Origin of the sequence: Nocardia sp. NPDC051756 (assembly GCF_040681495.1) — a bacterium.
Lineage (GTDB): Bacteria > Actinomycetota > Actinomycetes > Mycobacteriales > Mycobacteriaceae > Nocardia.
The window spans coordinates 398058-455728 of the sequence record NZ_JBFAYV010000007.1 but is presented as its reverse complement, the minus strand read 5'-3'; the positions used below and the strand labels follow the sequence as shown (position 1 = coordinate 455728).

Here is a 57671-nt window from a genome sequence, read left to right as displayed (position 1 = left end):
CTCTCCTCCCATGGTTTCTGCCGCGCGATACGACTGTCCTGCAACGTAACTCGGCAAATCGGGCACGTGCGATCGTCGGCCACTCAGCTGTCAGGGGGAGACGACCAGCAGGTAGGCGATTACCCCAGGATTCCTGGCTCGCAGCCAGTTCTTGTCGTTCTCGGACCACGTCCACCCGCGGTGGACGTACTTCGACCGCGAACCGCCACCAGCGGCCGTGCCCCATTCGGATACGTCGGGATAGCTGTTCTTGCCGATGTGCGTGACCACGGCCATGTGGTCGATCGCACCGTCACCCTGCCAGCAACATGATTCGTCGGCGCATAGCCGACCTCCCAACCTTTGCGGATTCGCCCCGCAGAATAGAAGACCATTGTCGACCAGACCTTGCGCACCCACAGTCGGTCCAACGATCGACACTGCGGGGCAGACAGTTCTATCTGACGGCGGGCGGCTGAGGCTGGCTCAGAGCATTGTGCGCCTTCGGCTCTGCACAGCTCGGATCGCTGCGCGGGCCTGGTCGCCGTAGAGCGCTTGGCGACTCAACGTTGCCCAAATCTTCTCGTAGAGCACTAATTCCGAGACTGCGACGACCGTCAGTTCGGCGCTGACCGTCTCGATCAGCGCCATGCTGCCGTCGAAGAGGTCGAAAGAGGTTGTCAGATAGGTGAAGTCGGCAGTGAGGGGCACGATGCCGAAGATGAGTCGGGGATTGTCGAAAGCGGAGTCGAGTAGGTGTTGGAGCTGATCGGCCATAACGGCGTTGTTGCCAACGGTGGTGAACAGCGCGGACTCGTTGGCGAGGAGTACGAATCGGTGTTTGGGCCGATTCAGGACCTCTTGTCTCTGCATTCGCGCCGCCACGGCGTCATCGAGATCGTCAGGGGTACCGAGGAATTGGATACATGTCGATAGCACGCTACGGGCGTAGTCCTCGGTCTGGAGCAGTCCGGGAAGAATGACCGGTGCGTACACCCGTTGGAGCTTCGCCCTGCCTTCGATCTCTACTGCCCGACGTTGTCGGCGTGCGTGTCCCGCAGCTGCGACCCGTTTCCACTCCGCCCATTGAGCCTCCACGTTGCGTAGGCTCGCGACGAGGTCAGGGAGTGCGAGTTCGACGTCGCAGATCCGGCACCACACCGCGAGGTCGTCTTCAGAGGGTGTGCGCTTGCCGAGTTCTATCCGTGATGTTTTCGACCAATGCCAACCCGCTTCGGTGCTGAACTGTCGGCCATCCAAGCGCGCGTCTTTGCGAAGTTCGCGTAGACGCGCGCCCAAAGCTTGGCGAGCGCGAAGAATTTCGGTCACAATGCCTGGCGGGTCACATACTCCCGGAACGGGATAGCGGCCGACCAGACCCGATCGCGAATTTCAGCGGCGTATCGGACGATCGCCGTATCTGTAGTAACTGCTCCGCCCGACCAGAATCCGCGTTCATCGAACACGCTGAAGGCCACCGCTTCGTCATCGAGCAACCAGAAGTCCTCGCTCGCCGCGTCGGTCGGGTCGGCGTTGGTTCGCGGCAAGTACCGCACATCTTCGCCCGCATCGACGTTGTGCGGGGCGAGCGCCAGCAGGTACCTCGTGTAACCGGTATGCGGTTCGCTAACAACTCGGGCACGCTGAACCGATACACCACGGGCGGCCATGCGCCCGACCTGATTGCCCCAGGGGATGAACCAGTCGCCGCCCGGATCGGCAGTCTCGTCCGCGAAGAAATTAGTCAGCGAATCGGTTTCGTTCGCTGCGAGGTAGTCGTCGTCGGTCTCGAGGTGGAACGCCCTTGATTTCGCCTGATCGAGCAAGCGGTCGAATGGATCACCACCGGGGACCATTCGCATCGGGCGTCACCTCCTGCACGATCGGTACCTCGACCGCCGTCTCATGGGCCGGGATCTGCATGATTGCCAGCGCCTCCGGGTCGGTGATCGGCGTTCCCGACAGCAGGAACGTACCGTGTCCGGTGTCCTCGAGATCAGCGAGGCAGGTGCCCGGTTCGACGTAGCCGAGCAGCCGATGCGGTATCTCGATTCGATTGTCTCGCTGAGTTTTCCAGCCTTGGACGGCAAATGTTCGACGGTCGGTCAGATACAGCGTCGGGGAACCTTGGCTGCCGCTCGGACCGCCGAGGAGTTGCACACGCATGAGAACCTCCAAGAGGAAGTAGTGCGAATTTGCCTACATATATTCGCAGCTCAAGCTGGCAATGGTCAACGGAACTGGCACTTTTGCGCACTTCGGTGGCTGGCGGGCGTCCGGCAGTTCTAACGTCCTGGTACTGCTCGGGTTGGTGTGAGTGGCCCGGTCTCGAGCTGTCAACCGTCATCGAAGCTAGGGGGCCGGCTATGCAACACAATTGGTTACGCCGTGTTTGGGGCGAGCCGGTCAGTCAGCGACCGACCGCGATCGGATACTTGCGTCGGGATGTTTCCGGAACGTCCCAGCCCTGGCATGAGACCCAGATCCGTAGTCTCGCAAAGCGGCTCGGGTACGAGCTGGCCAAGACGGTGGTGTTCGGTCCGGATACCGACTCGCCGGTTGAGCGGTTGTTGAACGTGGTTCGCTCGGTTGGAGCCGAAGCAGTCGTCGTGCCGAGCGCGGAGCATTTCGGTGGCAAGGTGCCGGAGCGGGTGGTGCGGGTGTGTGACGTGATCACCGTGTCGCCGCAGTACACCTACGCGCGGTCGTATGCGTCGCCGTTCCTCGGAGACGGCGCATGAAGCCGCGAGCAACAGATCTGGAAGATGTCCACGCGATAGTGGGACAGGTCAATGATGCTGCGGTTAGCGTCGCGGCATGACTGGGTCCGGTTATGTGCCGCACATGTATTCGGTGTCGGTTAAGGGGGTGGTTGTTCGTGGCGGTCGGGTGTTGCTGTTGAAGAACGAGCGGCACGAGTGGGAACTGCCGGGCGGCCGGATCGAGGTGGATGAGTCGCCTGAAGAGTGTGTGGCTCGGGAGATCGCTGAGGAGACGCGGTGGCTCGTTACCGTCGGGCCGATCCTCGATTCATGGATCCACTACATTGCATCGGTTGAGAGGCACGTTTTCATCGTGACTTACGGCTGCTATCCGGATACAGGCGCCGAGCCTGCCTTGTCTCACGAACACGAAGAGGTCGGCCTATTTCGTGAAGGTGAGATCGCTGCTCTGAACATGCCTGATGGTTACAAGCGATCCATCTTGGCTTGGTTCGCCCAGCGCTCAGCAGTGGAAGGCACGTAAGTCAGTCCGCTGCGACATGCGGATTCGTGAGGGCGTTGTTCGGAGCCGCTTACGCGTCCGGTGAGTGGACGGGTGGGAGTTCGGTCAGGATGTCGGGGGCTGGGAGGGACGCTCCTGAGTTGTCGGTTCGACCTGTTGCGATTCGGTCGAGAGTTACGGTTACTGTTCCCGCGGAGTCGATTTCGATGCGTTTGTTTCCGTTTTGCTCGTCTACCAGAACGGTGGCTAGGTAGCGCCTGGCGGGTGGGAGGACTCGGACGGTGATGTGGCCGTCGTGGACTTTGTCCAGCTCTCGGGTGGCGACGTGGCGGACGCGGGTGCAGAGGAGGGGGGAGGCGGTTTCCAGACCGCCGTCGTCGAGGAGCATTACCTCGACCCCGCGTTGTCGTGCGCCGCGGGCTGCGGCGAGTAACTCGGGGGTGGAGAGTTGGGGGGCTCGGAGTTCGTCGCGGAGTTCGGCTTCCAGTAGGCGGCATTCTTCGCGTTCGTCGGCCTGGAAGGGAACGGCGGCGGCGATACGTTCGAGCATCGGTCGTGCGCGCCGATCGAGGCGATTGAGTTGGCGTTTGCGTTCGGCGTTTTGGGCGTCGAGACGTGCCTGCTTAACCGCGCGGGCGGTCGATTCGATCTCGAGTTGACGGAGCGAGCGCAGAGTGGGGCGCATGATCGCGGCGAACGCGGCGGCGATGGCGACATTGACCAGGGGTACGACGGCTTGCACATAGGCGGTGGGTTCACCGCCGGCGGCGAGGACTACCGCGCACCAGGTGGCCGCAGTTCCAGCCCAGGCCAAGACATTTCGACCGCGTAGGACAAGCATCGCCAACGCACTGCCGGCGGTATACGCGGTCCACACGCTGGTATGCGCGTGCAGTTCCGCCGTCACATGCTCGTTGGCGATCAACGTGGCGATCGCCCCCGCGGACGCGACGAATGCCGCGGCATACTCATGGATCGGATTCCCGGTATCGAGCACCACGACAACCGTTGCCGCAGCGATGATTACAGCAGCAGCGACCAACGCAACCGTGATCGGTAATTCGGCCTTGCGCACCGATCGAATAACCACGGCGGCGTCGGTGGCCAGCACCACGGCGATGATCGTGACCATCGTCGAGCGGTGCTCACTGAGCAGCCGGCTCAGGTCGCCGTCATCACGTGTCATCAGGTGCGCTCCACTCCAAGATGATTCGGGTTCCGGCGCCGGGACGGGAGTCGATGGTGGCGAGGCCGCCGGCTTCGCGCATCCGCTGCACGATGCTGACGGTGAGGCCGAGCCGGTTGGCCGCGACGAGCGCGGGGTCGAATCCGGCGCCGTCGTCCTCGACGACGACGGTGATCCCACACGCGCGCGCGACGATCGTCAATTGTCTTGCGACAGTTCGCCCGGGCACGTCGGCGTGCCGCACGCTGTTGCGCACGGACTCGGCGGCGGCCTGGGCGAGCGCGGTGACCGCGGCGGATTCGATGCGCAAGTCGGCGGAGCTGTAGTCGTGGCGAACCTGCACGCGCAGTTGAGCTTCGGTGGCGCCGACCACTTCGCGCGCGATGATCTCGATGGCCTCGAGGTCGGTGCACATGTCGTTGGCGCGGCCGATGGCGGCGAGCTGGCCGAGCGCCTGATTGGCTTGTCGCGCAAGCATAGTGGTGCAACCGCCGCGGGACATGTCGAGCAAGGTGGCGAGCACCTTGTCGTGGATCACGCCGGCGAACCGAGCGCGCTCACTGGCCCGCGCCTCGTCCGCCGCGGCGAGCGAGGCTTGATGATGAGCACGCGCTTGTTCCTTGTCGAGCAATCGGGCTGCGCGCCGGGCTGTTTCGGTGATGTAGACGAAGGTGACGGTGATACCGAGGATCCGCAGCGAGGTGAGCGTGAACTCGGTCCAACTGAGATCACCGGTGGCCTGACCAGTGGACGACGCGGCCAGCAACCCGACGACGACCACATAGATCGCAGTCGTGGACCTGCGCCAAGCAAGCGTCGCCGCGACCCCGCCGAGCGGAACCAGCCGATAGATCCACGCCACGTCGTCGGTGATCTGACCGGGCAGCACCGCGAACCCGGACAACCCGACGGCCACCGCGAAAACCACCGCGTGTGTCGCCGCGATGATCCGAACGACGGATTGCTCGACATACAACGCGGTCCCGGCCAGCAGCAGCGCGGTGCCGAACACCCCGAACATGGCGACCGCGGTCCACCAGGTCTGGAAATGCCGGGACTGCGCGGCCATCTCGGCGGCGTCCCCCGCGCCGAAGATCCACACGCCGATGCCGAGCGCGAACGCGAGGATGCGATCGATCCGGTCGGTGGCCGCCCGGCCGATCGAGGTCTGCCGGTTACATCGACCCGACAGGATGGCCACGATGCGGCCGAACAGCGACGGCGACATCGAGGTCATCGCGGTTCGCTGGCCTCGACCCTCGACAGCTCGCGGCCCGACACCCGCCTCGGCACATACACGGCCCGTGCCTCGCGCTTCGGGCGCAGGTTGATCGTCAACTTCAGCGCGACGTTTCGATCGATATGCACCGAACCACCGTTGAGCAGCAGCGCGGTGAAGATCTGCCCCTCCAGCAAGGCGAGGGCGGAACCGATGCACACGTGCTCGCCGGCGCCGAACGGCAAGTAGGACATCCGCTCCCACGACCGATCCGCTTCCTGCGCGAATCGATCGGGGTCGAACGCCAGCGGATCGGGGTACTGCCGCGCCGAACGATGCATGACGTACGGGGCGACGAACACGATCGTGCCCTCATCGATCGCATAATCGCCGATCCGCGTCGCGCACGCGGCCTCGCGCAGGAACGCGGGCGACGGCGGATACAACCGCATCGACTCCTTGAACACCTGAAGGCAGTAGGGGAGTTGGGCCAGATCCGCGGCCGTCGGCGTCGCACCGCCGAGCACCCGGTCCGCCTCGGCGGCAGCACGATTGGCGACGGCGGGATGGCGAGACAACGCGTACGCGGTCCAGAACATCGCGTCGGCGCTGGTCTCGTGCGCGGCCGCCCACAGGTTGATCACCTCGTCGACCAGCCGGTCTTCGCTCATCGGCGCACCCTCGCGGTCGCGCTGGGCGAGCAAGGCCGAGACGATGTCGTCGTGGCGATCGGGGTTGCGGCGCCGCACATCGATCGCCCGCGCCGCCCAATCCCGAACCAGGGCCAGGTCCTGAATGAACTCGCGATTGCGCTTCGTCGGAATGTTCAACGGCGCGACGATCGGCCGCGACATCGCCCGCATCTCCCAGTCGAAGATCCGGGTCGCCGCGTCGACCACGTCCGCGTGATCGTCGAGCGGCTCATCGATCAGCAGCCCGGCGACGACGTCGTGCATCATCGCCTGCACCCCGGCGAGCAGGTCCACCTCGCCCGCCGCCTGCCATCTGCGCATGTGCGCGTGCATGCGCGTCGCCATCACGTCCACGTATTTCGGCACCCGCCGCGCGGTGAACAGTGGCGCGACCATCGCGCGCTGCGTCCGATGCACCTCGCCCTCGGAGATGATCAACCCCTCGCGCAGCGCGGGCCACAGCGTTCCCGTCACCGCCCGCGCCCGCCGGAATTCCGCGGCGCGCGACACCAGCACCTCGTTGATCTCCGTGGGCCCGGTCACCAGCACCGCCGGAAACATCCCGATGCGGAACCCGGCCACCGGTCCGTGTTCCTCGGCCAGCCGGCCCATCACCGCGAGCGGATCACGGAACCAGCGCAGCGTCGTACCCAATCCGAGCACACCACTACGTCCGTGGTCCAAGTGCTCGATTTCCCCCGCCCGATCATCGTTCACTGACGATTCCTCCCATGGTTCGTCATCGAAGTCAGAGCGATTCGTCAGCCCCGCCGCCCGGTGATCAGGACGTCTGACGAGCAGTCTGTCTGTGCCGGATCGTATTTGGGCGACGGCCGGTAGTCATGCCCGCAGAATTGGGGTCGGGAGCCCGAAATCCCACTGTTTCCGCAGGTCGGCGGCGTTCGTGAGATGTGTTCCACACCAGGGAGTTCGGGGCGCGCGACACCCGCGAGTTAAGTGATAGGATGATTGCTCTTAGTTTAGCTAAACAGTTGCTGGTCTGCGTGTGTTGCCTCACCTGATGAAGGAAAAACAACTCCATGGCTGTCATGCTGCAAACGGGCGAACAGCGCGGTGCCGGTGCGATCGAGAAGCCTCGTACCTCGCGTAGATTCACGGCGCTGGGTGCCGCGATCGTGTTCGCCTGCGTCTCCGTCGGTGCCTGGCTGGCATTCATCCGGCCGAATTGGGATATGTATTGGCACCAGGTCGACCTGCAGGTTTATATGTGGGGCGGCTCGATGGCCGCGCTACATCCCGACCTGCTGTATGACGGACGCGGCCCGCTGGGACTGCCCTTCCTTTATCCGGTGTTCGCCGCGTGGATCTGCGCGGAGTTGGCGCAGTTCCCGATCAACTATGTCGGTACCGGCGTCACGATCATGACGTTGATGTCGCTCGGAATTAGCGTGTGGAGCGCCGGAGTGCTGCAACGTCGCCGCCGCGGACTCGCGTTGGTCGCGATCACCATCGCCGTCGCTGCCGCCGGGCTCTGGCTCGAACCGGTCCAGCAGACTTTGCAATTCGGACAGCTCAGCGTGATTCTCATGGCGATGGTCCTGGCCGACCTCGCCATGCCCAAGAACCGTTGGTATCGCGGCATTCTCATCGGCATCGCGACCGGCTTGAAGCTGACGCCCGCGGTCTTCGTCGTTTATCTGCTGATCACCCGCCAATTCAAAGCCGCCGCCACGGCCGGTGCCGCCTTTGCCGCCACCGTGGCGATCGGCTTCTGGTATCGGCCGACGCAGGCGCTCGAATTCTGGACCACGACGATGAACTCGCAGAACCGGATCGGCTTCGCCTATGTGCAGAATCAATCGATCAACGGGCTGTTCGGTCGTCTGCAATGGTCGACGTGGGAGGACAGCAGTTCCTCGCTGGTGGTCGCCGGTCTGCTCGGGCTGGCCGGAATCGCGGCGGCCCGGGTCGCCTACCTGCGCGGCGACGAATTGCTCGGAGCTTTGCTCGCGGCGACCGTGATGCTGCTCGCCTCGCCGATTTCCTGGACGCACTACTGGGTGTGGATCGTGCCGGCGCTGATGTGGGTGTTCCGCGCGCTGCGCGATCGTTCGATCGCGGTGCGGATCGCGGTGCCCGCCGTCATTTATCTGTTCGTCTTCGCCTGGCCGATGCGGGTCGATCGGGTCGGTTGGTGGGATCCGGATCTGCCACTGCTGCCGCAAGGGTTGGTCTGGGATGTGCCGCAGACCAATGGGCGGGAATACCGGTGGAACGTTTGGCAATTCCTGCTCGGGGATTCATACACCTTGCTGGCCATCGGTGCGCTGGTGGCGGCGAGCGTGTGGTTGCTCTGTTTCAAGTCCGGGAATCGCAGTGTCGCCGAAGCCGACACGGTCTCGCCACTGGACGAAGTCGAGGCGTTGATCGACTCAGTGGAAGTCGACGCGGACCGTGAGCAGGTTGTCGCCGAGGACAAGTACGCCGGCGCTGTTGACGCGCGGCAGGGCGCGTAGCCGGCGGCGCGCGTCGTCCTCGGGCATCAGGTGTGCGGTGCCGGTGTACCAGCGACCGCGCAGCCGGACCCGAACGGTGGGGTCGGCCATGATGTTTCGGATGTACTGGGACTTCTCGCCGTATTCGGAGACGAACCAGAACTGATCCTCGGTCCGGCTGCCGCCGATCGGGGTGAGCCGGGGTAGGCCGCTGTTGCGTCCGGTGGTTTCCAGCACGGTCTGGCGGGCGAACCGTTGGACGATCGGGTTGACGACGTTTCGCTGCATGATGGCGATGAGCTGCTGTTTTGTGGGAAGGTTCGGCATGACGTCTCCCTCTCGAGATGCGCGAGACAAATTTTGTCTGTTTGTCTCGACAGTACTGGGATGACGCGGTAGCAGCAAGGAACGTCGTCAGACGGGCCTCGCGCATCGGGGGATCAAGCGCCCAGTTTCTCGCTGTCGTTCGACGCGGCGGACAGGCCGAACTCGACTCGCGCGATGTCGTTGGTGATGAGCTGCGCCGCGGCGATGAACGGGTCGCGCAGCGAGGAGAGGTAGAGGGTGTTCCCGTGGCGGCGGACGCCGGAGACCATGGACAGGATGCCTATCGTGTCGAGGTGCCGGAACGCGATCGTGCCCGCGGTGTCGAACGCGAAGACGCCGGTCTCGTCCGGGACCGAGGTGCCGGAGATCGCCACCCAGATCAGTCCGGTGCTGTCGGTCGACAGGTTGTCCGGCTCGCCCGGGAGACCCCCGACGAACAGTTCGTCGCGCCCACGCCGAGGCCCGGTGAGCCACACTCGTGACAGTCTGCGCGCGGTGGATTCCGCTACCACGACGAAGGATTCGTCCGCAGCGAGCGTGACGCCATTGGCGAAACTCAACCCGTCGAGCAGGACCTCGACCGTGCCGTCGGTGCTTCGCCGCAGCAGTCGACCGGTGGGCTCGGCGGCGAACAGCGCTTCCTTCCATGGCGGATAACTACTGGTCCAGAGACGCGTCAGTCCCGGCTCGATGGTGGCGTCGGTGAAGTAGATGGTGCCATCGGCAGCAACTGTCGCGTTGTTGACCGCATAGAGTGGCCCGCCGCCGACCGTATCGGCAAGTATTCGTGTCTCGCCGGTGCGGATATCCACCGCGAGCAGCCCCGCTTCGTTTGCGCAGACCACGATTTCCCGATCACCGAGCAACTCGATCCCCGCCGGCCGCGCCGGAAGTTCGGCAATGACATCGATGCCGTTGTCACCCGGGCTGATTCGAAGAATCTGATTCGTACCGACCCCGGTATACAAGCAACCGTGCGCATCCACCGCCACATCCTCGGGCCCGGTCCCCGGCAAGGCGATAGCGCGAAGATCTCCCATCCACATGGTCGTTTCCTTCTCGGCTCGACAGGTGCGAGTGCTCGGTACGACCTCCAGTCATCTGGTAATTGAACTGACCGAATTGATCGAAGATAGCTTGTTCGCATCGACTTGTAAATAGCTAACTTGTCGCAACCTTCACGAGGTCAGGGAGTGGTTCGCTGGTACTGAATCGGGCTCACACTCTGGTGTGACGACGGTTGAGGTGGGGGTCCATAGCGTCTCGTGTATGCGCTCGCGTCGAATGCTTGTGGTCTTGATCGGTCTTGTCGCTGTTGTTGCGACTGCCTGTAGTGGTGTTGCCGAGTCGGATGCTTCGGTGAGATCTTCGCCGCTAACTATTTCGTTCGGTGACTTCGTTTCGAAGGGGGAGGTGACCTATCCGGCGGGGGATCGGCCGGCGCCGGTTGTTGTGCTGGTGGGTGGGTCGGGCCCGGAGGATTTGAATGCCGATGATGCGAGTGAGGGTGGGACGTCGCGTGGGCATCTGTTTGCGGATGTCTCCAGTTCGCTTGCGCGGCAGGGGTTTGCGGCGTTGCGGTATAACAAGCACTACGTCAATGGGCTTGGTGATATCGATCCGCGGTTCGGGACCGATCTCACGATGACGCAGTTGGTCGATGATGTTCGTAGTGCTGTGCGTGCGGTGGCGAACGATCCGAGGATCGACTCGCAGCGGGTTTATCTCTTCGGGTGGAGTGAAGGCACGACTGTTGTGGCCGAGGCGGCGAAGGGGATGTCGAATCTGCGTGGGGTGATTGTGCAAGGGGCGGTGGGTGTTCCGTGGCGGGATGGGCTGATTGCGCAGTGGGAACGGGTTGTGCGGCCTTATCTGCGGAACTTTGCTGTGGACGGGTCGGTAGGTGCCGCGGAGCTGAGTCGGGCGTGGCATGGCGATGGTGGTGTGGTGGCGCACGAGCTCGTCAGTGTGCTGGCTGAGGACATCGCGTCGGAGCAGTCCGCGTTGAACCCAGCTTTCGATACCGATGGAAACGGGCGGATCGATCTCGACAACGAACTACCCACTGCGGCAGTGAAGTTCGTCGATGATCAGCTGGCCGGCGGAATCTTCCACCTCTATGGCGCACCTTCCACGCTGCCCGATGTCGCCGCTCAGGCTGCCGCGCTTCGGGACATCCCATTCCTTACCCTGCACGGCGAGAACGACAGCAACGTATCGGTGGAGGCCGCTGTCCGTATCGATAAAGCCTTGGCCAACAACGGAAGTCGTGATCACACATTGCGCATCTATCCGCAGTCCGGTCACTCGCTGAGTGCGGCCGCGGATCTGCAACACGACCCGATCGGCCCGATCCAACCGCAGCCGCTTGCGGACCTCGGTGGTTGGCTGCGCGACCACGAACAACGCTGAACGGACCTTCGATTGCTACGAGTTGGCTCGAGCATCCGAACCCTGCACATAGATACCCTCTATGCAGACAGGGAAAAACATCTATTGGATTTCTGATTCGGTCGATCGTAGCGTGATGGCAATCACAAATGCTCTGCAGAATCGAACTCCACTATGAAGAAGTTGTTGTCCTGGTCAGCCGTGCTCTGTTGGCTGACCGTACTGCTGGAGGGCTACGACCTCGTCGTTCTCGGCGCTGTCATTCCTACGCTCATCGATCAGAAGCACATCGGATTCACCGCGGCCAGTGCGACTTTCGCCGCGACCATTTCGCTGGTCGGGGTGGCGATCGGCGCGACCGCCTCGGGACCGATCGCCGACCGGTACGGCCGTCGCCGGATGCTGCTCTGCTCGATCGCCCTGTTCTCGCTGTTCACCGCCGCGGTGCCGCTGGCCGGGTCGGTGAGCGTCTTCGCCGCGTTCCGGCTGATCGCGGGCCTCGGCCTCGGCGCATGCCTGCCGACCGCGCTGACCTTCATGGCCGAGCACATGCCGCCGGCGCGCCGGGCCTTCGCCAGCACGATCACCATGACCGGATATCACACCGGCGCGGTGCTCACCGCGTTGATCGCGCTGCGCGTCATCCCGCATTGGCAGCCGCTGTTCTACGCCGGCGGCGTTGCCGGACTTCTGCTGCTGCCGGTGATCTGGGCCAAGCTGCCCGAGTCCGAGGCCTACCTCGCGGCCAAGGGCGCACCTACCCGGGTGCGGCCGACGGTGTTGCTGCAACCGCTGTATCTGCGCGCGACGCTGGGTGTTTGGGTCGGTTCGTTTATGGGACTGCTGCTCGTGTACGGCCTGAACACCTGGCTGCCGAAGCTGATGCGCGACGCCGGATACAACATGTCCACCTCGCTGACGGTTCTGTTGATGCTGAACATCGGCGCGGTCATCGGCCTGCTCACCGCCGGAACCCTCGCCGATCGACGCGGCATCAAACCGACCGTGCTCGTCTGGTTCGGCGCGGCGGCGGTATTCCTCGCGCTGCTCAGCGTCAAGATTTCGAGCACCGTGCTGCTCAACGCGCTGGTACTCGTCACGGGCATCTTCGTCTTTTCCGCCCAGGTGCTCATCTACGCCTACGTCACTCAGGCGTACCCGGCCGAAATCCGCGCCACAGCTATGGGTTTCGCCGCTGGTGTCGGACGGCTCGGCGCGATCTTCGGCCCGACCATCACCGGCTGGCTCATCGTCGTCGGCTCCGCGAACCCCTGGGGCTTCTACCTTTTCGCCGCCGTCGCCGGAATCGGATTGCTCGCCATGGCCGCGGTTCCCCGCACCACCGTCGACGGTCTCGTGCCGGTGGAGTCGACCCCGCTGACCGAACGCGAGGTACGCCCGGCATGACGACCCGCACCCAGGTAGCGATCGTCGGCGCCGGCCCGGCCGGTTTGCTGCTGTCCCACCTGCTGCACCGCACGGGCATCGAGAGCATCGTGATCGACAACCGCGGGTACGAGCAGATCGCGGGGACCATCCGGGCGGGGATTCTGGAAGCGGGTTCGGTTCGGTTGCTGGTGGATTCGGGCGTCTCCGATCGGGTGCTCACCGAGGGCCTGCGGCACGACGGCGTCGTCCTGCGCTTCCGTGGTGAGAACCACCGGATCGACTTCCGGGAACTGGTCGGCGAATCCGTGTGGCTGTACCCGCAAACCGAGGTCTTCATGGACCTGTCGGTGCGGCGCACGGCCGACGGGGGAGACGTGCGCTACGGCGTCACCGACACCGTCGTCGATCTCTCCGGTACCCGCCCCGCGATGACGTTCACCGAGCCGGACGGCGCCCGGACGCGGGTCGAGGCCGACCTGCTGGTGGGCGCGGACGGTTCCCGATCGATGTGCAGGCACGCCTTTCCGGCGGGCGTGCGCGACGAATGGTTCCGCGAGTACCCGTTCGCCTGGTTCGGGTTCCTGGTCGAGGCCCCACCCTCGCACGACGAATTGATCTACACCCGTTCGGATTTCGGCTTCGCCCTGATCAGCCAGCGCACGCCGGCGATGCAACGGATGTACTTCCAGTGCGGACCCGACGAGCGTCCGGCGGACTGGGACGACGACCGGATCTGGACCGAGATGCGAAAGCGGGTCAACGGCAACGGCTTCGAACTCGCCGAGGGCCCGATCGGCGCGAAAACAGTGCTGCCGTTCCGCTCCTACGTCACCGCGCCGATGCGCCACGACAAACTGCTGCTCGCCGGCGACGCCGCCCACACCGTCCCGCCGACCGGCGCGAAAGGCCTGAACCTGGCCCTCGCCGACGTCGCCGTGCTGTCAGAGGTGATCGCCGATTTCTACCGCACCGGCAACGCCGACGTCCTCGACCACTACACCGAACGCGCCCTGAACCGCGTCTGGCGTGCCCAGCACTTCTCCTACTGGGCGACCACGATGCTGCACACGACCGCCGACGCGTCGCCCTTCGATCGACAGCGCCAACACGGTGAACTGTCGATGCTCACCGGATCACGCCATGGCGCAGCGTATTTCGCCGAGGCGTACACCGGCTGGCAGCACCCCAAATAGTCCCTACGAAAGCAAAGGAGTGATTGTGGCCCGGATTTCGTCCTTGGCGGACGCGGTGGCGGAGCACGTCCACGACGGCGACATCGTCGCGCTCGAGGGTTTCACCCACCTGATCCCGGTGGCCGCCGGGCAGGAAATCATCCGCCAGCGCAGGCGCGAGCTGACCCTGGTCCGGATGACCCCGGACATCGTCTACGACCAGTTGATCGGCGCCGGGTGCGCGGCCAAGCTGGTGTTCTCCTGGGGCGGCAACCCCGGTGTCGGTTCGCTGCACCGGTTTCGGGACGCGGTCGAGCACTCCTGGCCGCGCGCGCTGGAGATCGAGGAGCACAGCCACGCGGGCATGGCCAACCGGTATGTCGCGGGTGCCTCCGGTCTGCCGTTCGCGGTGCTGCGCGGTTACGTCGGCACCGATCTGCCGTCGGTCACCGAGACCATCAAGCCGATCACCTGCCCGTTCACCGGTGAGCAGTTGACCGCGGTGCCCGCGATCAACCCGGATGTCACGGTGATTCACGCGCAGCGCGCGGACCGGGCCGGAAATGTGCAGCTGTGGGGCCTGCTCGGCGTGCAGAAGGAAGCCGTGCTCGCGGCTCGACGCAGCATCGTCACCGTCGAAGAGATCGTCGACGAGCTGACGCCGATGCCTGGCGCGATCGTGTTGCCCGCCTGGGCGGTGACCGCGGTCGCCGAGGTTCCCGGCGGCGCGAATCCTTCCTACGCGCACGGGTATTCCGAACGAGACAACGCCTACTACGCGGCCTGGGACGAGATCAGCCGGGATCGAGAACGATTCGCCGATTGGCTCCAGGAGCACGTGTTCGCCGACATCGCAGGGAGCGTGGCATGACCGGGGTGACCTCGGACCAGACGATGACCGTCGCCGCCGCGCGGGCCTTGTGCGGAGGTAAGCGCTGCTTCGTCGGCATCGGATTGCCCTCCACCGCAGCGAATCTGGCACGCACCACGCACGCGGCGGACCTCGTGCTGATCTACGAGTCCGGCACGCTGGGCTCCAAGCCGGGCCGGCTGCCCGCCTCGATCGGCGACGGCATCCTCGCCGAGACCGCCGACGCGGTGATCAGCGTGCCGGAGGTGTTCAACTACTGGTTGCAGCCGGGTCGCATCGATATCGGGTTTCTCGGTGCCGCACAGCTGGATCGATTCGGCAATATCAACACCACCGTCATCGGCGACTACCGCAATCCCAAGGTGCGGCTGCCCGGGGCGGGCGGCGCGCCGGAGATCGCCGCGTCCTGCGGTGAGGTGTTCGTCGTCGTCCGCCAATCGCGCAAATCCTTCGTCGAGCGAGTCGATTTCGTCACTTCGTTCGGGCACGGGCGCGGTGGCGGCGAGCGGGCGCGGCTCGGGCTGCGCGGGGCGGGACCGACGCAGGTGATCACGGATCTGGGCATCATGCGGCCGGATGACAACGGCGAGTTGGTGCTTACCGCGGTGCATCCGGGGGTGACGGTCGAGCAGGTGCGGGCGGCCACCGGTTGGGAGCTGAAAGTCGCTGCCGACCTGGAGATTACCGAGCCGCCGACCGCCGCCGAACTCGCGGCGCTGCACACCTTGCAGGCGGCGTCATGACTGGTGCGTTCCTATACGACGGCGTGCGAACACCTTTCGGTCGCTACGGCGGAGTCCTCGCCGGCGTTCGTCCCGACGACCTTGCCGCCCATGTCCTTCGCGCGTTGGCCGAACGCACACACCTGGATCCATCGACGGTGGACGACGTCATCTTCGGCGCCGCCAACCAGGCCGGTGAGGACAACCGCAACGTCGCGCGGATGGGCGCGCTGCTGGCCGGCTGGCCCACCTCGGTGCCCGGCACGACCGTAAACCGTTTGTGCGGCTCGAGTTTGGACGCAGTCCTGCACGCCTCCCGGTCGATCGAGACCGGCGACGCCGCAGTTGTCGTAGCGGGCGGCGTGGAATCGATGAGCCGCGCACCGTGGGTGATGACCAAGCCGCCCAAAGGATTCCCGGCCGGTGATGCCACGCTGCATTCGACCACCCTCGGTTGGCGCATGGTCAACCCGGCGATGCCCGCGCAGTGGACGGTGTCACTGGGCGAGAGCACCGAGCTGCTCGCCGACCGTTTCGGCATCGATCGCGCCGCCCAGGACGAATTCGCTACGCGCAGCCATCAACTCGCCGCGAAGGCGTGGGACAACGGCTTCTACGACGACCACATCGTTCCCGTTCCCCGCACCGAACTCACTCGTGACGAACCGATGCGACCGGACACGACGGTGGACACCCTCTCCCGGTTGCGACCGTCGTTTCGCGAGCAGGGAACCGTAACCGCGGGCAACGCCTCACCATTGAGCGACGGCGCCGCCGCGCTGCTGCTCGGCGACGAGTCACTCGCCGATCGCATCGGCCGAGCACCACTGGCCCGGATCGCCGGACGCGGCGCGGCAGGCGTCGACCCCGACGAGTTCGGCATCGGACCGGTGCGGGCCGCGCGAATCGCGTTGCAACGAGCCGGAATCGGCTGGGGCGAGATCGGCGTGGTCGAACTGAACGAGGCGTTCGCCGCGCAATCCCTTGCCTGCCTACGCGGTTGGCCCGAGCTGGACCCAGAGCTGGTGAACGTCAACGGCGGCGCACTCGCGCTCGGCCACCCGCTCGGCGCGTCCGGCGCCCGCCTCGTCAACCAGCTGGCCCGCGAAATGCGGCGCCGCGGCAGCCGATGGGGTCTCGCCGCACTGTGCATCGGCGTGGGGCAAGGCCTCGCCGTCGTCTTGGAGGCAACATCATGAACACTCGACCGTGCGCGTCGCCGCACCTGACCGGCTACCGCCGTGACCCGGCCGGAACCCATCCGCCGCTGGACTTCTCGGACTACACCTCCACGGTGCTGCGGCACCCGCGCGAATCGCTGATCCTGTTGCCGCAGCGGCTGACCGAGCTCACCGGCCCGGTGTTCGGTTCGGATCGGCTGGGCCCCAAGGACAACGACCTGACCGCGCAGCACGCCGACGAGCCGATCGGGCAGCGGATCATCGTGCACGGAAGGCTGCTCGACGGCGACGGCAAGCCGATCCCGCACTCGCTGGTCGAGATCTGGCAGGCCAACGCGGGCGGGCGCTACCGGCACGACCGCGATCGCTGGAACTCCGCGCTGGACCCCAACTTCGACGGCGCCGGGCGCACCTACACCGACGCGGCCGGGCGCTACGAGTTCACCACGATCAAGCCCGGCGCATACCCCTGGCGCAACCACCACAACGCGTGGCGGCCCGCGCACATCCACTTCTCGCTGTTCGGGCAGGCCTTCACCCAGCGCCTCGTCACGCAGATGTACTTCCCGGACGATCCGCTGTTCTTCCAGGATCCCGTCTACAACTCGGTGCCCGAGCACGCGCGCGAACGGCTGGTCAGCCGTTTCGATTACCAGCGCAGCGAGCCGGAACAGGCCCTCGCGTTCGAGTTCGACATCGTGCTGCGCGGTCACGACGCGACACCGTTCGAAGACGAGGAGGACGACGATGACTAGCGTGGGCAGCACTCCGTCGCAGACCGTGGGGCCCTATCTGCACATCGGCCTGATCGAGGAGACCGGGCCGTTCGCGGTGCCGTCGGGGACGCCGGGCGCGGTATGGATCCGCGGGCGGGTGTTCGACGGTGCCGGCACGGCCATCGATGACGCGATGGTCGAGACCTGGCAGGCAGATCTTCGTGAATCCGACGGTGGGAGAGCGGGGTTCGCGCGCAGCGATACGCGGCAGGGCGAATTCGCGTTGTACACGGTCGTTCCCGGCCCGGTATGCGACGGCGCGGGCGGGTCGCAGGCGCCGCACCTCGACATGTCGGTGTTCGCCCGCGGGCTGCTGCATCGGCTGGTCACCCGGGTCTATTTCCCCGAGCACGCCGACCGGCATTCGACCGACCCGGTGCTGGCCACGGTGCCACCAGGGCGCCGGGGCACCTTGATCGCAGTCCGCGAGGGCGACGGCTATGTGTTCGACGTGCACCTGCAAGGCGCGGGCGAGACAGTCTTCTTCGATGTCTGAGCGGAAAACGGTCGAGGTCGACTATCTCTTCCACGGACCGGCCGATGGCCCACCCATCGTGCTGAGCGGCTCGCTCGGCAGCGATATGCGGATGTGGGAACCGCAGGTCACCGCGCTCGCTGAAGCGGGCTATCGGGTCGTGCGCTACGACCATCGCGGCCATGGCGGTTCACCGGTGCCATCCGGTCCGTATTCCCTCGCCGATCTCGGCTCCGACGTGCTCGCGCTGCTCGACCGGCTGCAAATCCGCCGGGCCCATTTCGTCGGCCTGTCGCTCGGCGGCATGGTCGGCATGTGGGTCGGCGGGCACGTGCCGGATCGGCTGCGCACTCTGACGCTGTGCTGCACGTCGGCCGAACTCGGCCCGCCCAGCGGCTGGGCCGACCGCGCCACTCTCGTTCGCGCCCAGGGAACCAAAGCTGTCGCCGCGGCGGCCGTGGGGCGCTGGTTCACCCCGCAATGGCGCGCTGCCAACCCTGAACTGACCACCGGCTACGCGGAGATGGTTGCCGCCACGCCCGCCGAGGGCTACGCCGCATGCTGTGCGGCGATCGAGACGATGGATATCGTGACCCACCTGGCCACGATCAGCGCGCCCACATTGGTCATCGCAGGCGCGGATGACCCGGCGACCCCACCGCCGCACGCCGAGCGAATAGTCGAAACGATCCCGCTGGCGCGTCTCGAAATCGTCAGCCCAGCAGCACATCTGGCGAACGTCGAACAACCGGACGCCATCAACGACCTGATTCTCGGCCACCTGAAGGAGAATTCGTGAACGAGCGCGCACAGCAGGGCGACCGGGTCCGGCGCGAGGTCCTCGGCGACGCGCACGTCGACCGCGCCGAAGCCAAGACCACCGAATTCACCCGCCCCTTCCAGGAATACATCACCGAGGCGGTCTGGGGATCGATCTGGACCCGCCCCGGCCTGGACCGGCGCACCCGAAGTTGCATAACCCTCGCCATACTCACCGCCCTCGGCCGGCACGAGGAGATCGCGATGCACGTGCGCGCCGCCATCGGCAACGGCCTGACCACCGAGGAGATCGCCGAAGTCCTGCTGCACACCGGCGCTTACGCCGGCGTGCCTGCCGCGAACGCGGCCTTCGCCATCGGCAGGCAGGTACTCGGCGAACTCGAAGGTCAGGAGGGCTAAGGCAGCGCGATGTATTTGGTTTCGAGGTATTCCTCGATACCCTCGGTGCCCGCCTCGCGACCGAGGCCGGATTCCTTGACGCCGCCGAAAGGGGCGGCGACGTCGGAGATTACGCCGCGGTTCACGCCGACCATGCCGGTCTCGAGCGCCTCCGCGACGCGCAGGGCACGATCGAGGTCTTTGGTGTAAATGTATGCGGCGAGCCCGAATTCGGTGTTGTTGGCGGCGATGATCCCCTCCGTCTCGCCGTCGAAGCCGGTGATCGCGGCGACCGGACCGAACACCTCCTCACGCAGGATGCGCGCGTCGGCGGGGACATCGGCCAGGACGGTCGGCTCGTAGAAATAGCCCTCGCCCGCGATGCTCGCTCCGCCGGTGGTGACGCGCGCGCCCTTCTCCTTCGCGTCGCGCACCAGCTCGGCGACCGTGGTGCGTTGCTTCTCGCTGATCAGCGGCCCGACCTGCACCCCGTCGAGATGCCCTGGACCGATCTTCAGCGCACCCATCCGGTCGGTCAGCTTGGTCGTGAACTCCGCGAGGACCGCATTGTCGACGTGGAATCGGTTCGCCGCCGTACAGGCCTCGCCGGTGTTGCGCATCTTCGCCGCCATCGCGCCGTCGACCGCGGCATCGAGATCGGCATCGGCGAACACGACGAACGGTGCGTTGCCACCCAGCTCCATCGAGGCCCGCAGTACACGCGTAGCCGATTGCGCGAGCAGGATTTTGCCGACACCGGTCGATCCGGTGAAGGTGATCTTGCGCAGCCGGTCATCGGTGAACATGGGATCGGTGAGCGATGCGGCGTCGGCGGTCGGCAGGATCGACAGCACGCCGGGCGGCAGTCCGGCGTCGGCGAAGACCTGACCGAGCAGCAGCATGGTCAGCGGCGTCTCGGCGGCCGGCTTGACCACCATCGTGCAGCCGGCCGCGAGCGCGGGGGCGATCTTGCGGGTGCCCATGGCGAGCGGGAAGTTCCACGGCGTGATGGCCAGCGTCGGCCCGACGGGTTGTTTGGTGACGATGATGCGACCGCTGCCCGACGGCGCGTGCGTGTAGCGGCCGTGTATGCGGACTGCCTCCTCGGCGAACCAGCGCAGGAACTCCGCGCCGTAAGTGACCTCGCCATAGCTCTCGGGCAGCGGCTTACCCATCTCCAAAGTCATCAGCAAGGCGAATTCGTCGCGTAGCGCGATGACCAGTTCCCATGCGCGCCGGAGGATTTCGGCACGCTCACGAGCCGGCGTCGCGGCCCATGCCGCCTGCGCTTCGGCAGCGGCGTCGAGCGCGCGAGCGCCATCGGCCGCCGACGCGTCGGCCACCTCGATCAGCACCTCACCGGTCGCGGGGTTGAACACCGGGAAAGTGCGCCCCGCTGGCACCTGCTTGCCGCCGATCCACAGATCCGTGGGCACAGCGGCGAGCAGTTCGGCCACGTCAGGCATTTTCGACTCCGATCTCGGAAACCGCCGACAGCGTCTTGTTCAGCCGATCGGTCAGCTCATGGATAACTTCCGGCGTGCTGTTCAGCGGGGGAGCCACCAGCACCGAGTTGGTCGGCTGGCCGATGCCCGCCGGGCACAGCACGAGCCCGTTCGCTTTGGCAGCAGCGATGATTCGCTTGTTGGTGTCCGCCGGTTGATCGGGCCTGATGTGCAACGCCCGCATCAATCCGATGCCCGACTGATCCGACAACAGCGTCGGATAGCGGTCGCACAGCCCGGTCAACGTCTCCGCGAGCAGCTCGCCCGTCTTGGCCGCATTGCTCAGCAGCCCTTCTTCTTCGATAACGCTCAGCACCGCGTTCGCCGCCGCACAGGCGAGCGGATTCGCGGACATGGTGTGCCCCAGCGCGATCGGGCCAAGTGGCTCCGCGATCGCCGTGGTGATGGTCTGGGTGACAAAGGTGACCGCCAGACTGGTGTAGCCACCGGTGACGCCCTTGCCCGAGGTCAGAATGTCCGGAGCGATATTGGAATGGTTGCAGGCCCACCACTTTCCGGTGCGCCCGAACCCGGACATGACCTCATCGGCGATCAGCACGATCCCGTTGTCCCTCGTCTCCCGCCGCAGCCACTGCATCGTGTCGATGTCGATCGGCGAGGCGCCCGACGACGCGCCGCCGAGCGGTTCGATGACGATCGCGGCGACCTTGGACGTGCCGACGGCGAGCAACGCCTGCGCCCATTCTTCGTGCGTGGCCCGCCGCCGACCGGGCTTGGGCCGCACCAGAACTCGGTTCGCGCTCGGCCCCAGCAGTGGCTCCACCGACGGATCACGCTTGTTGGGACTGCCGGTGATGGACAGCGCCGCCGCCGTCATCCCGTGATAGCTGGGCTCCTCGGACAGGATGACCGTGCGCTGCGGCTTGCCGCGCCGATGCTGATAGGCGAAGGCCAGTCGCAGCGCGCATTCGTTGGCCTCGGACCCGGAGTTGCTGTACTCGACCGCCGCGGTGTTGGCGGGCGCTATCGATAGCAGCCGCTCGGTGAGCCGCAGCGCCGGCGCGTTCCGGAATTGCGTGCGGTGCACGAAGGTCAGCTGCCCGAGCTGAGTCTCGATGGCTTGCAGGACCTTCGGATGCGAATGCCCGACATTGACGTTGAGGACGCCGGAAGAGCCGTCGAGGTAGTCGTTTCCGTTGCCGTCGTAGATGTAGGGACCCAGCGCCCAGGCGGCGACGGGCAGGGCGGTGCGGCTGGGTGCGGTGGCCGGAAAGGGAATCATGCTGGCTGACGATCCTTTCGAATGAGCACGAGCAGCGCGGCCGCGACCAGGGTCGCGGCCAGGCCGAGGAAGCCGGTCAGGCCGGCGAAGGCGGCGCTGCCGACGGTGAGCGTGCCGAGCAGGGTGGTGCCGATCGCGATGCCCGCGTTCATCATCGAGTTGTTCCAGGCGACGACGGACGCCCGCTGGGTCGGATCGGCCGAGGACAGGTAGGCCTGCTGGCTGGAGTAGAACGCCCCGCCGAACACGCACCACAGCGTCAAAGCCACCAGGGCGAGGATCATGCTGTCCGTACTCAAAGCCACTGCGGCACAGGGCGCGAACGCCGCCGCGGCGACGACGGACACCCACACGCCGCTCACGTTGCGCCGGTGCAGGTGATCGAGGATGGTCCCGGTGCTCAGCGAGCCGATCAACGACCCAGCGCCCACGAGCAGTCCGACGAGACCAAGTGTGTTGAGGCTGAAGCCGAATCGCTGCGCGAAGAGCACACCGACGAAGGTGTACGCGCCGAGGCGACCCGCCTGCAGGAACAGAGTCGCGATGAGCCCCAGGCTGATTCGAGGTTGCGTCCACGGTGCCAGCAGCGCCGTGAAGCCGCGTGACGTTCCGGTCGCCGGGATGTGCTCCAGGCGCAGGTACAGCACGGCCGACACCGCGATCATCAGCACGCCGACGGCCAGGAACGGCCACCGCCAACTGGTCAGCGAGGCCAGGCCCGCGCCGAGCGGCACGCCGAGCACCTGCCCGAGCGAATAGACGCTCGCGCCGAGCGAAATCACCCGTCCGCGCCGGTGCTGCGGCGTCCGTTCGGCGAGATAGGCCCAGATCGCCGGCGCCGCGATCGCCGCACCGAGCCCGGTGATGCCGCGGCCCGCGATCAACATCGGCAGTGAACTCGCCGCCGCACACGCCAGGTTGCCGAGCATGAAGACCAGGGACCCAAGCAGGATCGACCAGCGGCGCGGATACCGGTCGGCGAGGATGCCGAACGGCGGCCCGGCGACGGCGTAGACCAGCACGTACGCGGTGACGATGGTGGCGGAGGCGGCGACCGACGCGTGCAACGACTGGGCGATACCCGGCAGCATCGGTGCCACCAAATACATTTCGGCGCCCATCAGGAAGAACGCGGCGTAGAGAAGTATGTGCTGAGCCCACGGCGTCGGGGGCTCAGCCTCCGCCACCGGATGCAGGCTCCGGGGTGGCTTCGGCGCCGTCTCGATACTCATACCGAAACCTTCTCCAGCGCATCGTGGGTGGCGATCGGGAGGACCGGACGGCGGGGCAGGTTCAGCCGCGACCAGACGGTGTCGATGATCTCGGCGAAGCGGTGCACGGCCGCGGGACTGTGGACCGGCGACGGGTTGATCCGGAGGCGCTCGGTGCCCCGCGCGACGGACGGGAAGTTGATCGGCTGGGCGTATTGCCGGTATTCCTCGAGCAGGATATCGGCCAGTTCTTTGCATTTGTACGGATCACCTACGAGCACGGGAACGATATGACTTTCGGTGGACACCAACGGGATTTCGGCGTCGGTGAGCAGGTCCTGGAGAAGCCGCGCCCGGTGGTGCAGCAGGATCCGCTCGTTGTCGGATTCGCGTAGGTGGCGCACGCTGGCCAGCGCGGCGGCCGCGAGGGCGGGCGGCATGGCGAGGGTGAAGATGAACGCCGGCGCGAAGCTGCGCACCGCGTCCAGGATCGGCGCGGGCCCGGTCAGGTAGCCGCCGAGCGTGCCGTACCCCTTGGCGAAAGTGCCCATCAGCAGGTCGACTTGGTCCGCGCAGCCCATGTGGGCGGCCATGCCGGAGCCTTCCGGGCCGTACATGCCGACCGAGTGCGCCTCGTCGACGTAGACCAGCGCGCCGTGTTTCTTTGCCACGGCACACAATTCGGGCATCGGCGCGACATCGCCGTCCATCGAGTAGATCGATTCGAAGGCAACGATTTTCGGGCGGTCCGGGTCGGTGGCCGAGAGCAGCTCGTCGAGATGGGCCGGATCGTTGTGCCGGAAGATCTGCCGTTCGGCGCGCGAGGCGCGCATGCCGAGGATCATCGACGCGTGGTTCTGCTCGTCGGAGAAGAAGATGGCGCCGGGCAGTTCCTTGCCGAGCACGCCGAGCACGGCGTCGTTCACCGCGTAACCGGTGATGAAGGTCAGGCCCGCTTCCTTGCGATGCAGCTGTGCCACTTCACGTTCCAGCAGGATGTGGGTGTGGTTGTTGCCGGAGATATTGCGCGACCCACCTGCCGCGACACCCGAGCGATTCACCGACCGGTGCATGGCCTCCACCACGGTGGGAAACTGGCCCATGCCGAGGTGATCGTTGCTGCACCACACCGTGATCTCGCGCAGCCCGTCCCGGTGGTGGTGCACCGCGTGCGGGAATCGCCCGGCCAGGCGCTCGATCTCGACGAATGTCCGGTACTGACCCGACGCTCTGATGTCGTCGATTCTGCGCTCGAAAAAGGCCGTGTAGTCGAATGCCATGGGAGTCTCCGTTTTCTCGAAGTGTGTTATCGATTGAGCTGCTGGTCGATGAGATGGTCGGCAAGGGCAGGATTGGTGTCCCACCCGGTGATGGGCGGGTAGGCGTCGGAGTCGGTGATGATGTCGAGGACGGTGGTGGCCGGGTCGACGATCGCCTTCGAAAGTGCTTCGCGCAGTTCCACATCGGTGTGGATGGTGTGCCCGTGCGCGCCGCACGCGGTGGCTATCTGGGCGTGATCGACGTGCCCGAGTTCGACCGCCGAGGTGGGCCTGCCGAACTGGACGATTTCGGCGTGCTTCTGATAGCCGAGGATGGCGTTGTTCAGTACCAGCACAACGACATCCAGGTTCTCCCGGACGGCGGTCTCGATCTCCGCCCAGCAGTGCGCGAAGCCGCCGTCGCCGACCAGGCAGATGACCGGCGCGGACGGCCGGGCCGCCTTCGCGCCGAGCGCCAGCGGCAGCCCCCAGCCGAGGCCGGCCATGCCGCGCGGCAGGAGGAAGCGCTGCCGATGGGTGGTGGCGCGGATGTAGTTGGCCACCCAGATCGAGGAGTAGCTGGCGTCCGCGACCACGATCGCGTCGTCCGGCAGCAGGGTGCTGATCTCGTCGGCCACCCGCTCCGGGCGCAGCGGCCGCGCCGTCGAGCTACGGACGGCCGCGGTCGTGGTCTCGAATTCGGCTCGTGACCTGGCGATCTGTGCGGTGATCGCGGGCCGGTCGGCGCTGCGCCTGCTCAGGTCGAGTTCGCGCAATGCGGCCGCGAGGTCGTCGATGCCGGTCCGGACGTCGCCGACCAGGCGCAGCGACGGGTAGTTGCGGCCGATCTCGGTCGGGTCGATGTCGAGGTGGATGAAGGTGGCATCCCGGGGGAACAGGCTCCAGCCGTCGGTGCCGTTCTCGTTGGTGCGCGACCCGGCGAGCAGGACCGTGTCCACTCCGCTGATCCATTCGCGCATCCCGTGCGAAACTCCGTGCGGCCCCATGTAATTGCCGATCACGCCGACGCTCAGGTCTGCGGTGTCGGTGACGACGCCCTTGCCCATCGGCGTGGTCGCGACCGGCAACGACGCCAGGTCGCTCAGCCGGGCCAGCGCGGCGCCCGCGTCGGAGGAGACCGCGCCGCCACCAGCGACGACGAGCGGCCGCTTGGCCTTGGCCAGCAGTTCGGCCGCGGCGCGGACGCCGGCCTCGGGCGGCCGGATCCGATCGAGCGGGAACACGGTCGGGCCGAGGTGCTCGGGCGTAGGCGGTGCGACCAGTTCGAGGACGTCCTTCGGCAGCATCAGCACCGCGGGACCGGGGCGTCCGCTGGTCGCCGCCCGGAACGCCGCGTCGATATAGTCGTGCACCCGATCCGGGTCGTCGAGGCGATCGAACCATTTGGTGCATCCGGAAAACAGACTCTGGTGATCGATCTCCTGAAACGCGTTTTTGTTGCGGATCGGGCTCGGCACGTCCTGAATGAAGGCGACCACCGGAATGGAGACCTTCGCGGCCTCGGTCAGCGGCGGCACCAGCAGCGTCGCCGCCGGGCCGTTCTGCGCGACCACGACGGAGCAATGCCCGGATATCCGGGCGAATCCGTCGGCCATTGTGCCGCCCGCGTTTTCCGTGCGATAAACGATCTGGCGGATGCCAAGATCCTCGGCCGCCAAAACCAGCAGCGACGGCAGGCTCTGCCCGAAGAATTCGGATATCTGCCTGGCCCGAAGATTCTCGGCTATGGCGGCGGCGACTGTCGGCATCGGGACACCTTCTCGCGGTAGCGGACGTGGACTGGATCGGTAGCTACAGTCTCGGCCCACGAAGATCGCCAGGTCCAATACGTATTTACTTCCCGTTGATAAGAAACTCTTATCTGGCTAGGCTGACCGCGTGGACGACCTACGTCGCGTTCGTTACTTCCTAGCAGTAGCCGAGCACCGACACTTCGGTCGCGCGGCCGAGGCGCTGCACATCACCCAGCCCGCGCTGTCGCAGCAGGTCAAAGCGCTGGAGAAGGAGCTCGGCGTCGAGCTGCTCGCGCGCACCGGGCGTGGCTTCGTCATGACCCCGGCCGGTCTCGCGTTGCAGGCGGGCGCTCAGCAACTGCTCTCGGCCGCCGCCGAGCTGGAGCGGACGGTCCGCGCGCGGGCGTCGGGCACGGCCGGGGAGCTTAAGGTCGCCTTCACTCGATCGGGCTCCGACAGCGATATTTCCCAGCGCATAAGGTCCTTCCGGAAGGAATTTCCGGACATCGATGTGTCGACGATCACGGGCTGGACGTCGTGGAATCTCGACCTACTCGAATCGGGCGAGGTCGACGTCGCATTCGTGCGCGGCAATATCGCCCATCCGCGGGTCCAGACGCACCTGATCGGGCTACAGGAAGCCGCCGTGGTGGTTTCCAAAGGACACCCGCTGGCGGAAAAAGACGCCGTCGACATCGGCGACATCGTCGACGAGCCGATCGTGCTCTGGTCCCGGCAGACCGGACCGGACTTTTACGACGAGCTGGTCAGCCATATCTGGGGTGACGGCGCGCCGAACCTGGTCGCCGAGGAATCCGACGCCGAACAGGTCCTCGACCTGGTGTCGAGCGGCACCGGCATCAGCGTGCTGGACCGAAAACGCGCGACCCGCATCGCGCACGAAAACATCGTCGTCATTCCGTTCGGCACGAACCCGCCGCAGATCGCCATTCAGATCGCCTGGATGCGCGGCTCGGACGCGCCGGCGCTCGCGCACTTCCTCGAATGGTGGCGGCGCGCTTAACCGTGTCTGGTGCGTCGGACGATGGTCGCGCCGCGCACCGTGGTGAGGATCGTGACCACCATGATCGTCAGTAGCTGCATGATGTTCCATGCGACCGGGTCGGGCGTCGCCTCGGCCTCCGCCAAATACGCCGGCTCGGGCGGTATTCGGACGAGCGGCACCTGCGGGGTGATCGGGGTCGGCTCGGGCACCGGTGGTGGCGCCTCGACCGGCGGCGCCTCGAAGACCGGCAGCGCGACCGCCGGCGGGGCGAGCAGTAGCGGCATACCAGGGAACGGCGGCAGGATGTCGCGCGGCCACAGCAGACAGACCAGCCCGCTGCCGGTGGCGGCACTGCCGACCACCACGCTGCCGAGCGCGGACCCGCTCGAGCCGAGCAGACCGTGCGAACTGCCGGTCACGAGGCCGAGCAGAATCAGCGCCCCGCCCACCGCGACACTGCCGGTGCAGGCCGTTCGGACGTCGTCGGAGTCCGGATCAGGCAGTTGGACAGAGCCTTCGAGCCCGAGCTGCGGCGCGGCCGCCTCGTCGGCCGGGGCGGGCGCGGGTTCGCTGGTCGGCCCGAGACCGAGTGGTGTGCCGACACTTCCGCTGCCGACCGTGCCGTTCCCGGCGGACGCGCTGCTCGGGCCGAGGCTCAACTCGTTCCCGGCGAACGCGCTCCCGGTATCGATCTCGGCCGGAGCCGCACTGCCCGTGACGATTTCGCCGATCGGCAGCCAGTCCGGCGGTACCGGGTCGGCGACCGCTACCGCGGACTGACCGGCGAGCAGCACCGCGGCGACGGGCAGCGCCGCCGCGATGACGAGTCCTCTGGTGTGTGCCATGCGCGCACATCCCTATCCGTAATCGATGGTCGGGCAGCGAGATTCGCTAGGTGATGTGCTGGAAACGGGACAGCGCCGAGGTGAAGGCGTCCTTCGGCACGATGTTCCCGCCGGAGAACGGCCGATCGAGGCCGTAGATCGCGACGATCGCCGCGCCGACCACGATGCCGAGCAGCGCGGTCATCAGCAGGCTGCGTTTGGAGACCGCGACACCGGAGAGCACCGCGGTGAACAACAGCAGGATGGTGGTGAACCACAAAGCGGTGTAAAGGAATCCGGGCATGCCGAGGTCGGCGTCCATCGATCGATCGTGGCGCGCCTGGGAGACCGCCTCGAGCGCGGCGATCGCGCTGGCGCGCAGATCGGTGACGTTGTCGTCGGTCGACTGGATCGCCATCACGGTGTCCCGCAACGTATCCAGGGTGTCCTGGGTGGACTGGCTCATCCGCCCTTCGTTGTCCATCTCCGGCCACTCGACCTCGACGACCTGCTCGGTGTAGTCGTGGACCAGCTTCTGGATCTGCTGATGTTCCGGTTCGGGCAGCGAGTGCGCGGTCCAGTAGACGTCGATGAGCGCCTTGGACTCCGAGATGGTGTGGTTGTGCGCGTTGTCGTACTGCTGCCAGCAGATCACCACGACGAAGGCGGCCACGGCCATGAAGAGGGTGTTGATCAGGTCGACCACCAGGGTGCCCGGCGCCTCTTCCTCGTCCTGGCGCCACGATTCCGGCCGCAGCCGGTCGCCGACCACGAAGACGATGACCGCCACGACGCCGACGGCGACGGGCACGAGGATTTGCAGAATGAGCAGACTATCCATGGCGCGGCCTTTCTTAGGTGTTCCTCGAGACGACAACGTCTGCGACGTAGCGCAGTGCTTGGCTGACCGCGGCCGGGATGGGTGCGTCGTCGAGGGCGCGGTTTGCCTGCGCCCATCGGGTGCGGATCATCGCTTCGACGCGGGGTCGTGCGGTGGCGGTGAGGATTTCGCGGCAGGTGTCGGCCTGCCGATGGTCGAGTTCGGGATTGCCGAGCAGGTCGAGCAGTTGCGCGGACTGCGCGGGGGTGGCGTGTTCCAGGGCCAGCGCGACCAGCGCCGTGTGCTTGCCCTCGCGCAGGTCCTCCAGGTCGGACTTGCCGGTGCTCGCCGGATCGCCGTAGACGCCGAGCAGGTCGTCCTGTAGCTGGAAGGCCTCGCCGACCGGCGAGGCGTAAGCGGTGAGTGCCTCGCGCACCCCGCGGTGCGCACCGGCGAGCACCGCGCCGAGCTGAAGCGGGCGCTCGCAGGTGTAGGACGCGGTCTTGTACCGGATGATCTGTAGCGCGCGACCCAGATCGCGGGACGGGCGCGCGGTGGTGATCAGGTCCAGGTACTGGCCGTACATGACGTCCGCGCGCATGCCGTCGAGCACCGTGAGCGCCTCGGTCAGCTGGGTCGCGGTCAGCTGAGCGGTGTGCAGCAGCTCCGCCGACCAGACCATCGTCAGGTCGCCGAGGACGATCGCGGCATGCGCGCCGAACTGATCGGGGTCGCGGCGATCCCGATACCGGTCGGCCAGCGCACGATGCACGGTGGGGTGATCGCGGCGGGTGTAGCTGTTGTCGATGATGTCGTCGTGGATCAGCACGGCGGCGTGGAACAGTTCGAGCGAGGCCGCGGCCCGCACGATTGCCTGCGGGACGGGCATGCCGCCGCCCGCCGCGTGCCAGCCGAGGACACACAGCAGCGGGCGAATCCGCTTGCCGCCGGCCGAAAGAAAGTCGAGCACGGTATCGGTGAGTTCGCCGGGCAACGCCGGTTCGGCGCAGGTGGCCTTGTCGCGCAGGAAGCTTTCGAGCGCGTCGTCCACCCTGGTCCGGATGGCGGCCAGATCCACCGGAGTCGCCGGCTCGGCATGCGCGGTGGTCATGAGATCCCCTCCGCCGGTGCGTCTTCCCGGTCGCTGGTCAGGGTGATGGCCTCGGCCAGCAGCGTTTCGACGATGAGATGCTCGGGCACGGTGCGAATCACCTTGCCGCGGACGAAGATCTGGCCCTTGCCGTTGCCGGAGGAGACCCCGAGATCGGCCTCGCGGGCCTCGCCGGGACCGTTGACCACGCAGCCCATCACCGCGACCCGCAGCGGATGCGGGAACCCCTCGAACGCCGCCTCGACCTGCCCGGCCAGCCGATGAATGTCGACCTGGAGACGGCCGCAGCCGGGGCAGGAGACGATCTCCAGCTTCCGCGGCCGTAGTCCGAGCGATTGCAGGATGTGGCAGCCCGCCTTGACCTGATCGACCGGCGGCGCCGAGATGGACACGCGAATGGTGTCGCCGATCCCCTCGCCGAGCAGGATGGCGAACGCGACCGCCGATTTGACCGTGCCCTGGAACATCGGCCCGGCCTCGGTGACGCCGAGGTGCAGCGGATAGTCACAGCGTTGGGCGAGTAGCCGATTCGCCGCGATCATGGTGCGCGGGTCGTGGTGCTTGACCGCGATCTTGAGGTCGGTGAAGCCGTGCTCTTCGAACAGTGCCGCTTCCCAGAGCGCCGATTCGACCAGCGCCTCCGCGGTGGCGGAGCCGTGTTTGGCGAGCAGGCGTGGGTCGAGCGAGCCCGCGTTGACCCCGACCCGGATCGGAACGCCCGCCGCCGCAGCGGCTTTCGCGATCTCGCCGACGCGGTCGTCGAATTGCTTGATGTTGCCGGGGTTCACTCGCACCGCCGCGCAACCAGCGTCGATCGCGGCGAAGACATAGCGCGGCTGGAAGTGGATGTCGGCGATCACCGGCAGCGGGGAGCGGGCGACGATGGTCGGCAATGCGGCCACGTCCTCGGTCGTCGGCACCGCGACGCGGACGATGTCGCAACCCGCGGCGGTCACCGCGGCGATCTGTTGCAGGGTGCCGTCGATATCGGCGGTGCGGGTGGTGGTCATGGTCTGGACGGAGATCGGTGCGCCGCCGCCGACCGGGACGCCACCGATATCGAGCCTGCGGGTGCGGTGGCGCGGGGGTGCGGTCGGCAGGCCGAGATCACTGCTGGTCATTGCGGCCTCTCTGAATGTTGGCAACGGCCGTGGTCATGGCAGGTGCCGGACGTCGGGCGGCGGGGCGAAGGCGATGTCCTCGACCGCCGTGACGTGTTCGCGAACGGTGACCGGCCCCCAGGCGCGCAGCGCCTCGACGACCGCGTCCACGAGCACCGCCGGCGCGGACGCGCCCGCCGACAGGCCGATGGTGTTCGCCGACTCGATCCACGCTGGGGAGATCGCCGCCGCGTCGTCGATGAGGTAGGCCGGAACACCTTGGCGCTGAGCGACTTCCACCAGGCGCCGGGAGTTGGACGAATTCTCCGAGCCGATCACCAACACCACGTCGCTCCGCCGCGCGACCGCCTCGACCGACTCCTGCCGGTTGGTGCTGGCATAGCAGATGTCGGCGCTGCTCGGCCCGTGCAATTGCGGAAAGCGTTGGCGCAGTGCCTGAATGGTCTCCTCGGCCTCGTCGACCGACAGCGTGGTCTGGGTCAGATAGGCGACCCGGCTCTCGTCGGGAACCTGTAGCGCCGCGGCCTCGTCCGGGCCGTCGATCACCAAGGTCACGTCGGGGGCCTCGCCCGCCGTGCCTTCGACCTCCTCGTGCCCTGCATGACCGATCAGCACGATGGTGTTGCCGCGGGCGGCGAAACGCCGGGCCTCGGCATGCACTTTGGTGACCAGCGGGCAGGTGGCATCGATCACGGTCAGCCCGCGTTCCTTCGCCTGCTCGTGCACGGCGGGGGAGACGCCGTGCGCGGAGAAGACGACGGTCGAACCCGGCGGCACCTCGTCGAGCTCCTCGACGAACACCGCGCCGCGCGCCGCCAGATCGGCGACCACGTGGGTGTTGTGCACGATCTGCTTGCGCACATAGACCGGCTCTTCCCGATCGGGCGCGGCCAGTAATCGTTCGACCGTGTCGATCGCCCGCTCGACGCCGGCGCAGAAAGACCTTGGCGCGGCGAGCAATACGGTCCTCACGCGGCCGCTGGTCATGGCGACACCGTGTGCGACATGTCGACCAGCGAGCGGTGCAGCCCGTCGAGGCGGGCGGCGCCGGTGCCGAGGCCGGTGGGCCGGGTGAAGCACGGCGCCGGGCTGGGCGCCGGAACCTGCTCGGCGGCAACCGCTTCGGGCGGAGCAGACGGCCGATAGCGGTCCTCGAGCTGTGCCTCTTTGTAGCGGCCACACGATTGGTGCCAGTTGACGATTCCCGCCATCCAGTCCTGGAGTTCGACCGCGCGCCGGTCCAGCGAATCGCGCACGTCCTGACCGAGCTCGTATTCCTCGTAGAGGGCGGGCAATTCGCTGCCGACGATCCGTTCGAACTGCTGCATCCGGGCGGTCAGCAGGTCGTTGACGATGGCGACGCCTTCTTCGGAACCGCAGTCGAAGAAGTTCTGCATGACCCGGACCGCGTTGTGGAAGTCGCCTTCGTACTGTGTCTCTTTCTGATACGAGAACAGGTCGTTCACCATGGTGGCGTAGTCGCTTGCGGTGTGCTCCAGGTCCAGGACCGTCTGGGTGCGATAGACGTCCGGCGGGACCAGATGCCCGTGCGAGAACCGGGACAACGCCATGGTGAGATCCGAACCGAAAGTGCGGCGGCGCATTTCGACATAGTCGACCGGATCAGGGATGCGATTGGCGATATCGTTGGCCACCTCCCATTCGCAGCTCTCCAGGAAAGCCACTACGGCCCGGCGGAATTCGCGCTTCTGCTCGTCGTCGAGAATGGCGGTCGTGCGGTGCCAGAGGTCGGCGAGGCCACGTTCCATCCCGTTGGTCGCAGGCGGCACGACCTCGGCCTCCAACGGCATGAACGCGGAGAATCGTTTGCCCTGTAGCTTGGCCGCGACGATGTCCTTGCGCTGGCCGAACACCTGCGGGTAGTAGTCGTCGACGTAGGTGCCCCAGGCGAGCCAGCTCGCCGACAGATCCAATTCGGCGGGCGTGGCATCGGGATCCAAACCGGCTGAGCACAAGGCGAAGTCGAACTCTTCGAGATCCACCGGCCGCCACAGTGCGCGGCCGCCCAGTTCCGGGACCGGGCCGTGGAAGCCCATCTGCTTGCCCCAGGCCATCAGGTTCTCGCGGGCGGTGTCGAGGTGTGGGCTCAACTGCAATTGGTAGGGCAGATAGAAATCCGGCAGCTTCGTCGGACCGACGTCTTCGAAACGCGGACGCAGGAAGCTCTTCGCCCGGCCCGGCCCGAGGGCCTGCGTGGGCGCGAACAAGTACACCGCGGAGCTGCCGAGCCCGACCGGCTTGAACAACCGCGGCAACGGATCGCTCGCCGCCGAACCGCCCTTGTTCATGTACCTGCTCGACCGCATGTGCCATTCGTGGCCGCCGGATTGCCAGTCCTGCAAGCCTTTCGCGTACGCGGCCACCGCGGCCTGATCCTGCGGAGCGACCGCGTACTCGGCGAACAGCATCGGCAGTTCGGTGAGCGCGGTGTGCTCGAACTGTTGCAGGCGCGAGGTCAGCAGATCGTTGACGACCTCGGCGGCGCGCTGGGTCTCATAGCCGAAGAACCGCTCCACCACCAGGATTCCGTTGGCGTTCTCGCCCTCCTGCCGCACCTCGCGCTCATAGGAGAAGATGTCGTTGCGCAGGTGCACGGCGTCGGAGAAGGTGTCGCGCAACACCTCCAGCGGTCGCGTCGCGGCGAGCGCGGCCGGAATCGCCGCGCCGACCGCGTGTTCCACCAGATTCGCCGACCAGGGTGCGCCGCCGACCTTGCGCCGCATCTCGATGTATTCGATCGGATTCGCGATCCGGCCCTCGGTGATATTGGTCAGCTCCCACCGCGACTCCTCCAGCAGCGCAGTGGTTGTCGCGACGAAGCGCTGCCGCCAATCCATCGGCATGGCCGGCACGGTCCGCACCCACAGATCGGCGAGTCCGCGCTCGACCGGATTCGTCGGCTCCGGCATCGGTCCGCCGGCCAGCGGCATGAAGTCGCGCAGGTGTTCCAGATAGGTGCGTGCGCCCTCGGTATCCCTTGTCCGCTTGAACAATTCGAGGAAGTGATCGTCGAAATAGAACACCCATACGTACCAGTCGGTGATGAGCGACAATTCCGCGCTGTCGCAATCAGGGTGGGTGTAGGCGCACAGCAAGCCGTAATCGTGCCTTTCCAGGTCGTCTTCGTCCCAGATGTGGTGACCCTCTTGGGGTTCGAAGAAGCCCATGTCCTCGGCCCAGATCCGGGTGTGCGCGCGGGCGCTGTCCACGTGCGGATTGAGCCGGGCCGGGTACGGCATGTAGAAATCGGGAAGTTCGAAGGGCTGCATGTCATCTCCTTACGGTCGACACTCGCGGCTCAGTGGTTCCGGCGTGAAACCAGGCCGGCCAGCACCATCAGGTCCGCGGCCGCGGCGGGGTCGGCCAGTGCCGCGATCGCCGCGCGCACTCGGTTGTCGGCGAGCTGCTGGGTGTTCTGCCGCCCGCCGGCCGATTCGACCAGCGCCGCGGCGCGCGCGATATCCATCGCTTCCGGATCGCGGCCGTACATGGTCGCCAGCTCGGCGGCGGCCGCGGTGCCGGAACCGAGGGCCGAGACCACCGGTAGCGACATCGTGTGGCGGGCAAGGTCACTCGTCGGTTTGCCGGTGACCTGCGGATCACCCCAGATCCCGATCAGGTCGTCGACGAACTGGAAGGCCATGCCCAGTTCCCGCCCGAACGTGTCCATCGCCGACACGGTGGCCAGGTCCGCCTGCGCGCACACGGCCCCGAGCGCGCACGCACACCCCATCAGCGCGCCGGTCTTGCCCATGGCCATCCGCGCGTACTCCTCGACGTCGACGTGCCCGCCGGACCGGAAGCGGCAATCCTTGTGCTGGCCATGGCACATCTCGATGACCGCCGATTCCAGCCGCGCCACGGCGGCCGTCGCCGTCCGACCGGGCAAGCCGGTCACCAGGATTCGGCCCGCCAGGGCGTGTAGCGCGTCACCGAGCAACATCGCGTCGGGGATGCCCCACACCGCCCACACGGCGGGCCTGCCGCGCCGGACCTGATCGGCGTCCATCACGTCGTCGTGCAGGAGCGTGAAATTGTGCACCAGTTCCACCGCGGCCGCGGCGGCGAGCGCGGCCCGTGGGGTGGCGCCGCACGCGACCGCCGCGCAGACGGTCAACGCCGGCCGCAGCGCTTTGCCGCCCGGCTGCGGCGTCGCGGTGCCCTCAGCATCCCACCAACCGAGGTGGTAGCCGCCCATCAGGCACAGCGGTTCGGGTAATGACGAAACTGCCTCGCGCAGCACCGGATCGCACATTGTGCGGACGCTGGCCAGGATCTCTGTGGCTCGGTGGCTCGTCGCCGCCGAGGTGCTCTCGACCATCAGCACATACACCTTCCCTAGCGGTGTCCGCGGCGCCGGAATCCCGTCGCCGAAGACCTGGGAACGCCGCGGCTGCTTGGGGTTTCGTGGCCGCCGCGGCGTCGAGACATCGAGGTCGCTGAGTGTCCTGGTCAGGCGGTCTGGCGTGCGACGAGGACGTTGTCGAGGATGCCGAGCGCGTCGGGGACGAGGATCGCCGCCGAGTAGTAGCAGCTCACCAGGTACGAGATGATCGACTGGTCGTCGATGCCCTTGAACCGGACGTTGAGGCTCGGCTCGTACTCGTCGGGCAGTCCGGTCTGGTGCAGGCCGATGACGCCCTGATCCTTCTCGCCGAGGCGCATCGCGATGATCGACGTGGTCTGCGTGCCGCTGACCGGAATCTTCCCGCAGGGGAAGATCGGTACTCCCCGCCAGGCCGGCACGCGGTGTCCGTCGACGTCGACCGGGTCGGGGTACAGGCCGCGCTTGCTGCACTCGCGACCGAACGCGGCGATCGCTTTCGGGTGTGCCAGAAAGAGTTTCGTGCTGCGCCGCATGCTGAGCAGCTCGTCCATGTCGTCCGGGGTGGGCGGGCCGGACTCGGTGTAGATGCGCTGCTTCAGGTCACAGTTGTTCAGCAACCCGAAATCGGGGCTGTTGACCAGGTCGTATTCGCGGCGTTCGTAGAGCGCCTCGATGGTCAGCCGCAACTGCTGCTGGGTCTGGTTCATCGGATCGTTGAACAGATCGGCGACGCGGGTGTGCACCCGAAGCACGCTCTGCGCCAAGCTCAGTTCGTATTCGCGCGGGCTGGCGTCGTAGTCGACGAACGTGCCGTCCAACTGGGGTTCACCCTCGTGGCCCGAGGTGATCTGGATGGCGGCCTCGCCCTGCTTGTTCTGTGGTTGCGCGGCGGCGGCCATGGCCTGCGAGAGTTGCTCCCGGAGCGCTGGCGCGTTGTCGAGTACTTCGTCCAGGGCCTGCCGTGGCATGACGAGCGTGGTGGTCTTGGTGACCGCCTTGACCGTGACCGGCCAAATGGCCGAGGGATCGGTGAGGCATTCATCGCCGAAGAAGTTACCGCCGGCCAGCATACCGAGCAGTGTCTGTTCCCCGTATTCACCGGAACCGATCTTCGCCAGTTTTCCGTGCACGATCAGCACGATCTGATTCATCTCGTTACCGAATTCGGCGACCACGGTGCCGGGTTCGATATCGCGCTGTTCGAATCTCTCCGCGAGCGCGCGCAACACTTCCTCGTCGTCGAAGTCGTGCAATGCGCGCAATTCACGCAGTTCCTGGGGGATCACTTTGGCCTGCGAGCCGTCGATGACGAACTCCACCTCGCCGTTGCCCAAGGTGTGGGTAAGTCGGCGGTTCACCCGGTAGACGCCGCCGTTGACCTGTGTCCACGGCAACATCCTGGTCAGCCAGCGCGAGCTGATGCCCTGCATCTGGGGTTCGGATTTGGTGGTGGTCGCCAGTTGGTGAGCGGCCGCGGTACTGAGGCTCTTCCGGCCATTACCGTTGCCATTGGTTTCGGTAGAAACTGGCATTTCGATTGTCATAATTTGATCCTCACCTCGAAATGGTCACCCCGGACGGCCGACGTTGGAATATCCGAATAGGTGATCGTTCAGATTCGATGGTTGTGCACAGCAGGTCGACAGGCGGCATGAAGCCCGCGGAAACAGATCGCTCGAGCGAATGTTGCTATATGACAGTGCATTTCAGACGATGTAGATCTTAAGCCGCGGATCCTGTTGGGCGCAGGGAAAATTGGAATATTAGTCGTTATTATTCGGATGGTTACGACACGTGTTCGATTGGGACACCGCGAGATAACACCTTCGAGCGGTTCGCGAAAGTCCGGACAGATCGCCGATAAGTAGCTATCTTGTGGCCGCGGTGGCGGTGGCTTCCTGATCGGAGCTCGGGCGCTTGTCGGTACCGGGGATTAGCCTCGGGGTATGTGCCGAAACATCACTGCCCTGCGGGGGCTGGAGCCCGCGGCGACGCCGGAGGAGATCCAGGCCGCCGCGCTGCAATACGTACGTAAGGTCGGCGGGTTGTCGAGCATCTCAGCCGCGACTCAGCCCGCGGTCGATGCCGCGGTCGCCGACATCGCCGCGATCACCACCCGTCTGCTCGAGCAACTGCCGGATCGCAAGGTGCCGCCGAAGTCGGTACCGCCGCTGCGCCGGCCCGAGGTGCAGGCGCGGATCCAGGCCAGGGCCCACTCGCACGACTAGTCGTCGGCCTCGGCATCGGTCGCTGTGCGCGGGTGCGTTCGGCGAACGTGCGCCTGCTATCTTGAACGTCGTTCAAGCTGGTAGTTGGAGGAAGTCGTCGTGGACGGTGTCGAGAACTCTCGTCGTTCGAGAGTTGCCTTTTCCGCGCGGGACATCGCGCAGGTAGCGGTCTTCGCCGCGCTGATCGCGGCGATGGGGCTGCCGGGCGCGATCACGGTCGGATTCAGCGGTGTGCCGATCACGGTGCAGACGCTGGGCGTCATCCTGGCCGGCGCGGTGCTCGGTGCGCGCAAGGGGACCGCCGCGGTGCTGGTATTCCTCGCGCTGACCTTGATCGGGTTGCCGCTGCTCTCGGGTGGGCGCACGGGTCTGACCGCGATGGCCGGGCCGAGCGCCGGATACCTCGTCGGCTGGGCGCCTGCCGCACTGGTCATCGGCCTGCTCACCGCCCGGATCCTGCCCAAGTACCCGCTGGTGCTCGGTCTGCTGATCAACGCGCTCGGCGGGATCCTGGTCATCTACCTCTTCGGCACGCTCGGGCTGCTGCTGCGCACCGACCTGGACGTCGCGCACGCGGTCAGCACCAACTTCGCGTTCATTCCGGGCGACTTGGCCAAAGTTGTGGTCGCGACGGTGGTCGCCAAGGGTGTGCACCGCGCGTACCCCGGTCTGATTCGTGCGTAGTCCGGAGCTCGGTGGGTCCGGCGACCAGCCTGCCCTCGAATTCGACGGCCGCGCTTACAGTTACGCGCAGGTGGACCGTGCGATCGACGAGTGGATCGAGCGGGAGACCGCTTCCGTGTACGACGCGTCGGCGCTGTCGGTTCCGGATGCGCTGATCTGCGTGTGCGCGGCGGCTCGGCGGGGTGTGCCGGTGATCGTCGAGAATCCCGAGGCGCGTTCGGCTCGTTCGGACATTCCGGAGTCGGCGTTTCTGCTGGTGACGACCTCGGGGTCGACAGGAAGTCCGCGGCCGTTGGCGCGGACCGCCGCGTCCTGGTACGACAGTTTTCCGGCGTTCACCGCGATCACCGAGGTCGAGGCCACGGACCGGGTGCTCATCACCGGGCCCTTGCACGCGACCATGCATCTGTTCGGTGCGCTGCATGCGTTGTGGCGGGGCGCGTGTGTGACTGATGACCCGACGCGCGCGACAGTCGTGCACGCGGTGCCTGCTGTGCTGCGGGACGTGGTAGACAAGGCGCCGAAGCTGCGGACGGCGATCGTTGCGGGCATTGCCCTGGACGACGGTGCTCGGATGGCGGCCGACGGGGTCTCGATCGTCGAGTACTACGGATCGGCGGAGGTTTCGCTCGTCGCGGCTCGCCGGGTGCCGGAGCCGCTTCGGCTGCTGGACGAGGTCGAGGCCGAAGTTCGCGACGGGCTGCTCTATGTACGGACGCCGTACAGCGTGCTGGGGGCTCCCGAATGGTTCGGCGTCGGTGACCTGACCGAACTCGGCCCGGACCGTGGACTGGTCGTTCGGGGTCGGGGCGAATCCGCGATCAATGTCGGCGGCACCACCGTCGTCGCCGAGGATGTCGAGCGCATTCTCGGCACGCTCGACGGAGTCGCCGCCGTGGCGGTGGTCGGGTCGCCGCATGCGGTGTTCGGTGAGATCGTCACGGCCGCAGTGCAACTCGACGGGGTCGGGCTCGACGCGGTGCGGGCGCAGGCGCGCGGGCTGCTGATGAAAGAGGCGATGCCGCGGCGCTGGGTGCCGCTGTCGACGCTGCCCCGGACCGCCAGCGGGAAGGTGGCTCGAAGGCAGCTGAAAGACTTGCTGGCATGAACTCGGTTCCCGTGCTGGTAGCGCCGCGTCGAACGCCGATCGGCAATGCCGGGCACGGGTTCGCGGACTTGACGACCACCGAGCTGGCCGCGCCGGTGCTGCGCGAGGTGCTGTCGACGTTGCGTGGTGCGGGTATCGATGCCGAGGTGGACGATGTCGTCCTCGGTAACTGCCTGGGGCCGGGTGGGGACCCGGCGCGGAACGCGGCGTTGGCGGCCGGCCTCGGTGTCGAGGTTCCCGGGGTGACGGTGGATCGGCAGTGTGGGTCCGGGCTGGATGCGGTGATGCAGGCGGCGTTGCGCGTGCGCAGTGGGGGAGACGAGTTGATTCTGGCGGGTGGGGTCGAGTCCGCGAGTACCGCGCCTTGGCGGTTCTGGCCGCCGGTCGCGGGGGCCGATCCGGTGCGGTATACACGTGCTCCCTTTGCGCCGCAAGGCTTTCCGGATCCCGACATGGGGGTTGCGGCGGACGATTTGGCGCGGGTTCGGGGGATCAGCAGGGAGCGGCAGGACGCTTATGCGGCACGTTCGCACAATCTTGCCGCGGCTGCGGACTTTTCGGCGGAGATCGTGCCCCTCGGGGATGTGCGTCGCGACGAGCGCATTCGGGCCGGGATGACGGAGGCGCGGCTCGCGCGGTTGCGGCCCAGTTTCGGTGCCGAGGGGACGGCTACGGCGGGTAATTCGTGCGGTATTTCCGACGGAGCGGCGGTGCTCGCGGTGACCAGTGCGTCGCTGGCCGGTGGGCTGCCCGCGTTGCGGGTGCTCGGGTCGGCGGTGGCGGGGTCCGATCCTGCGTACCCGGGGCTCGGACCGGTTCCGGCGATACGGAAGCTGTTGCGGCGCAGCGGAGTCGATGCGGCGGAGTTGGGGATCATCGAGATCACCGAGGCCTTCGCTTCGGTGGTGCTCGCGGTGTCGGACGAGCTCGGGTTGGACGAATCGAAGATCTGCCCGCAGGGTGGGGCGATCGCGATGGGGCATCCCTGGGGTGCGTCGGGAGCTATTTTGCTGGTGCGGTTGGCGAGTCAGATGTTGCGTGCCGGTGGGCCTGCGCTCGGGCTCGCGGCGTGTGCCATCGGCGGTGGGCAGGGAATTGCGATGCTGGTGGAGCGTGTGTCATGAGTGAGATCGTCTTCTCCTCGGTGACGCACAGTTTCGGGGATCGAAAGGTACTGCGCGGCATCGACCTTCGGATCACCGAGCGGCGTGTCGGCATCATCGGGGCGAACGGTTCGGGGAAGTCGACCCTGGCGCGCATGATCAATGGCTTGCTCGCGCCGACGTCGGGCACCGTCACGGTCGATGGCCTCGACGCGGCGCGCAAGGGTGGGCAGGTGCGGCGCAAGGTCGGATTCGTGTTCACCGACCCGGACACCCAGATCGTCATGCCGACGGTCGCCGAGGACCTCGCTTTCTCCTTGCGCAGAACAGGTTTGAGCAAGCAGGAGGTCGCGGAGCGGGTCGAGGAGATGCTGGTCCGGTTCCGGCTGCACGAGCACGGCGACCATCCCTCGCATCTGCTGTCCGGTGGGCAGAAGCAGCTGCTCGCGATCGGCGCGGTGCTCATTCGCAGGCCCGAGGTGATCATCGCGGACGAGCCGACCACCCTGCTGGATCTGCGCAACGCCAGGGTGGTCGCCGACGCGCTGGACGCGATGGATCAGCAGGTGATCGTCGTGACTCATCAGCTCGCGCTGCTGGACAGTTTCGAGCGGGTCATCGTGATCGACGACGGTCTCGTGGCCTTCGACGGAACGCCTGCCGCGGCCGTCCCCGCCTACCGGGAACTGGTCGAATGATCGGGCTGTACCGTCCCGGTGATTCGCTGCTGCACCGAATGCCCGCCGGGGCAAAGCTGTTGCTGCTGATCGGGTCGATCGTGGCGGCGACGGTGTTCGTGCGCAACCCGATCGAGGTCGGCGTTGCCGGTGTGGTGGTGGCCGGGTTGTTCGCGCTGGCCCGCATTCCGGTCAAAGTCGCTGTAGCGCAGTTGCGTCCGATGGTATGGATGCTGCTGATCATCGCCGTGTTCCAGGTGCTGATCACCTCACCGGCGCGGGCCGTCGTCGTCTGCGGTGTGCTGCTGATCTCGGTGGCGCTCGCCGCGCTGGTCACTTTGACCACTCGCGTGACCGACCTGCTCGACACGGTGACGCGCGCGCTCGGTCCGTTGCGCAGGTTCGGTGTGGACCCGGATCGCGTCGGTTTGCTTCTGGCCCTTGCCATCCGGTGTGTTCCCTTGCTGGCCGGAATCGTGCACGATGTCGCAGAGGCGCGACGAGCCCGCGGCCTGCAATGGTCGATGACCGCGCTCGCCACGCCGGTATTGGTACGCGCGCTGCGCACCGCCGACGCGATGGGCGACGCCCTTGCCGCGAGAGGAGTCGACGATGACTGAGCTGCCGTCCGAACGCATCGCCCGTCGCGTCGCCGAATCCCCGGACTCGCCCGCCATCATCTCCGCTCGCGAACGCATCGACTATCGCGAGTTCTGGTCCCGCGTCATCCGCACCGCCGCCGGCCTCGACGGCATGAATCGCGTTGCGGTGCTGCCGACTTCGGACATCGAATCACTGGTCGCCGTCACCGCGGCCATGCACGCCGGCGTCAGCATCGTCCTGCTGCACCGCCATCTCATGCCCGAGCAACTGACCGCCGTCCTCGACCTCTCGAAACCGGGCGCCGTAGTCGCGTCACCCCAACAGCACCGCCGACTGCGGAAGATGGGATACGAGGGAGCAATCCAGACCGCAGCCGATCTGGAATCAGACGGCTCGACATCCCGCGCCGTGCCCGAAACCGAACTACTCGTCGGCATCACCTCCGGCACCACCGGCGACCCGAAACTCTTCGTACGCAACCAGCAATCCTGGGCCACCACCCTCGACCGCTCCGACGCGACCTTCGACATCGGCACCCGCGACCTCGTCTCCACCCCCGGCGTCCTAGACCACACCCACTTCCTCTACGGAGCCCTGCACGCGCTCACCCGAGGCGCGACGGTCGATCTCCGCCCGGTCCTCGAATCCCTCGAAGACGGTGCGACCCACCTGTATTCGGTGCCGACGATCGCCTGGGACATCGTCCGATCAGGCACCGGCCCGTTCCCCGATGTCCGCGAGGTCCTTTCGTCGGCCGCCCGCTGGCCACGCCCGGGAAGACAAGCGCTACAAGAAATCCTGCCGAACGCCTCCCTGGTCCATTTCTACGGCGCCTCCGAGCTGAGCTTCGTCTCCTTCGACCGAGAACTCGGCAACACCAACGAGAACTCGGCAGGCCAACTCTTCGACGGCGTAGACATCGACATCCGAGACGGCCTCGTCTTCGTCCGCAGCGATATGCTCTTCGACGGCTACCTCACCGAACACGGCATCGCCAACGGCCCCACCGACGGCTGGATGTCGGTGGGGGACAGAGGCGAATTACTCGGCAACGAACTACACCTCTTCGGCCGAAGCAGCGAGATGCTCATCCGAGCCGGCCTCAACGTAGAACCCGCCGCCATCGAATCCGCCCTCACCGCAATCCCCGGCATCACCGAAGCCGCCTGCATAGCCGTCCCCGACCCCCGCATGGGCGAGGCCCCCGCCGCAGCGATAGTGGTAGACGAAACCGCCCCGAACATCGACGAGATCTGGCGGTCCCTCCGCACAACCCTGCCCACCCCGAGCATCCCGGTGCAGATCCTCGTGCTCGAGAACCTCCCGCGCACACCACGCGGAAAGCTCGACCGTCCCGCCCTTGCCACCGCACTCGAGCGGGATCGAGGAGATCGACGGCCCTAGTACGCCTGCTTCGACTCAGGACTGTCGTGGCTCTCGGCCACGACCACGACGTCATCTTGTGCGGGGTACCAAAGGTCGTCGAAGCAGTGGGCGAATCGATCGAACCGTAGGCGTACCGCCGTGGCGTCGGCGGGCCAGGCGACGGTTATCCGCGCCGAGCCTCGCCAGGGTTTGAGCCAGCATGGGTGGCACCGCGCCCTCCTCCGCTCTCGACGCATCAGACCGCCCCGAGAGTATCTGGACACTGCTCTCATTGGTACAGATTGACATGAATACAGAAATATCTGTACTGTCCTGGGCATGGCCACCTTGGTGCACAGCGACGCGCTGTCCCGGTTCGGGTACGCGCTGTCGGATTCGACGCGATCGCAGATCTTGCTGGTGTTGCGGACTGCGCCGAGTTATCCGTCCGAGCTTGCTGATCGGATCGGGGTTTCCCGGCAGATCTTGTCGAATCATCTTGCGTGCCTGCGGGGTTGCGGGTTGGTTGTTGCGGTGCCCGAGGGGCGGCGGAGTCGGTATGAGCTGGCGGATCCGCGGATCGGGCGGGCGCTGGACGATTTGGTCGGTCTGGTGCTGGCGGTGGATCCGGCTTGCTGTCCGGACTCCGAGAGCGAGGGGTGTTGCTGATGACCTCGAACCTTGGGATGCCGATTGTCGCGAGCGGGCCGAATGCGGAACGGCGGCAGGTTCTTTCGCGGCGGATTCGGCTGTTCGTGGCGGCGACGATCACCTACAACGTGATCGAGGCGGTGATCGCGTTGACCGAGGGCACGCGAGTGTCGTCGGCGGCACTGATCGGCTTCGGACTCGACTCGGTGATCGAGGTGTCCTCCGCGGCGGCGGTGGCGTGGCAGTTCTCCGGTAAGAATCCGGAAGCGCGCGAACGGGTTACGTTGCGGATCATCGCGTTCTCGTTCTTCGCGCTGGCGCTGTATGTCGCCGTCGACGCGATTCGCTCGTTGCTCGGGCTCGGCGAGGCTCGGCAATCGATAGTCGGGATCGCTTTGGCCGCAGTGAGTTTGGCGATCATGCCGGTGCTCTCGTTCGCGCAACGCCGGGCCGGTCGGGAACTGGGTTCGCGGACGGCGGTCGCGGATTCGAAGCAGACGCTGCTGTGCACCTACCTCTCGGCCGTGCTGCTGGTCGGTCTGCTGCTCAACAGCCTGTTCGGCTGGTCGTGGGCGGACCCGATCGCGGCGCTGGTCATCGCGGTCATCGCGATCAAGGAGGGGCGCAATGCCTGGCGGGGTGACACTTGCTGTGCCACGCCGATCGCGGCAAGCCGGCCCGACGCGACTGGGCACGACTGCGAGTGCTGCTGAGGCGAGCCCGCCCCGTGTTCGCGCGACACGGGGCAGGCGCCTTAAAAGATCAAAGCCCTCCGAGGAGGAGATGCAGAACGCTTCCGACAACATCGATCAAACCGGCGAGCAAACCCATTGTTCTCTCCTTAGATCTCGATCTCGATAGCGAAGAAGGACTTTCCATTCTTCGATTCGGAGCTTACCGATATCGCTATTTCCGCTTGGTTACACATTGTCACGAAGAAGTTTCCGATTAAAAATAACGACCGGTATGTTGTCTTGCGTGAAATACGCTGACACAGAAGAGATTTGGTGGGCTACGCTGGTGGGTTGACTTGTTGCCATTCGTTTGCCAATGGGCGAAATGGTCAACCTGCATGTCGGCATGTAGTCGATCCGAGCTGTCTTTGTCCTGGCTGTATTCGACGCGCCAGGGTTTGCTGGATCTATTCGTAATACGATCGTTCGAAGTCATTTAAAGTTATAGCAATCATGCATGTCATATGGATTTAATAGCAACCGATCGAATCGCCGCCGAACGTCAGCGAGTTCGTCCGGCACGCACGCGGCCGGCACCCCGGACATCGCCCGTTCGAACTCCACGGGCGTGGGCGCTGCGGTATTCGAATCCGACCAGAGGATGATGGGTAATCGTGCCCACAGATCCGAACGCCCCCGATATCAAGCCCCGCAGCCGCGACGTCACCGACGGCCTGGAGAAAACCGCCGCCCGCGGCATGCTGCGCGCGGTCGGCATGGGCGACGACGACTGGGAGAAGCCGCAGATCGGCGTGGCCTCGTCGTGGAACGAGATCACCCCCTGCAACCTCTCACTCGACCGGCTCGCCCGCGCCTCCAAGGACGGCGTGTTCGCCGCCGGTGGCTTCCCGATGCAGTTCGGCACCATCTCGGTGTCCGACGGCATCTCCATGGGCCACGAGGGGATGCACTTCTCGCTGGTGTCGCGCGAGGTGATCGCCGACAGCGTCGAGACGGTCATGCAGGCCGAACGACTCGACGGCTCGGTCCTGCTGGCCGGCTGCGACAAGTCGCTGCCGGGCATGCTGATGGCGGCCGCTCGGCTGAACCTGGCCAGCGTGTTCCTCTACGCCGGTTCGATCCTGCCCGGCATCGCGAAGATGTCCGACGGCAGCGAGCGCGAGGTGACCATCATCGACGCGTTCGAGGCGGTCGGTGCCTGCTCGCGCGGGCTGATGAGCCGGGAGGACGTGGACGCCATCGAACGCGCCATCTGTCCCGGCGAGGGCGCCTGCGGCGGCATGTACACCGCGAACACCATGGCCAGCGCGGCCGAGGCGATGGGCATGTCCCTGCCCGGCAGCGCGGCCCCGCCCGCGACCGACCGCCGTCGCGACGGTTACGCCCGGCACAGCGGCGAAGCGGTGGTGGAACTGCTCCGCCGCGGCATCACCACCTCGGACATCCTGACCAAGGAGGCCTTCGAGAACGCCATCGCCGTCGTGATGGCCTTCGGCGGCTCCACCAATGCCGTGCTGCATCTGCTGGCCATCGCGCACGAGGCGAACGTCGACCTGAAGCTGGCCGATTTCGCGCGGATCGGCCGCCGGGTGCCGCACCTGGCCGACGTGAAACCCTTCGGGCGGCACGTGATGACCGACGTGGACCGGGTCGGCGGCGTCCCGGTGATGATGAAGGCGCTGCTCGATGCCGGTCTGCTGCACGGGGATTGCCTCACCGTGACCGGCCGGACCGTCGCGGAGAACCTCGCCGAGATCGCGCCGCCGGACCCCGACGGCAAGGTCGTGCGGGTGATGACCTCGCCGATCCACCCGACCGGCGGCATCACCATCCTGGAGGGCACGCTCGCGCCCGGCGGCGCCGTGGTCAAGTCGGCCGGCTTCGACTCCGATGTATTCACCGGCACGGCAAGGGTTTTCGATCGCGAGCGAGCGGCGATGGACGCCCTCGAGGACGGCACCATCTCGGCGGGCGACGTGGTTGTCATCCGCTACGAGGGACCGAAGGGCGGCCCGGGCATGCGCGAGATGCTCGCGATCACCGCGGCGATCAAGGGCGCCGGCCTCGGCAAGGACGTCCTGCTGCTCACCGACGGGCGCTTCTCCGGCGGCACCACCGGCCTGTGCGTTGGGCACGTCGCGCCGGAAGCGGTCGACGGCGGCCCGATCGCCTTCGTCCGGGACGGCGATCAGATCCGCCTCGACGTCGGCGCGGGCACCCTCGACGTGCTGATCGAACCTGCGGAACTGGCCCGCCGTGCCGAGGGCTGGGAGCCGCTGCCGCCGCGCTACACCCGCGGTGTGCTGGCCAAGTACGCCAAGCTGGTCGGGTCCGCGTCCTACGGTGCGGTCTGCGGGTAGGCCGTCCCCTCAGCCGCACACCTTCTGATTTCCCGCACTAGGACTTGCCGCACCGACACGCGTGCGGATGTCAAAAGGTGTGCGGCTGATCCAGCTAGCCCCCTCGACTGGCGTCTTTCGGAAACTCATGTGGGCGATAAGACTTTGTGGGTGATCGATGGACAGTCGAGTGTGTCGGTTGAGGGTTTCACTGCCGAGGCAGGGGAGACCTTCGCGTCGTTCGATCCGGCGAGCGGCGCGGTGATCGGCACCTATCCGGTGGACTCCGCGGCCGAGGTCGGCGCGGCGGTCCGGCGGGCCCGCGCGGCGCAGGAGTCGTGGGCCGAGATCGGGTTCGACGAGCGTAAACGGGTGCTGTTGGCGTGGCGGGCGTCGCTGGTCAAGCGGCGCACCGAGTTGACCGACCTGGTACACGCGGAGAACGGAAAATCGCAGGCGGACGCGACGATCGAGGTGATCGTCGCAGTCCAGCACATCGACTGGGCGGCCAAGCACGCGCGAAAGGTGCTCGGCCCGCGCCGGGTTGCGTCCGGTCCGTTCATGGTGAATCAGTCGGCACGGCTGGAGTATCGGCCGCTGGGCGTGATCGGCATTCTCGGCCCGTGGGACTTTCCGGTCTTCGGTCCGGTCGGGACCGCCGCGTACGCGCTCGCGGGCGGAAATACCGTGGTGCTCAAGCACAGTGAGTACACGCCGGGGATCGGGCAGTGGCTGGCCGAGAGCTTCGGTCGCATAGCCGGGGACGATCGGTTGTTCCAGACCGTCACCGGCGCCGATGCGACCGGGGAGGCGTTGTGCCGCTGCGGCGTCGACAAGATCAGTTTCACCGGCTCGCTGACCACCGCGCGAAAAGTGCTGGCCGCCTGCGCCGAAACGCTCACCCCCGTGCTCGTCGACGCCGGCGCCTCGGACGTCCTGGTGGTCGACGAGGACGCCGATCTGGCGGCGGCGGCCGACGCGGCGGTGTGGGGAGCGATGAACAACGCCGGGCAGGTGTGCATCTCGGTGGAGCGCGCGTACGTGCACGAGCGGGTCAACGCCGCGTTCATCGACCAGGTCGTCGCGATCGTCGGGAAGTTGAAAGCCGGTGCGGGACAGCCGATCGGCCCGATCACCATGCCCGAACAGGTGGAGGTCGTCCGCGAGCACATCACCGACGCACTGGAACGCGGCGGCAAGGCGTTGACCGGCGGCCTCGACGGCATCGGCGACCGCTACATCCAGCCGACCATCCTGGTGGACGTCCCGGAAGACGCCCTGGTCGTCCGCGCGGAAACCTTCGGCCCGGTGCTGGTCGTCACCAAGGTCGCCGACATGGACGAGGCGCTGGCCAAATCGAACGCCACCGGCTTCGGTCTCGGCGGGGCGGTCTTCGCCCGTGCTCGCGGCCTGGAACTGGCCCGGCGCATGCGCTCCGGGATGACCTCGGTGAACTCGGTCGTCGCCTACGCCGGCGTCCCCGGGCTCCCGTACGGCGGTGTGGGCAACTCCGGTTTCGGCCGGATCCACGGACCGGACGGGCTACGTGAGTGGACCACCGCCAAAGCGATTACCCGTCAACGTTTTTCGAACCCCGTCCGCACGACGACCTTCACCCGCCGCCCGCTCGACAATCGCCTGCTCGCCGTCGCCGCCCGAATTCTCTACGGGCGTGGTTGACCTTGTCACGAGCGGCGAATTCGAGCAGAGTCGGTCAAATGGATGAGACCACAACCGATTCGACTCCTGTGCGTACGGCGCGCGGCATCGCGGACGCGTATGTCGACGCCCTGGCCGAGCTCGACCCGCTGATCGCGGTCCGGCTCGGACGCAACCTCGACGACGACCGACTCCCCGACCTGTCCCCGGCCGGTATCGAAGCGAAGGCCGTGCGCGCCCGCGCCACCCTCGCCGAACTCGATGCCGCCGAGCCCACCGACGGCTATCCGGAGGTGACCGACCGGCGCTGCGCAAAACTGCTGCGCGAGCGGCTCACCGCTGAGCTGGCCGTGCACGACGCCGGAGAGCATTTCCGGGCGATCCGCAACATCGCCTCCCCGGTGCACGACCTCCGCGAACTGTTCACGCTGCTGCCGACCGATACCGAGGCGCAGTGGCAGGCCATCGGCCGCCGACTGAACCGGGTGCCTGCAGCGCTGGCCCAATACCGATCCACGCTCACCGAGGGAATCGATCGTGCGCTGCTGGCCGGACCTCGGCAAGTCAGCGCGGTGACCAAGCAATTCGAGGAATGGATCGCGGGTGACAATCCGGGCGGCTGGTTCGGCGAATTCGTCGCCCCGGCCCCGGAATCACTGCGCGCCGAACTGGTTTCCGCTGCGGTCAGCGCCAACGCGGCCGTGGCGGAATTGCGCGACTGGCTGCGAGATGTGTACGGCCCGAAGGCAATCGACGCCCCCGATACGGCAGGTCGAGAGCGGTATCAGCGTTGGGTGCGTTATTGGAGCGGCGCCGATCTGGACCTCGATGAGGCCTACACCTGGGCGTGGGAGCAACTGCGCGACGTCGACGCGCAGATGCGGGCCGAGGCGGAAAAGGTGCTGCCGGGCTCGACACCGATACAGGCCATGGAGTGGTTGGAGCAGAAGGGTCCGGCGCTGGACAGCCCGGAGAATGCTCGCCGCTACCTGCAAGATCTGATGGACCGAGCAATCACCGATCTGCAAGGCACCCATTTCGATCTCGCCGAGCCGCTGCTGAAGATCGAGTCGATGATCGCGCCGCCGGGTAGCGCCGCCGCGCCCTACTACAGCGAGCCGTCACTGGACTTCAGCCGTCCAGGCCGCACCTGGCTGCCGGTGCTCGACCCGGCTCGAATTCCGGTGTGGAGTCTGATCACCACCTGGTACCACGAGGGTGTGCCGGGGCATCATCTGCAAATCGCGCAGTGGATTCACCTGGCGGATCAGCTGTCCGTCTATCAGGTCAGCCACGGCTACGTGAGTGCCAACGTGGAGGGCTGGGCGCTGTACGCCGAGCGCCTGATGGACGAACTCGGTTATCTCACCGATCCGGGCCACCGCCTCGGCTACCTCAACGCACAGATGCTGCGGGTACTCCGGGTGATCCTCGATATCGGCCTGCACGTCGGCCTCGACTACCCGGCCGACTCGCCGTTCCGTCCGGGCGAGCGGCTGGAGCCGGACAACGCCAGGGAGTTCTTCGCGCTGTACTGCGGACTGCCCCCGGAACACCTGGACAGCGAGCTGATCCGCTACTTGGGCTGGCCCGGTCAGGCGATCGGCTACAAGCTCGGTGAACGCGCCTGGTTGCGCGGCCGAGCCGCCGCACAGGCTGCGCACGGCGACGCTTTCGATCTGAAGGCGTGGCATATGGCCGCCCTGTCCCAGGGTTCGCTCGGCCTCGACGATCTCGTCGCGGAACTCTCCGCGCTCTGAGAACCCCTCCGCCCCTAGGGATTGCCAACCCTAGGGGCGCGTCGGTAATCGTGATGACCATGCCCGATGGATCCGCCCCTATTGCCGCCGACTTCAGTCGCCGATGACCTGCAATTCGCGGCCGACCTTTGCGAACACCGCCAGTGCTTTGTCGAGGTGGTGGTACTCGTGCACGGCGGTGACCGTGGTGCGGATCATCGCGCGATCGGCGGGCACCGCGGGGGCGAGTACGCAGTTGCCGTAAACGCCTTCGTCCAGGAGGTGTTTGGCGAATCGGAGGCAGCGGAGTTCGTCGCCGATGCGCACCGGGACGATGGTCGTGCGGGATGTTCCGGTGTCGAAGCCCAACTCGGACAGGCCCTTCCGCCAGTACGCGGAGAGTTCGCGGAGCTTGGTCATGCGGGCGGGTTCGGTTTCGAGGATGTCGAGGGCAGCGGCCGCGGCGGCCACCGCCGGTGGCGGTATCGAGGCCGAGAACAGTTGGGCGCGACCGTAATACCGCACCCAGTCCATCAGGTCGTGCGGGCCGGCCAGCCAGCCGCCGACCGAGGCCAGGCTCTTGGAGAAGGTTCCGGTGAGGATGTCCGCGGCGCCGATCAGGCCGAGTTCTTCCTCGACGCCGCGGCCGGTCGCGCCGATCATCCCCAGACCGTGCGCGTCATCGACCGCGAGCGGCACACCGTGGCGGTCGCACACCTCCCGGACCTCGGCCAGGCGAGCGATATCGCCGGACATCGAGTACACGCCGTCGACCATCACCATGGCGGGCTGCCCGCCAAGCTCGGTGCGCAGCCTGCGGTCGAGATCGGCGATGTCGTTGTGCCGGAACTGGATCAGCCGGCAGCCGCCGATGGCGGCGCCGTCGTAGATGGAGGCGTGGCATTCCTCGTCGACCAGCAGCACGGTGCCCTCGCCCATGAAGGCCGACAGGAAGCCGAGATTCGCTTGATAGCCGGTGGTGAACAGCAGTGCGTCGGGTCGGCCGAGGAAGCGCGCGAGTTCGCGTTCGAGTTCGCCGTGCGCGGGCGTGGATCCGTTCATCAACCGGGAACCGGTGACGCTCGGGCCGTCTTTCCACGCGGCGGCCGCTGTCGCCTCGCGGACCCGGGTGTCCGCGGTGAGGCCGAGATAGTTGTTGGAGCCCAGCATGATCAGCTCGCGCCCCGCGTAACGGCAAGTGGCACCGTCGGAGTCGCTGAGGTCCGGGTAGAACGGCAGCAGATCGGCCTCGCGCAATCGGCGGGCGAGGTCGAAATCGCGGGCCTTGGCGAGGACGCCGCCGCTGTTGCGGTGCGCCAGTACGTGCCGGTTGCGGATGGATGCGCCGAGGTCTTGCGGTTCGGGTGCAGGGGTCGGTTCGATCGTCGGCCGGCTCGGAGTCGCGGTGCCGGGCCAGCGGTTTCGCAGGTCGGCGAGATGACGCAGTCCACCGAGCACGCGTGCCTGGTCGACGCCGAAATCGACGAGGCAGGCGATTTCGGCGACGCCCACCGCAGCCAGCTGATCGATCAGCTCGGCGGCACGTTCGGGGGTGCCGAGCAGCGCGCTGGTGTGGAAGTAGCGGGCGAAGGCGTAGTCCAGGACACGATCCTGCTCTGCGTCGCTCAGATTGGCGAGCGGTTCCGCGCCGCGCCGCCACAGGTCGACCGAGTCGCGCAGATAGCTCTTGAACGGTTTCTCCACCACCTGCCGGACCGTCTGCTCGTCCGGGTCGAGGAAGGTGTGCAGCATGAGCGTGACCTGCCCGGTCTGCGGATCGTGGCCATGTGCCGCACGGGCTTTGCGGTACGCCTCGATCTTGGTGCGCAGCTCGTCGATGTCCTGGAACAGCAGCGCCGTCAGCACATTGGCGCCGAGTTCACCGGCCTGCTCGAACCGGCCGATCCCGCCGCTACAGGTGATCCACAGCGGCAGTTCGGGTTGGACCGCCGGCGGAAACGTGCGCACCTCGATCTGCTCGCCCTTGCCGTTCGGCAGGCTGATCGATTCACGCCGCCACAACCGCCGGACCTTGTCCGCGCCGGACAGCATCACCTGCTCGCGGTCGGTGTAATCCGCTGCGGCCAAGACGAAGTCGTCCGGATTCCAGCCCGTCGCGAACGCGATGTCGACGCGACCACCGGACAGGTTGTCGATGACCGACCAATCCTCGGCGACGCGCACCGGATCATGCAGCGGCAGCACGACACTGCCCGCTCGAATGCGTATCCGCTCGGTTGTGCGCGCCAGGACACCGCCGAGCACCGCCGGGTTCGGGAACAATCCGCCGAACCGGTGAAAATGCCGCTCGGGCAGCCAGACCGCGTGGAAGTCGTGCTTGTCGGCGAATTCGGCGCAGTCGAGGAACAGGCCGTAGCGGTTCGGGTTGTCCGGCTCCGCATCGCTGGCGAAGAAGAACAGGCTGAAATCGACCGGGGCAGTGGATGTTCCGACAGGGACCGCCTTCGAACTCTGCTGTCTCGAAACCTTGCTGTGCCCAGCGATATCGGCCGCCAAGTCGACCATCGTGAGCCCCTCGAACAGCCTCTCGGCCGAGACCGAGTAGCCGAACTCGCGCTCGACGTAGACACCGAACTCGCTGGCCTTCACCGAATCCAAACCGAGCGTGGTCATCGGCTTCTCGACGTCCAGGGTCGCGGGCTCGACACCCGTCTGGCTCGCCAGCCAGTAGGTGAGCCGATCGAGCACCGAAGGAGTTGCGGATTCGGCGTTCTCGGACAGGAACATGTCTCTGGCCTTCAACCGCTGCACCTTGCCGCTGGTCGTCCGCGGCAACTGGCCGGGGGAGAGGAACCCGACGCGGTGCGTGTCGAGCCCGTACGACTGCGAGATCGTTTGCCGGATAGAGGTTTCCAGCTCATCGAGCGACACATCCAACTTGCTCGCGTCGACTTCCAGCAGCACCGCGAGCGCCTCGGTCCCGTCGACATCGCACCCGACCGCCGCGCACCGCCCCCGCCGCAACGCCGGATGCTGCGTCTCGATGGACCACTCGATGTCCTGCGGCGCGATATTGCGCCCCCGGATGATGATCAGCTCCTTCACCCGCCCGGTCACGAAAAGCTCGTCGCCGCGCAGGAATCCGAGATCGCCCGTGCGCAGATAGGTCACCGGATCGCCGGGCAGCTCGGCGTGGAACGTCTCCTCGGTCTCGTCCGGCTTGCCCCAATATCCACCGGCGACACTCGGCCCGGTCAACCAGATCTCGCCGATCTCGCCGTTGTCCAGCCGGGTATGCCCCGCCAGATCCACGATGATCGCGCTACCGCCCGACACCACGCCGCAGCTGACCACATCCCGCCCGGACATCTGCGTCGACCGCACGCCCGCACCACGCGCGGTCACGCTGACGAACAACGTCGATTCCGCCAATCCGTAACCAGGAATCATGCTGCTCGGCCGGAACCCAGCCGGCCCGAAGTGGTCGGAAAAGCGTTGCAGCGCCCGCAGATTGATCGGCTCGGCGGCGACGAACGCGACCTCCCACCGGCTCAGATCCAAGGTCGCGGCAGCATCGGGCGACACCCGCCGGACGCTGTAGTCGTAGCAGACATTCGGCCCACCACTCGTCGTCCCGCCGTGTTCGGCGATGGCCCGCAACCACGTGAGCGGATCCCGGATGAACGCCTCCGGCGACATCAACACCACCGGAAAGCCCGCATACAGCGGCTCCAGCAACCCACCGATCAGGCCCATGTCATGGTGCGCGGGCAACCAAATGACGCCCTTGCTCTCCGGCGTATGCCCGAACGCGTCCTCGATGACGCCGAGATTGTGCGTCAGATTCGACTGACTCACCATCACCCCGCGCGGCGCGCGCGTAGATCCGGACGTGTACTGCAAGAACGCAACTCCGTCGGGATCCGTCGCCAGCGGCTCGCACGCCTGCCCCGTCGGTTCATCACTGCTGAGCCAGGCCAGCCGAGCCAACGGCGGATACTCCGCACTCGCGCCCCGCAACTGCGCCACCGCCGCCCGCGGCGCCAGAATCGCCGACGCCGCACAGTCCAACGCCAATGCCGCGAACGCCGACATATCCGAAAAAGCCGCCCCGGGTTGATGATTGGCCACCGGCACCGGAATCCGACCCGCGATCATGCACCCGAAGAACGACGTCAGAAAATCCGGCCCGAACACCGAGGGAACCAACACCCGATCGCCAGGCGCGCCGACACTGCCCACCTTCGCCGCGATATCGGCCGCCGCCGCATACACCTCGCGATAGCTGAGCGTCGTTTCCCCACCGTCATCGGACAGATACGTATAAGCCGCTCGGTCCGGCGTTTCCGCCGCCCGGTCGCCCAGAATCCGCACCAGCGTCGTCCCACGTGCTCCGGCCACAGCGTCTCCAACCCCGCAACCGTGGGCATAGGCGGCGCACCGGCTAGCGGAGCACAGATCTCACGATCACTCGACTCGACTCAGCATTCACGACCAGTGAACGTGCCCGCCCGCACCCCGACAAGCCCACAGAATATCGGGCACCAGCGCTCAGGCTTCCTCGCGGCGGATCGGGGTGACCGGGGCCAGGTTCGGCTGATCGGCGCCGCGGAGCAGGGTGTGCAGTTCGGTGACGAGGTGGCCGGCGATGTCGTCGATGTCGGGGACCAGTTCGCGGCAGCCGAGCAGGCCGAAGTGCAGGCGGCCGCCGGAGCTGCTGACGGTGATGTTGAGGCCCTGGCCGTCCATCACGACCGAAAGCGGGTAGTTGGCAACCATTTTCGCGCCGGCGAGATAGACGTCGACGTTCGGTCCGGGGACGTTGGAGATGACGAGGTTGAAGGGTGGGATGCGATGCGGGAGGCCCATGGCGAAGGCGACGCGGGCCGCGCGGGCGACCAGTGCCGGGGGAGCGAAGTCGGTGACATTCTCGATGAGCCCCGGCGGGATCGCTGCCTGCTGGGCCTTGGCGATCTTCGTTGCCCGATGCACGGCGGTGAGCCGCGCGATGGGATCGTCGAGGTGCGTGGGCAGGGAGGCCAGCATCGCCGAGACCTTGTTGCCGAGTGCCGATTTGCTGCCTTCGTCGCGCACCGAGACCGGGATCATCGAGACCAGCGGCACCGCGGGCAGCGCGTCGTGATCGATCAGCCACCGCCGCAACGCCCCGGCGGACATCGCCATCACCACATCGTTGACCGACATGCCGAAGGCGTTCTTCACCGTCTTCACCTCGGCGAGATCGACACTGCGGAAGGCGAACCGGCGGTGCGGGGTGATCTCCCGGTTGAACGGCGTCTTCGGCGCGAGCCCGACCGCGCTGGCGATCACCGCGCCGTCGTCGTGTTCGCGGCCGAGAATCGCACCGACATAGGGCGTTACGTAACTGCCGACGAGCGGCAACGAGCGGCCGAGATCCCCGGCGATCCGCGCGGCCTGTAACGGGCTGCTCGCCAACGACACCGCGGCCCGCGCGAGCATCGATCGTTTGCTCGGCTTCGGCTCCGCCGGGAAAGTCGTTGCGGGAAGCACCCTTCGGCCCTCCGGCGTGAGATCGAGCAGGATCGTCATCAGCTCGGCGCCCGAAACCCCGTCGATCGCCGCGTGATGCATCTTGGTGTACACCGCGAGCCGCCCCTCGGCGAGCCCGGAGATGAGATACGCCTCCCACAGCGGCCTGCGCCGATCCAGCGGCCGCGCGTGCAACCGGCTGACCTGTTCGGTCAGCTGCGCGTCCGAACCCGGTGCGGGCAGCGAGATCTCGCGCACGTGGTATTCGATGTCGAAGTTCTCGTCATCCATCCAATACGGCTGATCGAGCCCGAGCGGGACATATCTCAGCCGTTGATGCAGCAATGGAATCAACGGCACCCGCTCGCTGAGCAGCCCGGTCAGCGCGGCCAGGTCGAGCACGGTGGGCGATTCGCTCGGATCGACCACGCACAACCCGCCGACGTGCCCGGTGGAGTTGTGCGTCTCGAGCGACAAGAACGCGGCGTCGAGGCCGGAGAGCTGCTTCATCGTTGATCCTCTGTTGCTGCTGAGGATCTGAGCATCGCACCTCCGGTCCGCGCAGTCTCCGAAACGAACTCCTTGGTCGGGAGGCGGCGCGAACCGGGGTCGTCTAGTGCGCGATCCGGTCGTCGAGCGGGACCGGTTCGGCCGCCACGTGCTGCGGGCGGGTCGGGGCGAACCAGGTCAGATAGAACGTCGTCGCCAGCGCGGCGAGCAAGCCGAGCAGGCCGACGCCGGACACGAGCGGATGGTCGGCGATCGTCTGCGCGAGGTAGCGAACGGACAGCAAGGTGGTCGCGAAGGTGACGACGCCAAGGGCGACCACGCGGATGCGGTAGTGATCCCAGCCGCGGTCCGGATCGCGCAGCGCGGATTCCACGGTCAGGCACAAGGCCGCGCCCGCGATCAGATCGACGCCGTAGTGCGCGCCGAGACCGAGCGTCGCGATCAGGGTGCAGACCAGCCAGAACGCGCCACCCACCCGCAGCCACAGCGGCCCGCGGCGGGAGTGGATGAACAGCGACAACGCCCACGCGGTGTGCAGCGACGGCATGCAGTTGCGCGGGGTTATGCCGTCGAACGGCATCGGGTCGAGGGAGAACGGCAGCGGCGGAACGATATTCGGCCAGACATCGGCGATCTCCAGGCCGTGCCCCTGCGGCCCGAAGGCGAGCACCGGCCCGACGACCGGGAAGACCACGTACCAGAGCGGGCCGATCAGACCGAGCGCCAGAAACGTGCGCACCAGATGGTGTCGCGGCCACGGACCGGTGGTCACCCCGCGCAGCTGCCACACGGCGACCACGATGGCCGCGACCGGCAGCTCGAAATACACCCAGCGCACCACGCCCAGCGGCACCGGCCCGGCGATGTCCAGGACGTGCCCGACGAACCAGGACGGATTGCCGAGCGCGTGATCGGCCAGCTGCGCGTACGGATCGAGGACCTTCGGGCAGGCCCACGCGGTGATATCCAGCCAGATCTCGCCGACCTTCGTCGCGAGGATCAGCAGCGCACCGAAAGTGATGGCGCGCAGCGCCGTTCGACGGCGCTCGCCGGACCAGCGCCACGCGGCGATCACCGCGAGCGCGGTGAGCACGATGGTCGGGCCGTTGCCGACGGTGAACAACCTGCCCTCGATCGCCCGGATCACCACGAAGACCACATCGATCGCGATGGCCGCGGCGAGCGCGGTGATCCGGACGCGGGTGGTCAGGCCGACGAGCGCGAGCAGGAAGCCGGCCCACGAGGTGGTCGCGGACTTGGGCCTGCCGACGTAATCGCGAACCAGGCTGGTCAGCGGGCCGAGCGCGTGGATGTGCGCGGCGATGAGTTCGCCCGCGACGAGCACGAGCACCGCGGCGGCGAGGCCGGCCCAGATCGCCGCCGGTCGGACGCGACGTTCCTGGAGCCGCTCAGCACC

51 protein-coding genes (1 of these 51 only partly in view) are annotated in these 57671 nt (G+C 66.6%); 26 read left to right on the top strand and 25 right to left on the bottom strand.

The window, feature by feature from the left end; translation table 11 throughout:
• Positions 1-90: 90 nt before the first annotated feature.
• The 4 genes from AB0M22_RS32250 to AB0M22_RS32235 form a co-directional block, all read right to left on the bottom strand.
• Complete coding sequence (locus tag AB0M22_RS32250; protein WP_364734937.1) at positions 91-276, bottom strand: hypothetical protein; 186 nt, start codon at positions 274-276, stop codon at positions 91-93.
• Positions 277-465: 189 nt separating this feature from the next.
• On the bottom strand, positions 466-1308 hold the full coding sequence (locus AB0M22_RS32245) for a helix-turn-helix transcriptional regulator (protein WP_364734935.1): 843 nt from the start codon (positions 1306-1308) through the stop codon (positions 466-468).
• On the bottom strand, positions 1305-1805 hold the full coding sequence (locus tag AB0M22_RS32240; RefSeq protein ID WP_364734933.1) for a DUF6879 family protein: 501 nt from the start codon (positions 1803-1805) through the stop codon (positions 1305-1307). The genes AB0M22_RS32245 and AB0M22_RS32240 overlap by 4 nt, the downstream gene beginning before the upstream one ends.
• A gap of 13 nt (positions 1806-1818) precedes the next feature.
• Entirely contained in the window at positions 1819-2145 is a 327-nt protein-coding gene (locus tag AB0M22_RS32235; protein WP_364734931.1) for a hypothetical protein, read from the bottom strand.
• 200 nt (positions 2146-2345) lie between these two features.
• Between AB0M22_RS32235 and AB0M22_RS32230 the strand changes: the two genes are divergently transcribed.
• Both AB0M22_RS32230 and AB0M22_RS32225 read left to right on the top strand, forming a co-directional pair.
• Entirely contained in the window at positions 2346-2720 is a 375-nt protein-coding gene (locus AB0M22_RS32230) for a hypothetical protein (protein WP_364734929.1), read from the top strand.
• A gap of 76 nt (positions 2721-2796) precedes the next feature.
• On the top strand, positions 2797-3225 hold the full coding sequence (locus AB0M22_RS32225; RefSeq protein ID WP_364734927.1) for an NUDIX domain-containing protein: 429 nt from the start codon (positions 2797-2799) through the stop codon (positions 3223-3225).
• Positions 3226-3274: 49 nt separating this feature from the next.
• Here AB0M22_RS32225 and AB0M22_RS32220 read toward each other — a convergent pair whose 3' ends face one another.
• From AB0M22_RS32220 to AB0M22_RS32210, 3 genes are read right to left on the bottom strand one after another with little or no spacing between them, the layout of a single operon-like run.
• Positions 3275-4390, bottom strand: coding sequence for a hypothetical protein (locus AB0M22_RS32220; protein WP_364734925.1), 1116 nt, complete (start codon positions 4388-4390; stop codon positions 3275-3277).
• The gene (locus AB0M22_RS32215; protein ID WP_364734923.1) at positions 4380-5627 is read right to left on the bottom strand and encodes an ATP-binding protein; all 1248 of its coding nucleotides are present in this window, start codon (positions 5625-5627) and stop codon (positions 4380-4382) included. Before AB0M22_RS32215 ends, AB0M22_RS32220 begins: the two co-directional genes overlap by 11 nt.
• Positions 5624-7018, bottom strand: a complete 1395-nt coding sequence (locus tag AB0M22_RS32210; RefSeq protein ID WP_364734921.1) for a cytochrome P450 — start codon at positions 7016-7018, stop codon at positions 5624-5626. Before AB0M22_RS32210 ends, AB0M22_RS32215 begins: the two co-directional genes overlap by 4 nt.
• Before the next feature lie 323 nt (positions 7019-7341).
• Here AB0M22_RS32210 and AB0M22_RS32205 point away from each other — a divergent pair, with 323 nt between their 5' ends.
• Positions 7342-8778 carry a glycosyltransferase 87 family protein gene (locus AB0M22_RS32205; RefSeq protein ID WP_364734919.1) on the top strand — a complete coding sequence of 479 codons (1437 nt, stop codon included), beginning with the start codon at positions 7342-7344 and terminating at the stop codon, positions 8776-8778.
• Here the strand turns inward: AB0M22_RS32205 and AB0M22_RS32200 are convergent.
• Both AB0M22_RS32200 and AB0M22_RS32195 read right to left on the bottom strand, forming a co-directional pair.
• Complete coding sequence (locus AB0M22_RS32200; RefSeq protein WP_364734917.1) at positions 8695-9084, bottom strand: nitroreductase/quinone reductase family protein; 390 nt, start codon at positions 9082-9084, stop codon at positions 8695-8697. The two genes, AB0M22_RS32205 and AB0M22_RS32200, sit on opposite strands and share 84 nt — an antisense overlap.
• 113 nt (positions 9085-9197) lie before the next feature.
• Positions 9198-10124, bottom strand: a complete 927-nt coding sequence (locus AB0M22_RS32195) for an SMP-30/gluconolactonase/LRE family protein (protein WP_364734915.1) — start codon at positions 10122-10124, stop codon at positions 9198-9200.
• Positions 10125-10380: 256 nt separating this feature from the next.
• On the opposite strand from AB0M22_RS32195, the gene AB0M22_RS32190 reads away from it, so the two are divergent.
• The 10 genes from AB0M22_RS32190 (at position 10381) to pcaC (ending at position 19240) form a co-directional block, all read left to right on the top strand.
• Positions 10381-11496 carry an alpha/beta hydrolase gene (locus AB0M22_RS32190; RefSeq protein ID WP_364734913.1) on the top strand — a complete coding sequence of 372 codons (1116 nt, stop codon included), beginning with the start codon at positions 10381-10383 and terminating at the stop codon, positions 11494-11496.
• 153 nt (positions 11497-11649) lie between these two features.
• On the top strand, positions 11650-12882 hold the full coding sequence (locus tag AB0M22_RS32185) for an aromatic acid/H+ symport family MFS transporter (protein WP_364734911.1): 1233 nt from the start codon (positions 11650-11652) through the stop codon (positions 12880-12882).
• Entirely contained in the window at positions 12879-14057 is a 1179-nt protein-coding gene (locus AB0M22_RS32180) for a 4-hydroxybenzoate 3-monooxygenase (protein ID WP_364734909.1), read from the top strand. The genes AB0M22_RS32185 and AB0M22_RS32180 overlap by 4 nt, the downstream gene beginning before the upstream one ends.
• A gap of 25 nt (positions 14058-14082) precedes the next feature.
• On the top strand, positions 14083-14907 hold the full coding sequence (locus AB0M22_RS32175; RefSeq protein WP_364734907.1) for a CoA-transferase: 825 nt from the start codon (positions 14083-14085) through the stop codon (positions 14905-14907).
• Complete coding sequence (locus AB0M22_RS32170) at positions 14904-15650, top strand: CoA-transferase (RefSeq protein WP_364734905.1); 747 nt, start codon at positions 14904-14906, stop codon at positions 15648-15650. Before AB0M22_RS32175 ends, AB0M22_RS32170 begins: the two co-directional genes overlap by 4 nt.
• The gene (locus AB0M22_RS32165) at positions 15647-16828 is read left to right on the top strand and encodes a thiolase family protein (RefSeq protein WP_364734903.1); all 1182 of its coding nucleotides are present in this window, start codon (positions 15647-15649) and stop codon (positions 16826-16828) included. Before AB0M22_RS32170 ends, AB0M22_RS32165 begins: the two co-directional genes overlap by 4 nt.
• Positions 16825-17565 carry a protocatechuate 3,4-dioxygenase subunit beta gene (gene pcaH / locus AB0M22_RS32160; protein WP_364734901.1) on the top strand — a complete coding sequence of 247 codons (741 nt, stop codon included), beginning with the start codon at positions 16825-16827 and terminating at the stop codon, positions 17563-17565. Before AB0M22_RS32165 ends, pcaH begins: the two co-directional genes overlap by 4 nt.
• Positions 17558-18082, top strand: a complete 525-nt coding sequence (gene pcaG / locus AB0M22_RS32155) for a protocatechuate 3,4-dioxygenase subunit alpha (protein ID WP_364734899.1) — start codon at positions 17558-17560, stop codon at positions 18080-18082. The genes pcaH and pcaG overlap by 8 nt, the downstream gene beginning before the upstream one ends.
• On the top strand, positions 18075-18860 hold the full coding sequence (gene pcaD, locus AB0M22_RS32150; RefSeq protein ID WP_364734897.1) for a 3-oxoadipate enol-lactonase: 786 nt from the start codon (positions 18075-18077) through the stop codon (positions 18858-18860). Before pcaG ends, pcaD begins: the two co-directional genes overlap by 8 nt.
• Positions 18857-19240 (top strand): 4-carboxymuconolactone decarboxylase, encoded by a 384-nt coding sequence (gene pcaC / locus AB0M22_RS32145; RefSeq protein ID WP_364734895.1) that lies wholly within the window; start codon positions 18857-18859, stop codon positions 19238-19240. The genes pcaD and pcaC overlap by 4 nt, the downstream gene beginning before the upstream one ends.
• Here the strand turns inward: pcaC and AB0M22_RS32140 are convergent.
• From AB0M22_RS32140 to AB0M22_RS32120, 5 genes are read right to left on the bottom strand one after another with little or no spacing between them, the layout of a single operon-like run.
• Entirely contained in the window at positions 19237-20685 is a 1449-nt protein-coding gene (locus AB0M22_RS32140; protein ID WP_364734893.1) for an NAD-dependent succinate-semialdehyde dehydrogenase, read from the bottom strand. The two genes, pcaC and AB0M22_RS32140, sit on opposite strands and share 4 nt — an antisense overlap.
• Positions 20678-21967, bottom strand: a complete 1290-nt coding sequence (locus AB0M22_RS32135) for an aminotransferase class III-fold pyridoxal phosphate-dependent enzyme (protein ID WP_364734891.1) — start codon at positions 21965-21967, stop codon at positions 20678-20680. The genes AB0M22_RS32140 and AB0M22_RS32135 overlap by 8 nt, the downstream gene beginning before the upstream one ends.
• Complete coding sequence (locus tag AB0M22_RS32130) at positions 21964-23199, bottom strand: MFS transporter (protein WP_364734889.1); 1236 nt, start codon at positions 23197-23199, stop codon at positions 21964-21966. The genes AB0M22_RS32135 and AB0M22_RS32130 overlap by 4 nt, the downstream gene beginning before the upstream one ends.
• Positions 23196-24458 (bottom strand): 5-aminolevulinate synthase, encoded by a 1263-nt coding sequence (gene hemA, locus AB0M22_RS32125; protein ID WP_364734887.1) that lies wholly within the window; start codon positions 24456-24458, stop codon positions 23196-23198. The genes AB0M22_RS32130 and hemA overlap by 4 nt, the downstream gene beginning before the upstream one ends.
• Positions 24459-24484: 26 nt before the next feature.
• Positions 24485-26206 (bottom strand): acetolactate synthase catalytic subunit, encoded by a 1722-nt coding sequence (locus tag AB0M22_RS32120; protein WP_364734885.1) that lies wholly within the window; start codon positions 26204-26206, stop codon positions 24485-24487.
• A 130-nt stretch (positions 26207-26336) separates the two neighbouring features.
• Here AB0M22_RS32120 and AB0M22_RS32115 point away from each other — a divergent pair, with 130 nt between their 5' ends.
• Positions 26337-27215, top strand: a complete 879-nt coding sequence (locus AB0M22_RS32115) for a LysR family transcriptional regulator (RefSeq protein ID WP_364734883.1) — start codon at positions 26337-26339, stop codon at positions 27213-27215.
• Here AB0M22_RS32115 and AB0M22_RS32110 read toward each other — a convergent pair.
• From AB0M22_RS32110 to AB0M22_RS32075, 8 genes are all read right to left on the bottom strand, one after another.
• The gene (locus tag AB0M22_RS32110) at positions 27212-28042 is read right to left on the bottom strand and encodes a hypothetical protein (RefSeq protein WP_364734881.1); all 831 of its coding nucleotides are present in this window, start codon (positions 28040-28042) and stop codon (positions 27212-27214) included. The genes AB0M22_RS32115 and AB0M22_RS32110 overlap by 4 nt on opposite strands.
• A gap of 46 nt (positions 28043-28088) precedes the next feature.
• Positions 28089-28862: a DUF4239 domain-containing protein gene (locus tag AB0M22_RS32105; RefSeq protein ID WP_364734879.1), complete on the bottom strand. Its 774-nt coding sequence runs from the start codon at positions 28860-28862 to the stop codon at positions 28089-28091.
• Between the two features lie 13 nt (positions 28863-28875).
• Positions 28876-29952, bottom strand: a complete 1077-nt coding sequence (locus AB0M22_RS32100; protein WP_364734877.1) for a polyprenyl synthetase family protein — start codon at positions 29950-29952, stop codon at positions 28876-28878.
• Complete coding sequence (gene ispG, locus AB0M22_RS32095) at positions 29949-31073, bottom strand: flavodoxin-dependent (E)-4-hydroxy-3-methylbut-2-enyl-diphosphate synthase (RefSeq protein ID WP_364734875.1); 1125 nt, start codon at positions 31071-31073, stop codon at positions 29949-29951. The genes AB0M22_RS32100 and ispG overlap by 4 nt, the downstream gene beginning before the upstream one ends.
• A gap of 33 nt (positions 31074-31106) precedes the next feature.
• Positions 31107-32060, bottom strand: coding sequence for a 4-hydroxy-3-methylbut-2-enyl diphosphate reductase (ispH, locus tag AB0M22_RS32090; protein ID WP_364734873.1), 954 nt, complete (start codon positions 32058-32060; stop codon positions 31107-31109).
• Entirely contained in the window at positions 32057-34363 is a 2307-nt protein-coding gene (locus AB0M22_RS32085; protein WP_364734871.1) for a germacradienol/geosmin synthase, read from the bottom strand. Before AB0M22_RS32085 ends, ispH begins: the two co-directional genes overlap by 4 nt.
• Positions 34364-34392: 29 nt before the next feature.
• Positions 34393-35415 (bottom strand): polyprenyl synthetase family protein, encoded by a 1023-nt coding sequence (locus AB0M22_RS32080; RefSeq protein WP_364734869.1) that lies wholly within the window; start codon positions 35413-35415, stop codon positions 34393-34395.
• 131 nt (positions 35416-35546) lie between these two features.
• Positions 35547-36953, bottom strand: a complete 1407-nt coding sequence (locus AB0M22_RS32075) for a family 2B encapsulin nanocompartment shell protein (RefSeq protein WP_364734867.1) — start codon at positions 36951-36953, stop codon at positions 35547-35549.
• Positions 36954-37367: 414 nt separating this feature from the next.
• Between AB0M22_RS32075 and AB0M22_RS32070 the strand changes: the two genes are divergently transcribed.
• The 12 genes from AB0M22_RS32070 to AB0M22_RS32015 all read left to right on the top strand — a co-directional run bounded on the left by AB0M22_RS32070 (position 37368) and on the right by AB0M22_RS32015 (position 50293).
• On the top strand, positions 37368-37649 hold the full coding sequence (locus tag AB0M22_RS32070; RefSeq protein ID WP_364734865.1) for a DUF2277 domain-containing protein: 282 nt from the start codon (positions 37368-37370) through the stop codon (positions 37647-37649).
• A gap of 99 nt (positions 37650-37748) precedes the next feature.
• The gene (locus AB0M22_RS32065; RefSeq protein WP_364734863.1) at positions 37749-38333 is read left to right on the top strand and encodes a biotin transporter BioY; all 585 of its coding nucleotides are present in this window, start codon (positions 37749-37751) and stop codon (positions 38331-38333) included.
• Positions 38326-39441 (top strand): AMP-binding protein, encoded by a 1116-nt coding sequence (locus tag AB0M22_RS32060; RefSeq protein ID WP_364734861.1) that lies wholly within the window; start codon positions 38326-38328, stop codon positions 39439-39441. The genes AB0M22_RS32065 and AB0M22_RS32060 overlap by 8 nt, the downstream gene beginning before the upstream one ends.
• The gene (locus AB0M22_RS32055; protein ID WP_364734859.1) at positions 39438-40565 is read left to right on the top strand and encodes a thiolase family protein; all 1128 of its coding nucleotides are present in this window, start codon (positions 39438-39440) and stop codon (positions 40563-40565) included. Before AB0M22_RS32060 ends, AB0M22_RS32055 begins: the two co-directional genes overlap by 4 nt.
• Positions 40562-41242 (top strand): ABC transporter ATP-binding protein, encoded by a 681-nt coding sequence (locus tag AB0M22_RS32050; protein ID WP_364734856.1) that lies wholly within the window; start codon positions 40562-40564, stop codon positions 41240-41242. Before AB0M22_RS32055 ends, AB0M22_RS32050 begins: the two co-directional genes overlap by 4 nt.
• The gene (locus AB0M22_RS32045; protein WP_364734854.1) at positions 41239-41841 is read left to right on the top strand and encodes an energy-coupling factor transporter transmembrane protein EcfT; all 603 of its coding nucleotides are present in this window, start codon (positions 41239-41241) and stop codon (positions 41839-41841) included. The genes AB0M22_RS32050 and AB0M22_RS32045 overlap by 4 nt, the downstream gene beginning before the upstream one ends.
• On the top strand, positions 41834-43228 hold the full coding sequence (locus AB0M22_RS32040) for an AMP-binding protein (protein ID WP_364734852.1): 1395 nt from the start codon (positions 41834-41836) through the stop codon (positions 43226-43228). The genes AB0M22_RS32045 and AB0M22_RS32040 overlap by 8 nt, the downstream gene beginning before the upstream one ends.
• A gap of 300 nt (positions 43229-43528) precedes the next feature.
• Positions 43529-43858 (top strand): metalloregulator ArsR/SmtB family transcription factor, encoded by a 330-nt coding sequence (locus AB0M22_RS32035; RefSeq protein WP_364734850.1) that lies wholly within the window; start codon positions 43529-43531, stop codon positions 43856-43858.
• Complete coding sequence (locus AB0M22_RS32030) at positions 43858-44553, top strand: cation transporter (protein WP_364734848.1); 696 nt, start codon at positions 43858-43860, stop codon at positions 44551-44553. The genes AB0M22_RS32035 and AB0M22_RS32030 overlap by 1 nt, the downstream gene beginning before the upstream one ends.
• A gap of 635 nt (positions 44554-45188) precedes the next feature.
• On the top strand, positions 45189-46895 hold the full coding sequence (gene ilvD, locus AB0M22_RS32025) for a dihydroxy-acid dehydratase (protein ID WP_364734845.1): 1707 nt from the start codon (positions 45189-45191) through the stop codon (positions 46893-46895).
• Positions 46896-47066: 171 nt separating this feature from the next.
• Positions 47067-48554, top strand: coding sequence for an aldehyde dehydrogenase family protein (locus AB0M22_RS32020; protein WP_364734843.1), 1488 nt, complete (start codon positions 47067-47069; stop codon positions 48552-48554).
• Positions 48555-48592: 38 nt separating this feature from the next.
• Positions 48593-50293 (top strand): DUF885 domain-containing protein, encoded by a 1701-nt coding sequence (locus AB0M22_RS32015; RefSeq protein ID WP_364734841.1) that lies wholly within the window; start codon positions 48593-48595, stop codon positions 50291-50293.
• Between the two features lie 93 nt (positions 50294-50386).
• Here the strand turns inward: AB0M22_RS32015 and AB0M22_RS32010 are convergent, their stop codons facing one another.
• The 3 genes from AB0M22_RS32010 to AB0M22_RS32000 form a co-directional block, all read right to left on the bottom strand.
• Positions 50387-54634 carry a MupA/Atu3671 family FMN-dependent luciferase-like monooxygenase gene (locus tag AB0M22_RS32010; protein ID WP_364734839.1) on the bottom strand — a complete coding sequence of 1416 codons (4248 nt, stop codon included), beginning with the start codon at positions 54632-54634 and terminating at the stop codon, positions 50387-50389.
• Between the two features lie 150 nt (positions 54635-54784).
• On the bottom strand, positions 54785-56254 hold the full coding sequence (locus AB0M22_RS32005) for a wax ester/triacylglycerol synthase family O-acyltransferase (protein ID WP_364734837.1): 1470 nt from the start codon (positions 56252-56254) through the stop codon (positions 54785-54787).
• A gap of 103 nt (positions 56255-56357) precedes the next feature.
• A protein-coding gene (locus AB0M22_RS32000; protein ID WP_364734835.1) for a DUF5933 domain-containing protein crosses the window boundary here: on the bottom strand, positions 56358-57671 show its 3' portion. The gene runs 51 nt beyond the window's last position; 1314 of the gene's 1365 nt are visible here — the last part of the coding sequence; its start codon lies off the right edge, out of view — the gene reads right to left on this strand; it ends in the stop codon at positions 56358-56360.

What these genes read in the sequence shown, in the direction of transcription:
- AB0M22_RS32250 (WP_364734937.1), bottom strand. Translation starts at nt 276, where the DNA reads ATGGCCGTGGTCACGCACATCGGCAAGAACAGCTATCCCGACGTATCC.
- AB0M22_RS32235 (WP_364734931.1), bottom strand. Translation starts at nt 2,145, where the DNA reads ATGCGTGTGCAACTCCTCGGCGGTCCGAGCGGCAGCCAAGGTTCCCCG.
- AB0M22_RS32230 (WP_364734929.1), top strand. Translation starts at nt 2,346, where the DNA reads ATGCAACACAATTGGTTACGCCGTGTTTGGGGCGAGCCGGTCAGTCAG.
- AB0M22_RS32225 (WP_364734927.1), top strand. Translation starts at nt 2,797, where the DNA reads ATGACTGGGTCCGGTTATGTGCCGCACATGTATTCGGTGTCGGTTAAG.
- AB0M22_RS32220 (WP_364734925.1), bottom strand. Translation starts at nt 4,390, where the DNA reads ATGACACGTGATGACGGCGACCTGAGCCGGCTGCTCAGTGAGCACCGC.
- AB0M22_RS32215 (WP_364734923.1), bottom strand. Translation starts at nt 5,627, where the DNA reads ATGACCTCGATGTCGCCGTCGCTGTTCGGCCGCATCGTGGCCATCCTG.
- AB0M22_RS32205 (WP_364734919.1), top strand. Translation starts at nt 7,342, where the DNA reads ATGGCTGTCATGCTGCAAACGGGCGAACAGCGCGGTGCCGGTGCGATC.
- AB0M22_RS32200 (WP_364734917.1), bottom strand. Translation starts at nt 9,084, where the DNA reads ATGCCGAACCTTCCCACAAAACAGCAGCTCATCGCCATCATGCAGCGA.
- AB0M22_RS32195 (WP_364734915.1), bottom strand. Translation starts at nt 10,124, where the DNA reads ATGGGAGATCTTCGCGCTATCGCCTTGCCGGGGACCGGGCCCGAGGAT.
- AB0M22_RS32185 (WP_364734911.1), top strand. Translation starts at nt 11,650, where the DNA reads ATGAAGAAGTTGTTGTCCTGGTCAGCCGTGCTCTGTTGGCTGACCGTA.
- AB0M22_RS32180 (WP_364734909.1), top strand. Translation starts at nt 12,879, where the DNA reads ATGACGACCCGCACCCAGGTAGCGATCGTCGGCGCCGGCCCGGCCGGT.
- AB0M22_RS32170 (WP_364734905.1), top strand. Translation starts at nt 14,904, where the DNA reads ATGACCGGGGTGACCTCGGACCAGACGATGACCGTCGCCGCCGCGCGG.
- AB0M22_RS32165 (WP_364734903.1), top strand. Translation starts at nt 15,647, where the DNA reads ATGACTGGTGCGTTCCTATACGACGGCGTGCGAACACCTTTCGGTCGC.
- pcaH (WP_364734901.1), top strand. Translation starts at nt 16,825, where the DNA reads ATGAACACTCGACCGTGCGCGTCGCCGCACCTGACCGGCTACCGCCGT.
- pcaG (WP_364734899.1), top strand. Translation starts at nt 17,558, where the DNA reads ATGACTAGCGTGGGCAGCACTCCGTCGCAGACCGTGGGGCCCTATCTG.
- pcaD (WP_364734897.1), top strand. Translation starts at nt 18,075, where the DNA reads ATGTCTGAGCGGAAAACGGTCGAGGTCGACTATCTCTTCCACGGACCG.
- AB0M22_RS32140 (WP_364734893.1), bottom strand. Translation starts at nt 20,685, where the DNA reads ATGCCTGACGTGGCCGAACTGCTCGCCGCTGTGCCCACGGATCTGTGG.
- AB0M22_RS32135 (WP_364734891.1), bottom strand. Translation starts at nt 21,967, where the DNA reads ATGATTCCCTTTCCGGCCACCGCACCCAGCCGCACCGCCCTGCCCGTC.
- AB0M22_RS32130 (WP_364734889.1), bottom strand. Translation starts at nt 23,199, where the DNA reads ATGAGTATCGAGACGGCGCCGAAGCCACCCCGGAGCCTGCATCCGGTG.
- hemA (WP_364734887.1), bottom strand. Translation starts at nt 24,458, where the DNA reads ATGGCATTCGACTACACGGCCTTTTTCGAGCGCAGAATCGACGACATC.
- AB0M22_RS32120 (WP_364734885.1), bottom strand. Translation starts at nt 26,206, where the DNA reads ATGCCGACAGTCGCCGCCGCCATAGCCGAGAATCTTCGGGCCAGGCAG.
- AB0M22_RS32110 (WP_364734881.1), bottom strand. Translation starts at nt 28,042, where the DNA reads ATGGCACACACCAGAGGACTCGTCATCGCGGCGGCGCTGCCCGTCGCC.
- AB0M22_RS32105 (WP_364734879.1), bottom strand. Translation starts at nt 28,862, where the DNA reads ATGGATAGTCTGCTCATTCTGCAAATCCTCGTGCCCGTCGCCGTCGGC.
- AB0M22_RS32100 (WP_364734877.1), bottom strand. Translation starts at nt 29,952, where the DNA reads ATGACCACCGCGCATGCCGAGCCGGCGACTCCGGTGGATCTGGCCGCC.
- ispG (WP_364734875.1), bottom strand. Translation starts at nt 31,073, where the DNA reads ATGACCAGCAGTGATCTCGGCCTGCCGACCGCACCCCCGCGCCACCGC.
- ispH (WP_364734873.1), bottom strand. Translation starts at nt 32,060, where the DNA reads ATGACCAGCGGCCGCGTGAGGACCGTATTGCTCGCCGCGCCAAGGTCT.
- AB0M22_RS32085 (WP_364734871.1), bottom strand. Translation starts at nt 34,363, where the DNA reads ATGCAGCCCTTCGAACTTCCCGATTTCTACATGCCGTACCCGGCCCGG.
- AB0M22_RS32080 (WP_364734869.1), bottom strand. Translation starts at nt 35,415, where the DNA reads ATGGTCGAGAGCACCTCGGCGGCGACGAGCCACCGAGCCACAGAGATC.
- AB0M22_RS32075 (WP_364734867.1), bottom strand. Translation starts at nt 36,953, where the DNA reads ATGCCAGTTTCTACCGAAACCAATGGCAACGGTAATGGCCGGAAGAGC.
- AB0M22_RS32070 (WP_364734865.1), top strand. Translation starts at nt 37,368, where the DNA reads ATGTGCCGAAACATCACTGCCCTGCGGGGGCTGGAGCCCGCGGCGACG.
- AB0M22_RS32055 (WP_364734859.1), top strand. Translation starts at nt 39,438, where the DNA reads ATGAACTCGGTTCCCGTGCTGGTAGCGCCGCGTCGAACGCCGATCGGC.
- AB0M22_RS32050 (WP_364734856.1), top strand. Translation starts at nt 40,562, where the DNA reads ATGAGTGAGATCGTCTTCTCCTCGGTGACGCACAGTTTCGGGGATCGA.
- AB0M22_RS32045 (WP_364734854.1), top strand. Translation starts at nt 41,239, where the DNA reads ATGATCGGGCTGTACCGTCCCGGTGATTCGCTGCTGCACCGAATGCCC.
- AB0M22_RS32040 (WP_364734852.1), top strand. Translation starts at nt 41,834, where the DNA reads ATGACTGAGCTGCCGTCCGAACGCATCGCCCGTCGCGTCGCCGAATCC.
- AB0M22_RS32035 (WP_364734850.1), top strand. Translation starts at nt 43,529, where the DNA reads ATGGCCACCTTGGTGCACAGCGACGCGCTGTCCCGGTTCGGGTACGCG.
- AB0M22_RS32030 (WP_364734848.1), top strand. Translation starts at nt 43,858, where the DNA reads ATGACCTCGAACCTTGGGATGCCGATTGTCGCGAGCGGGCCGAATGCG.
- AB0M22_RS32015 (WP_364734841.1), top strand. Translation starts at nt 48,593, where the DNA reads ATGGATGAGACCACAACCGATTCGACTCCTGTGCGTACGGCGCGCGGC.
- AB0M22_RS32005 (WP_364734837.1), bottom strand. Translation starts at nt 56,254, where the DNA reads ATGAAGCAGCTCTCCGGCCTCGACGCCGCGTTCTTGTCGCTCGAGACG.